The organism is Akkermansia muciniphila (assembly GCF_030848305.1).
GTDB classification, from domain to species: domain Bacteria; phylum Verrucomicrobiota; class Verrucomicrobiia; order Verrucomicrobiales; family Akkermansiaceae; genus Akkermansia; species Akkermansia muciniphila_A.
On the sequence record NZ_CP114598.1, the window covers coordinates 1,783,055 to 1,840,725 of the forward strand.

Sequence of the window (57,671 nt, forward strand, 5' to 3'; positions counted from 1 at the left end):
AAGTGCGGGAATGGGGGCAGCCGGGGAATAAAGGGTTTGTGGACTGGAAGGGATTCGTATAACATCTTTTCCGGTTTCCTTATGACTGATTCTTCCTCTTCTGATTCCACCCCGGCTTCCCGGAATGCGTTTGTTCATCATCTGGGAATGAAAGGGTTTCTGCTCATGGAAGGGCTGTTGAAGCTCGTGGGCATGAAAACGCTGTACCGTCTGGGGCGCGCGGCAGGGGCCGTGGCGTGGCATTTGCTTCCCCAGCGCCGGAACATTGTGGAAAGAAACCTGCGCATCGTTTTGAATCCGGCCCTGCGCGGAAGGGAATTGCAGAAATTAAGCAGGGAAAATTTCAAAAGGACTATTGCCAATTTCCTGTGTTCCGCGAAGACGGCCACCCTGACGGATGAGCAGCTGAAACATTGCGTGACGGTCGGAGGGCACGAACAGTTTGCCGCGCCTGTGCTGGAAGGGCGCGGGCAGGTCTGCGCCATAGCCCATTCCGGCAACTGGGAAGCGCTGGCGAGAATACGCGCGTTTTACCCGGAGGTGGAGCGTTACGGATCCATGTACCGCCAGTTTGACAATCCGCTGATGGAGGAATACGTGTACCAGCGGCGCACGGAACGTGGAACTCAGATGTTCTCCAAGGAGGGCGGCATTAAGGCGCCCATGAAAATGCTCAAGGAAGGAGGGGCCCTGGGCGTGCTGAGCGACCAGTTTGTATGGGAGGGGGTGTATGTCCCCTTCTTCGGCAAGGTGACCGGCACGACTCCGCTGCCCGCTCTGCTGAGAAAAAGGACGGGCGCGGACATGGTGGCCATAGCGGTGCGCACGGACGCTCCCGGACACTGGATAGCGGATATGGGGAATGTGGTGGATTTTTCCGGGTCGGACGGCTCTCTGGCGGGAGATACTATTGAAGTGAACAGGGGGCTGGAAACGTTGATCCGGGAATCCGTGCTGGATGTGTTCTGGATGCACCACCGGTGGAAATCCGTTGACCGCTTTGCTCCGCAGGATAAAAAAAACGGCTGCGCTTCTGGAAAATATGGAGCTGAAGCCGTACCGCATTCTGGTAGCCGTTCCCGGGGCGCTGGATGAAGCCCTGGCGACTGTTCCCCTGATTCGTGCCCTGAAAACCGTCCGGTGCGACATGCAGGTGAACGTCATCTGCCCGTCTGCCCAGCTGGGGATATGGAAGACGGTGTCGGAAGTTACCCATGTGCTGCCGCACGATTCCCTGAAGCAGCTTCGGGAAGCTTTGGCGGCAGATGAATTTTACAATGAAGGCCCGCTGGATCTGGGCGTCATGCTGGATGGAGATATGGAAACCCTGAAAGCGCTGGAACCGTATGGCCCCATGATGTTCTCCGGGCTGGACACGCATCCCGGCGCCCGGAAATACAAATTCCGGGTAAAGGCCCCCGTCCTGCGCGCCGCCCCCCCGGTGCACCGGGTGCAGCTGTATCTGCAATTGGGTGGGCTGCATGGGCTGGACGTCGGCAAACCGTCTTTGTTCCCTGTGAAAAAAGCGGCCCCGGCGGAAGGCGCCCCTATTTTAATTGCTCCGTTTTCCCGTCTGGGGAGCGCCAGTGAATGGAGCAGGGAGCAGTGGACGGAGCTGGTTTCCCTTCTGCCGGGCAGGACGGTGCTGGCGGCTCTGGAAGAAGACCGGGAGCGCGCCGCCGCGCTGGCGGAACATTTGAATGTGGAGCTCGCGGTGGGAACGCCGGAGGCTCTGTTCTCCGTGATGGACGGCGCTGCGGCGGCGGTAGCCGTGGATGGCGATTTCCCGTCCCTCTGTTCTTTCCGGGGGCTTCCGGTGGTGACTCTGTTTTCCACCCGGCTTCCGGATGTGTACCGCCCTATGGGCACGTTCAACCGCTCCCTTTACAGCCACCAGTGCTGTTCCCCCTGCTTCCGGGAGACATGTGACCGGGATGTCCCCTGCAACCGTCACATTGCCGTGCGGGAAGTACTGGATGCTTTGCGGGAAATTTCCGGGAAAGAATAATTTGGGAAAGGGGGGGAAGGTTCCTGTATCCGGGGTTTGCTGCGGTTGATGGCGCCAAGGCGCGCAAATCCGGTTAATGCACGCAATCCGGAAAGCCTTCCCGCCGGAAAACGGCGCGTACCTGTTCCGCCAGTTCTGCGGACGGTTCCGGGACGTCCTTCAAGGTATAATCCAGCTTCAATTCATCCCATTTGAATCTCCCCATCTGGTGGAAAGGGAGCACGTCCACGCGTTCCACGTTGCCCAGGAGTGCCGCATGGCGGGAGAGTTCCTCAATTTCTTCCAGATTGTCCGTAACGCCGGGTACCAGCACATACCTCAGCCACACGGGCTTGCGGAGGGAGGCCAGGCGTTCCGCAAACTCCAGCGTAGGGCGCAGTTCCCCGCCTGTCAGGGCGCGGTACCGTTCCGGATTCCATGCCTTGATATCCAGCAGGACCAGGTCCGTATCCGCCAGCATTTTTTCGTCTGCATTCGCGCCCAGATGGCCGGAGGTGTCCAGGCAGGTGTGCAGCCCAAGCTTTCGGCAGCCTTTCAGCACGGCGCCGGTAAAATCCGGCTGGAAGAGGGGGTCCCCGCCGGACAGGGTAACGCCGCCGCCCGCCGCCTGCAAAAAATCCCGGTAACGGGCTATTTCCCTGAGGACATCATCCGCGCTTCTGGTCCGACCCCGCCGCACGTAGGAGGTATCCGGATTGTGGCAGTAGCGGCAGCGCAGGCTGCAGCCGGACAGGAAAAGGACGAAGCGGATGCCGGGGCCGTCCACGGTGCCGCAGGATTCCACGGAATGAACCAAACCGGTGACGGAGTTTTTCCCGTCCGGGTCATGGTTTTGTGGAAAAACCTGCGGCATCCGTTTGTCTTCCGGGTTAGCGGGTGTGGAAGGTGCGGTTGATGACTTCCTGCTGCTGTTCCCTGGTCAGCTTGATGAAATTCACGGCATAGCCGGAAACGCGGATGGTAAGCTGCGGGTATTTTTCCGGGTGGTCCATGGCGTCGAGAAGCGTTTCCCGTTCCAGTACGTTCACATTAATGTGGTGGCCTGTAGCGGCAAAGTAGGCGTCCAGCAGGGAGACGAGCTTGACGCGGCGTTCCCGTTCCTCCTTGCCCAGGGCCTGCGGAACGATGGAGAAGGTGTAGGAGATGCCGTCCAGGGAGTCGTCATAGGACAGCTTGGCTACGGAGAGCATGGAGGCCACGGCTCCGTTCCTGTCCCTGCCGTGCATGGGGTTGGCGCCGGGGGCGAACGGTTCCCCGGCGCGGCGGCCGTCCGGCGTGTTGCCCGTCTTTTTGCCGTACACCACATTGGAGGTGATCGTCAGGATAGACTGGGTGGGCAGGGAATTGCGGTAAGTGTGGAGCTTGCGCAGTTTTTCCATGAAATTGCTGACCAGGCTGCATGCTATGTCGTCCACGCGCGGGTCATTGTTCCCGTAACAGGGGAATTCCCCTTCCGTCTTGAAGTCCACAATCAGCCCTTCTTCATTGCGGATGGCTTTCACGGTGGCGTATTTGATGGCGGACAGGGAGTCCGCCGCCACGGAAAGCCCGGCGATTCCCGTGGCCATCGTGCGCAGGATTTCCGGATCATGCAGCGCCATTTCAATGCGTTCATAGCAGTATTTGTCGTGCATGTAGTGGATGATGTTCAGCGCGTCAATGTAAGTTTTGGCGAGCCAGTCCTGCATCTTGTCGTACAGGGCCATCACTTCATCATAGTGGAGAACTTCCTCCGTATAGCGGGGGGAGGGCGGGGCCACCTGCTTGCCCTTGAGTTCATCCACGCCGCCGTTCAGGGCGTAAAGAAGGCACTTGGCGAGGTTGGCGCGCGCTCCGAAGAACTGCATCTGCTTGCCGATGCGCATGGCGGACACGCAGCACGCGATGCCGTAGTCGTCGCCCCAGTGCGGACGCATCAGGTCGTCGTTCTCGTACTGGACGGAGGACGTTTCAATGGAGACCTTGGCGCAGAAGCTTTTGAAGGCTTCCGGCAGATCCCGGGACCACAGAACGGTCAGGTTCGGTTCCGGAGCCGGCCCCAGGTTGTACAGGGTCTGCAGCATGCGGAAGGAGCTGCGGGTGACGAGGGTGCGCCCGTCCTCTCCCATGCCGCCGATGGATTCCGTCACCCAGGTGGGGTCTCCGGAGAACAGATTATTGTAATCCGGCGTGCGGATGAAACGGACGATGCGCAGCTTCATCACGAACTGGTCGATGATTTCCTGAACTTCCTCTTCCGTGATGAGCCCCTGTTCCAGGTCGCGGGTGAAATAAATGTCGAAGAAAGTGGAAACACGGCCCAGGGACATGGCCGCTCCGTTCTGTTCCTTCACGGCGGCCAGGTAGCCCAGGTACGTCCATTGCACGGCTTCGCGGGCGTTTGCAGCGGGGCGCGTGAGGTCGCAGCCATAGGAGGCGCCCAGCTGGGCGAGTTCTTCCAGGGCGCGTATTTGTTCGCTCATTTCCTCACGCAGACGGATCAGCTCATCCGTAAGGGGGGAATGTTCACGGTTTTTGAGATCTTTGCGGCGTTCGGCAATCAGCCTGTCTGTGCCGTACAGGGCCACCCGTCGGTAGTCCCCGATAATGCGGCCGCGACCGTAGGCGTCCGGAAGGCCGGTGATAATGCCGGCGGAACGGGCCGCCCGGATGTCGGAGGTGTAGGCGTCGAAAACGCCTTCATTGTGCGTCTTGCGTATCTTTTTGAAAATATCCGCGGTTTTCTCACACATCTTGAACCCGTAGGATTCCAGAGCCTGCTGGGCCATGCGCAGGCCGCCAAAGGGCATCAGGGCCCGTTTCAGGGGGGCGTCCGTCTGGAGGCCTACGACCACTTCCAGTTCCTTGTCAATGTAGCCGGGCTTGTGGGATGTGATGGAGGATACTACTTCTTCATCAGCATCCAGTACGCCGCCGTTGTCTATTTCCCGTTTCAGCAGGACTTTCAGTTCATCCCATAAACGAAGCGTGCGCTGGGAAGGGCCGGAAAGAAACTCTTCATTGCCGGAATAGGGTGTATAATGATGCTGGATGAAGTCCCGTACGTCAATGGACTCCGTCCATGCTCCCGGCTTGAATCCCTGCCATTCCTGCGGAAGGGCGGTGGATTCCGTCAAGTCTTTTACTATGCTGATCATAAATGGAATGTAGTGAAGAAGACCGGAGAAAAACGTTCCGCAACCCCTGAAAGTCCGGAAACGGCAAAACTCCGCGCCGCGTAATTATATCGTGAATTCCGGGGGACAACAAGGCTAATTCTTTGTGAACGGAATATGGGAGCGTTGGCTTGGCATGTTTCACCTGTTTGTCCGTTGCGGAACGGGAGATGAGGGGGGAATACGATTGCGGAAAAGTGGCGGAAACAACGTATTTTTCTCCAATCCCGGCGGAGAATTTCAGGGGAGGACGGCGTGTCCGCAAAGCCCGGGCTGCCGGCGGATGGGCTGCATCCCTGTGCCGGGGGGACGACATGCGGGGAGGTCATTGAACGCATTGTTGAAGAAAATGGACCGCAAGTATGGCAAACTGCCCTCTCTCTGATGGAAGTAGAATAAGAAGGGGGGATCGCTCCTGTTCCAGGAGAGGCCGGGAGATGGATGAAATGGAATGCATTTTGGAAAAGGCCGGACGCGGTGTTTGCCTGGGGTCTTATGATGGCGGGATTTGCCGGACGGGCAGTGGTCTTTTTTATTCCGCCGGCGGAAGTGCCGCCTGCGGTCTTGATCGCCCGGCGGGATTTGCTTAAAATGAAAACCGGTTTCACTTTTTTATCATGAAGTTCCTATCTTGCATGCTCACCATATTGCTGGTGGTTTACTGTCTGGTGTTTTCTGCATCTTCCGTTCCGGCCCCCGTGTTGCCCGCTACCCTGAAGCCGGAGCCCCATCAACGGGACCCGTATGATTGGAATGCCCGGCATGAAGCCGTTAAAAAAAGAAACCGGACCGTCAAACCTGAATACGTGATGATAGGGGACAGCATTACCCACCATTGGGGAGGAGAGCCTTCCGGTGACGGAAAAAATACGGGAGCGGGTTCCTGGGAGAAATTATTCGGCCCGCATGCGGCGACGAATATGGGTTTTGGATTTGATTATGTGGATAATGCCTATTACCGTGTGCAAAACGGGGAGCTGGACGGCATTTCTCCGCGGGTCATCATTGTGTTGCTGGGAACCAATAATCTGGGGCACCGCAAGGATACGCCGCAGGCATGTGCGGACAATATCAGGGCTTTTGTCCGCCTGGTGCGCCAGAAATGCCCTTCTTCCAAAATTCTATTGCTGGGCGTTCTCCCGCGGAAGGAGAAAAACCTGGCGGAACCGGTGAAGCAGACGAACAGGCTTCTGGCGGGGCTGCATAACGGAAAGAACATTTTCTTTGCCAATCCGGGAAAGGCGCTTCTTTCCGCAGACGGTGTTTCCCCGAAGAATGAATTCATGAAGGATGTGGTGCATCCCAATGCCAGGGGGTATGAGGTTTTGGAAAAGGAACTGGCCGTGCTTTTGAAAAAGCTTGATGCAAAATACCGGGGAGGGAAGCAGTAGGGAAAGCGTCCTGATGAACGATCTTTTGGAGGAAAGCGGGAATTGCGCTTGAAGAGAAAGCCCCGGTTGAGGAAATATACGGCCTTTATTTAGTTTATGAAAAACCTGTTGTTTGCATTGTTGACCGGTTCCTTTTGTTGCTGTTATGCCCAACAGAAGGCTGCCCCCGTTCCGGAGCCTGAAGTTGTCGCCATTCCGCCGGCTGACGCGGGGCGCGGCCTTATCCGTGTGGACTCCCGTGAAATACGCCATTATTCCGGTACCCGCAAGGAACCGGATTACCTGGTGAGCAGGGATAACGGAAAAACATGGGAAATGAAGGCCGCTCCGGCCGGCTATCCTCCCAACTACGGCGGCATTCCCAAGGAATCCCCGGCCATTGCGCGCAACCCTCTGACCAGGGAAGTCATTCGTGTGCAGCCTATCGGAGGCTTTGTTTTTCTTTCCAGGGGCGGGCTGGACGGCAAGTGGCTTGCCGTCACGAATGACGGCAAACTGGAAGAAGACTGGAAAGACCCGGAAAAGAGGAAAAACCTGAAAAAACTGGGCGGCATCATGCGCACCCCCGTTTTTGTGAACAAGGGCCGCAGGGTGATCGTGCCGTTCCACAACATGGGCAGCGGCACCAAGTTCCATATTTCCGATGACGGGGGGCTGACCTGGCATGTATCCAGGAACGGTGTGACTTCCCCCAGACATGAAGCCAGGCCTCCCCACCAGGGCGTCAGATGGTTCAACAACGCCGTGGAAGCCACGGTTTTGGAAATGAAGGACGGTACGTTGTGGGCGCTTGCCCGCACTTCCCAGGATCAGGCGTGGCAGGCTTTCTCCAGGGATTACGGGGAAACATGGAGCAGCCCGGAACCTTCCCGCTTTTTCGGCACCCTGACCATGAACACGTTGGGTCGCCTGGATGACGGAACCATCGTTTCCCTGTGGACGAATACGATGGCTCTGCCTGAAAACGCCACAGCCGGCAACGGAACGTGGGAGGACGTGTTCACGAACCGTGATTCCCACCACATTGCCATGTCCGGGGACGAGGGCAAAACCTGGTACGGGTTCCGGGAGATTATCCTGGACGAACACCGCAACCATCCCGGCTATGCTACGCTGGATGGTCCGGAAGACCGTGGCAAGCACCAGAGCGAAATGGTGCAGCTGGACAAAAACCGCATCCTTATTTCCCTGGGGCAGCATAAAAACCACCGCCGCCTGGTTATTGTGGACCGCCGCTGGGTAGGGGCCAAAACGCGCGCCACGCAGACGGGGAAAGATTTGGATTCCCAGTGGACTATTCATACTTATATCCCCCAGAAAAAAGGCCATTGCAGTTATAACCACAAGCCTTCCGCAGAGCTGGTTCCGGACCCGTCCGGAGGCGCGAAAAAGGTGCTGCAAATCAAGCGTCTGAATGATCCCGAACTGGTCAATGAAAAATCCAATGTGGATTACCGGAACGGCGGAGCTTCCTGGAACTTTCCGAACGGAACTACAGGGTTGGTCAAATTCCGCTTCCGTGCAGCGGACGGGGAGCAGGCGGATGATTCCGGCCTTCAGGTCTCTCTGACGGACCGGCTGTTCAATGCCTGTGATTCCACTACAAAGGATTATGCCCTGTTCACCTTCCCGATCAGGCTGAGACCTGCGCCCCATCTGTTGCTGGGGATGAAAAAAGTGCCTTTCACGCCCGGCGCGTGGCATGAAATTTCCCTTCTGTGGCAGGGGGCTCAGGCTGTGGTGTCTTTGGACGGAAAGAAGGCCGGAACGTTGAAGATGTCTAATAAATCCCCCAACGGAGCCAGCTATATCCATTTCATCAGCACCGGTTCCCAACCGGATGCCGGCATTCTGCTGGATACGGTGAATGCCCGGGTGAAGTAACGAGCGGCGGGATTCAGCGGTTTTCCTTCTTCGGCAGCGGCGGAGCGCTTAATTCCGGCAGGTATTTCAGCACCATTTGGAGATGTTCGTTTGACCGGCTGCCTGTCCGCTGGAGGGCTGTGCGTCCGTGTTTGTCTTTCAGGGAGGGGTTTGCGTGGTGGTCCAGCAGAAGACGCGCGATACCCAGTTTCAGCCGGTCCAGGGAATCGTCTCCCAGCAGCATGCCCTGGCAGCACGCCATGAGGGGAGTTTCTCCTGCGGCGTTTTGATGGTTGACGTCCGCTCCCTTGCTGATGAAGAGACTGACCAGTTCCCTGATTTGAGGGAGGTAGGACACATCAATGAAAGCCAGCTGGCGGCACAGGTTCAGCAGGGCCGTATCCCCCGCGGTTTCCGGCAGGGTTGTGGACGCGGGCATGGCCGCATTCACGTCCGCTCCGTATTCCAGCAGAATATGTGCTGTTTGCAGTGCGGTGTTCGGAGTGTTCAGATTCAGGGAAAGAAGGGGAGGGGCCATCTCCCCGCGGAAATTGGGATCATACCCGGCTTCGCAGAGCTTGCGGATCAGCCGTGGGTATCCGGCGGCCGCGGCCCAGGTGAGAAGGCTTGTTTTTTGGCCTTTCAATTCAGGCTGGAGGGAAATATCCGCACCGCATTTCAGGAGAAACAGGGCCGTTTCCTCATAAGGCGCTCCTCCAATGCCGGACACGCAGGTGATGACGAGGGGCGGCCAGCCCAGCGGCCCCGGTTTATTCACATCCGCACCGTGTTGAATCAGGAGATGAATGCAGGAGAGCCTGTTATGCACCGGCAGGGGAATGGAATCGTCCATGCCTGGCTGGCAGGCGTAAGTCAGGGGGGTATTTCCCTGTTCGGAGTTCGGGATGGAGGGAAAAGCCTGTTGCGGCAGGATAATTTGAACGTTCGGGTCCGCATGGCGCTGTAAAAGGCGGTTCAGCAACTGCACTTCTCCGAGCCCGGCGGCAAGATGCAGCAGGGTTTCATGAGAGGGAGTGATGCAGCGGCCGTCTGCGCTTTCCGCCGTGTTCCGTATCATCTGAAGCCGTTCCCTGATTTCGTCCTGCATGTATTGGCGCATGGAAACCTCGGAGAACATGTGCCAGTCAATATGGCGTGAATTGAGGGAAAGCCCGCGGTAAATGAAACGTTCCGGATTCCGATGGGCTGTGAAGTTCGCAGCGGTAAGAATTTGTTCTTTTTCCGATTTTGTCCAGATGGGGTTGAAATTCCATTCCACGGAAGAAGAATTATTCCTGTTGAGCCAGAAGATAGCGAAACCTGCGGCAAGAGGGGCAAAAAAGCTCAAAGCTCCAAGAAACCAGAGAGTTTTCTTTCTTAAAGTCATGTGTATCATAAGCAGGGGTACTGCGAAACGCCATGATGCAGGAATCCATAACTACGGGCAATGAAAAAATCGTATGAGTAAAGAATGCCCGGGGCAAATGAGGCGGGAATTCGGGTGGCGGATTGCAAATCCGGAGGAGAATTTTTTCCGCTTTATCTAGGAAAAGAACCCGTGGATAAAGCGAATTACGAAGGAAACGGAAAATATGGTGTCATGACCTGGCTTTCAAAAAAGTTATGGGGTTTATGGCGTGGATCATTTAATTCCAGTTATTTGAATTGTATCCGGATTTGCAATCCGGTATAATATGTTAGATATTGCAGATGTGCGGTTGATTTCAAATTATTTGCATTTGTCGTTGTTGCAATCACGGTAAAATAAAGGAAACGGAGGTTGATGGAAGAAATGGAAAGTTTCCCGTAAGACGAAGGGGAAAACTCTATCTCCGCTGTTGGCCCGCTGCTTTCTCCTTTCATAGTCCGGTCCGTGCTGTCTGAAGCCGCTCTTGCCTTGGAAGAGAGGACAAACGATGATTCTGGCAACGTTATGGATTCCGTCAAACTTATTGCGTCCGATATGGATGGGACGCTGCTTAAGGAAAGGGAGAGCTGGACCCTGCGTTTTTTCCCTTGTTTAAGGAGCTTGAGCTTCGCGGCATTCGTTTTGCGGCGGCAAGTGGACGCCAGTATGACGGGTTGCTACGAACCTTTGCCCCTGTGGCGGACCGGATGCTGTTCATTGCCGAGAATGGCGCCTATGCGGCGGAGGGGAGAGAAGAGTGGCTGCTTCTGGATATGGATCATGAAACGGTAGCCGGTTTGATTGCCGGGATCAGGCGCATTGAAGGGACCTGCATCGTCCTCGCAGGGCGGGATTCCGCATATATTGAGGACAAACAGCCGGAATTCGTCCGGGAGGCCCGCAAATATTACACACGCTGTCAAGAAGTGGGGAATCTGCTGGATGTGCAGGGGGACAGATTTCTGAAAATAGCAGTGTATGATTTTCTGGGCGCCGGGGAAAACAGTTATCCCCGGCTGAAGCATCTGGAACATGGTTTCCAGGTGGCGGTGTCCGGAGAGAAATGGATGGATATCAGCAGGAAAGAGGCCAATAAGGGGGCCGCCCTGGAATTGATTCAGCGGAAACTGGGAGTTTCTCCGGAGGAGACGATGGTGTTCGGGGATCAGATGAATGACGCCCCAATGATGCGGCAGGCGCGCTTCAGCTATGCCGTGGCGAATGCCGTGCCGGAAATCCGTTCCATGGCTGCCCTCGAGGCGCCGTCCAATGAGGAAAACGGAGTGATGCAGATACTTGAAAAGATGTTGGAAGCCTGTTCTCCGCAGGAAAGGGCCGGGGATTGCAGAAGACCCCGTTCCTAATTGCCAGGGAGGAATGAAATCAGGGTTATGCTGATGTTCTTGTCAGATTTTTTTGAGATGCTGGTGATGGCCGTGTTCGCTTGCATAGGCGGTGTTTTTCTGGGAATGGGCTTTCTGCTGCTCAAGTTGGCGGGAATTTTTTTGGGAATATTGGCGGGGTGCATTATTTTGATGGAAGCGGCCGGGAGGTGGATGTTCCATTTGATGGGAGCATAATCCTGTTATTCGCGGCAATGAAGGGGGCGCTTCCCGTTGTCGGCTGGTGCCGCTCCGCGTTTTCACCGGAAAATGCCCGGTTTGCCTTCTGCGCGCAGGGGAAAATCTTCCCTCAGGATTCCGTTGGCGCCTCCATGAAACGGACTTGTTGCCTTTGTACTGTCTGGCAGGGCGGGAGACGGAATTTCCCCGTCTCTCCCGTCAGCATGAAAGCTGTTGCCCTTTTTAGTTTTGCTTTTCCGGAATGTCTGTGGTACATCCGTGCCAGACGTCATGAATCAGGAATTTTTTTCAGTGCTCGTGCAGGTGGCGGCCGCCCTGGGGCTGGCCGGCATGATCTTGTTGCTCAGTATCTTGATGGGCAAACGTTCTTCCGTGCGCAAACCTGCGGACATCCCCTATGAATGCGGGATGATTCCCATGGGGGAAGGTGCCCCCATGTTCTCCGTAAAATTCTATATGGTGGCCATGCTCTTTGTCATTTTTGACTTGGAAGTAGTATTCCTCTATCCCTGGGCCGTCAATTTCCGGGACTATATTATGATGAATCCGGAATCGTTCACGGCCATGTGCATTTTTATCGGCATTTTGCTGGTGGCCTACCTGTATGCGCTGGGCAAGGGTGCTCTGAACTGGCACCACGATCCCCGTTGACCGTTTTTGTTCCTTCTCCCTGACGCCGTGTTCCATGAGGAATACGGCGTTTTTTTATGTGAAAGAAAAATTGCTTTGGAAAAATGGCGGGGGTGAAATATCCGTAAATCCTGTCCTTTTCCCGGATGACTTTTTTGCATGTAACATCTTATTGTATAAAAGATGATTTCTCTTGCCAGGAAAAGGGAGTAGGGGTAGCGTTTGCGCAGTCAGGAAATGCAGCATGAATGTGCCTCTTCCCAAAACCACGCAAGGTGTTTACCGCCTGTCGGTCAGCGCCTTTTATTTTCTTCAGGGTTTGGTATTCGCCAGTTGGGCCTCCCGCATCCCGGATATTAAAAGCGCATTGGGGATGAACGATGCCGACCTGGGCTCCGTGCTCTTTGCCGTTCCGGTGGGGCAGATGTCCGCCATGGTGCTGTCCGGTTACCTGGTTGGCCGCTGCGGCAGCCGGAAAATACTGATGGCGGCATCCGTCTTTTATCCTGCCGTGCTTGTATGCCTGGGGATGGCGGGGTCTTTCTGGGAACTGGCGGCCGGGTTGTTTTTCTTTGGGGTAGCCGCCAATCTGACGAATATATCCGTCAATACGCAGGGAGTGGGAGTGGAACGGCTGTACCAGTGCAGCATCATGGCCCGGTTTCACGGGTTATGGAGCCTGGCGGGTTTTTTCGGCGCTTTGCTGGGAGCTGCCATGGTGGACTGGCATATCTCTGCGGAGACGCACTTCATCGCCATTTTTCTGATATGCATGATTATTCTGGCCGTTTTTTCCCCCTCTCTTCTGCCGAGGGATGCCCGGCGTTCCTCCTCCCAGGGCGGCGGCATGTTCCGGAGCATGGATGCCTATGTACTGCTCATCGGGCTGATCGCCTTCGGAAGCATGGTGAGCGAAGGAACCATGTTTGACTGGAGCGGCGTGTACTTTGAAAGCGTGGTAAACCCCGGCCCGGGGCTGGTGCAGATGGGCTACGTGGCATTCATGAGCACCATGGCCCTGGGGCGTTTTACGGCAGACCGCCTGGTGATGCGCTTCGGGCCTGTGCGGGTTCTGCGCGCCAGCGGCATCCTCATTTCCTCCGGGTTGCTGGTCTCCGTCCTGTTCCCGATGTTGTGGTCAGCCACGCTGGGCTTCCTGCTGGTGGGGTTTGGCACCTCTTCCATTGTCCCGCTCTGCTACAGCATGGCCGGGAAATCCCGGAAAATGATTCCCAGCATGGCGCTGGCTTCCGTCTCTACCATCGGCTTTCTGGGATTCCTGCTGGGGCCTCCGGTCATTGGGCATATCGCCCATGCTTCTTCCCTCCGGTGGTCCTTCTCCCTGATTGCCCTGGTTGGACTGGGGACGGCTTTCATTGCCCCTTATCTCAAGAAATATAGGTAATCACTGTTAATGATATGCCTCTATTATGAACATGGTGCGCCTGGCAGGACTCGAACCTGTACGCCTTTCGGCACCAGATCCTAAGTCTGGCGCGTCTACCAATTTCGCCACAGGCGCGACGAACGGACGGACGCACTCTGCCATACCGGACTCTGACGTTCAAGATTAAACAGGAGTTTTTGCCTTTGACGCGCTTGCTGTAAGCGCCTGTGGTGAGAACCCATGGGAAAGTCGGCTGCCCTGTTGGGCGTCTTCTTTCTGGCGGCCGGAGAAAGGCAGGCTTTGTCTTAGGCTGGTGTTGCCCGCCTGTCATGGTTCCGGAGCGCATATTTCCCTTATGAGAAGTGCGAGGCTAATGCCAAAAAACGGCGCGTGAAATTAAGAAGAAGGTTGTTGGGCCGGCTAAAAACAGTCCTGAACCGGAGGATGGAATATCCCGCATGTTTTCGCGGGCAGGCTCACCCCATGATTTGCTCCGGAAAGGGGAATAGTTTCACGAACAGGAAGTCCAGCATCCCCAGGCACAGGGCGATGCAGACGGCTTTTTTAGGGGGTAGCAGAGGCGTTGTTTTCAGCCAGGCGACGATGCCGGCGTGAACCGCCAGGGAGATGCCCACAGACCACCAGAAGAACGGAATGCCCGTCATGGCGAAGAGGGCCGCCAGCGGGTAGGTGAACGCCAGAAAGAGTTTCATGACAGCTTCCCATTCATGCCCGCGCACCATCATCAGCTGCTTGGACAGAAGGGAGACATACAGGCAGGAAGGGACCACGACGCACAGGATGAGGGAAACAAGCCCTTTTTTTGCATACCGTTCTTCCTGTGTGGGAATGTACATGCCGCATATACTGGGTCAGGAGGGGGAAATTGTCAAACATTGTCCTAGCCCGGCGGCACGGGGTCTTTATACTGACGGCATCGCGTATGTCGTCTTTTGAGTTGAATTCCTCCTTCAAGCCTTCCGGGGATCAGGAGCAGGCCATCGGCAAGCTGCTCAAATCTCTGGAGGCGGGAAACAAGCACCAGGGGCTCCTGGGAGTGACCGGAAGCGGCAAAACATTCACCATGGCGAATTTGATTGCCCGGATGAACAGGCCCACGCTGGTGATTTCCCATAACAAGACGCTTGCCGCGCAGCTTCATTCGGAGCTGAAGAGCTTCTTTCCGAATAACGCGGTGGACTACTACGTTTCCTATTTCGATTATTACCAGCCGGAGGCGTATATCGCCAGCTCCGACACCTATATTGAGAAGGATTCCGCCATTAATGACGAGTTGGACCGCCTGAGCCTGAATGCCATGAATTCCCTGATGACGCGGCGGGACGTGATTGTGGTGGCGTCCGTTTCCTGCATTTACGGCCTGTCCACTCCGGAGGATTACAGGAACCTGACGCTGCGCATGCGCGAGGGGGACGTCATGGACCGGGACGTATTTCTGAAGCATCTGGTGGAACGCCTGTTCGAGCGGCAGGATTTTGATTTTACCCGCGGCACGTTCCGCGTGCGCGGGGAGGTGGTGGAGGTGTTTCCCGCCTATTCGGAAGGTGAGGCAATCCGCGTGGAGTTTTTCGGCGACGAAGTGGAGCGGGTTTCTTTGATCGACTCCGCCACCGGGCGCGTGAGGGAGCGGCTGGGGAGCTACACGTTTTTTCCGGCCAAACAGTATGTGGCCGCTCCGGAGAAGCGGGCGGCGGCGTTGAAGGCTATCCGGGAGGAGCTGGAGGACCGCATAGGCTGGTTTGAGAAGCATGGGCGCCTTCTGGAAGCGCAGCGGCTGAAATTGCGCACGGATTATGATTTGGAGCTGATAGAAGAGCTGGGTTTCTGCAAGGGGATTGAGAATTATTCCCGCCATTTGTCCGGCCGCCTGCCCGGAAGCGCGCCGTCCACCCTGCTGGATTTCTTTCCCAAGGATTCATTGACCCTGATTGATGAAAGTCATGTGGCGGTGCCGCAGCTGGGCGGCATGTACGAGGGGGACCGGAGCCGAAAAAATATTCTGGTGGAGCATGGTTTCCGTCTGCCCAGCGCCCTGGATAACAGGCCCTTGAAATTCCATGAGTTTATGGAAAGGCAGAACCAGATAGTGTATGCTTCCGCTACTCCGGGGCCGTTTGAACTGGTGAATTGCCGTGCGGATAATAAGACGTATATTCCCGTGCGCCGTGCCGCCAGATCCGGAGAGAAGGCTCCGGAAGGGTTCAAAGGAATCCTGTTTACCTCCCCCAAAGACATTCGCGTCACTCCCAGCCCATCCACGGAACCGGTGGAAAAATTTGACCCTACCAGGCGTTCCACTCCTCTGATTGTAGAGCAGATTATCCGGCCTACCGGGCTGCTGGAGCCGAAGATTACCATCCGCCCGTTGAAAGGGCAGATTGACGAGACGATTGCCATGTGCAATGAACGCGTCGCCAAAAATGAACGCGTGCTGGTTACGACGCTGACCAAGAAGACGGCGGAAGATTTGACGGAGTACCTGAGAGGGGTAGGGTTGAAGGTGTCCTATATTCACGCGGATGTGGATGCGATTGAGCGCGTGGAAATTTTGCGTGCTTTGAGAGCCAGGAAGATAGATGTTCTGGTAGGTATTAACCTGCTCAGGGAAGGGCTGGATTTGCCGGAAGTTTCCCTGGTGTGCATTCTGGATGCGGACAAGGAGGGGTTTTTGCGCAATGAGACGTCCCTGGTGCAGACGGCGGGCCGCGCCGCGCGGCATTTGAATGGAGAGTGCGTCCTGTTTGCGGATGTGATGACGGATTCCATCAAACGGCTGGTTGAGCTGACGGATTACCGCCGGGGCATTCAGGAGAGATACAACCGGGAACACGGCATTGTTCCCCAGACGGTGAGCCGTTCCGAACAGGGGCAGTTGAAGTTGTATGCCGAGGATGATGATGAGTCCTTCCGCGTAGCGGAGGATGAAGCCGGGTATGGGCTGGAAGAACGCATCGCCAGGCTGGAGGCGGAAATGAAGGAGGCTGCTTCCCATTTGGAATTTGAACGCGCCGCCTTGATTCGGGATGAAATCAGAAGAATGCGCGGAGACGGCAAAAAAGCATGAAGGAGGAGTGTTTGTCTGAATTCAATTTCCGGCAATACGACTGTTCCATGCTTCTTTCCTGCTCTTCGCATCCCTGTTTTTTGGGGACGATGTGATGTTCGAGTGATCGCTTAATTGCTGAAAGAGATGTGAGGGTGTGACGCTAACGCAGATTAGAAATCCGTTGTTATCCGCAACGCCTGTTCATATGCTAAAATCGTTTATAATGAGAAAAATACCTCTGATCCAGGAATAAGCAGCAACATTTTCATGCACGCTTGAATATGCGTAAATGGCCCTTTTAGAACATTTTACCTTGACAACGGATTTCTAATCCGTTAGCAAATAGACGGCAGTTTTGCCCCCCCTGTTTGCCATGTTCTCTGTTTCGTTTGCCCTGATCATCATCTGCTCTCTGTTTGTTTTATGGAAAATGCCCGTAAAAGAACACGCCGTCCCTTGGCGATGGATTGTTCTTTTTGCCGCTCCTGGCGCCCTGGTTCTTTTCCCTTTATCTTATGTGTTCAGCGTGGAAGGATTCTGCTTTAACGACGCGAGGGCAATTTTAAGGAATGCGGGTGTATTCTGTCTTATGTTTGCGGCGCTGTGTCTGTCTCTTCAAGCTTTGAACAGCATTTTGTGGTATGGCGCAGAGCATCAGTCAAACTGGAATCAACGACAGAAGTGGGGCGTTGCGGGGCTGATTGCGCTCGCACTGGCGCTCGTCTGGATACGCACAGGGACAGCAACTTGCTGGGACTTTGAACATTGTCAATATCCGCAGATCCTCAGCGGACATTATGGCGTCACCCACACGTTGACCCACACATTGTTTTGCGAGGGAATTTTAGGAATCTGGCATCATATTCATGCAATCGTTCTAGTCCAGTTATTGCTCTTTCTGTTTGTTCTGTTGATGATGCTTTCCTGGGGGATCCGTGAAAAAATTCCCGCATGCATTGTGCTTGCGGCGATTCTGTTCAGCATTTACCAATTCAATCTGGTGACGACCGTCATTAAGGATACGCCCTATGCCATTTCCGTGATGACTTTGACTCTTGGCCTTTGCATGGAGATGCTGGAGACGGGAAAATCGTCCCTGTGGATGATTGCTCTGGGTCTGGCGGGAATGGGGTGTTTTCGCTACGACGGAAGCGTTCCGTTTTTCCTTACCATTGCTGTGCTTGCGTGCTGCATGCTGCGTCAGAAAGAGGTGCGTTGTCGCCTGTGGATTCCTTTATCGGCTGCTCTGGCATGCTGGCTGTTCGCCTCTGCCGTACTTCCTGAAGCGTTGCATGCGGATCAGCAGAGAACAGGCACGAGGTATGCCAAAATGGCGCATGTCATTTGCGATGTCGTTGCGGAAGGGGGGCATGTGAGCGAGCAGGATATGGAACTTATTGAACGGGAAATCATGCCCAGGGAAATGATTCTGGAACGTTATCATCATTTTCATGATTCCTTGCACCCTGTTGTGTCGACTGCGCGCGGCGAGAAATATCTTTGGAGCGGTCTGTTCCCTTCCTTGGAAATTGGGGCCAGATATTCGTTCAATACAACCCTGACGGATAAAGGGGAAATGATCACCCGCTTGTTTTTCTCCGTCGCTGTCGATAACCCTCTGAAAGCGGCAAAGATCCTCCTTTTGAACAGCCAGATGGTATGGAACATGTCTCCCAATGCCTGCGTGAGACGGTCTCCCCAGCTGTGTCTGTATTATGGCTGTTTCATCACTTTGCTTCTTGTCTGCATGTTCCGGCGCTGGAAATATCTGATCCCTTTCGTCCCTTTTTATGGGACCGTTTTTGTGATTGGAGCGGTTGCCACTACTTACGAGATCCGCTACCTGTTGCCTGTCATCATGACGCTCCCCATTTTGTTTCTTTATGCAATCGCCTGCATCAGAAGGCGACGGACAATATGCGACGCAGATACCGTCTGACGTAGTCTGACGGAAAAAATCATAAAAATACTTGCGTATTTGGAAAAAGCCTGTAATCTCCTTCCACCATGACCCGCAAAGGTGGTATCAATAAAACCCGCAAGGCAGTCGCCAAGCGTTTCAAGGTTACCGGCACGGGCAAGGTACTGCGCCGTAAACAAGGCAAGCGCCACATCCTCCAGAAGAAGTCCAGCAAGCGCAAGCGCCAGCTTGGCAAGGTGGCTCTGGTGGACGAGACGCAAGTCTGGGCAGTCAAGCAGAACCTGCCTTTCGCCTAAACCGCGGAAACGCTCGACTAATGCCGAGCTTTCCCCCCGCTGAACGGGGGGCCTTCATGCAGCCTTCTTCCGATGAGAAGATAAGAACAGGCGAGACTGCAGGGAGGTGAGGAAGAACAGTCTGTTCAAGATAGAAATAGAAATAAGCTATGCCACGTGCCACTAATGGACCGGCCTCTCGCAAGCGCCGTAAGCGCATTCTCTTGCGCGCCAAGGGTTTCCGCGGTTTTCGCAGCAAACTCTTCCGCTACGCCAAGGATGCTGTTTACAAGGCTTGGCAGTATGAATACCGTGACCGCAAGCGTCGGAAGGGACAATTCCGCCGTCTTTGGATTGCCCGTATTTCCGCTGCCGTCCGCGACCGCGGTCTGACCTATTCCCGCTTTATGGAAGGCCTGAAAGCCGCCAATATCGATTTGGACCGCAAGGTTCTGGCCGATTTGGCCGTCTCTGACGAAAAGGCTTTTGACGCCATCTTTGCTCAAGCGAAGAAAGCCATTGAAGCCAAGGATGGCGCCGCTCTCCGCGCCTGAATGTGCGGGAGCATCCATCTGTTCAGTAAACGTTAACCGACAGCCTCCGGAAATAATTTTCCGGAGGCTGTTTTCATGTCCGGACATAACGGTGCCGGTCGCCGGCATCTTTTGAAATCCGTTCGGAACATCAGCATTCACTTTGTCATTAGGACATCTTTGAAGCTTGTTCACAGGAGCGTTCTGTGGTAGCCTGAACAGCAAAAACTACCATGGACAGCATTCTTTCCGTTCTTACCACCATCGCCATTATTTTCGGTGTGGTGATGTTGTTTAACTTCATGATTTTTATTCATGAGCTTGGTCATTTTTTCGCTGCCCGCTGGCGCGGTCTGTATGTGGACAGGTTTCAAATCTGGTTTGGCCGTCCCATCTGGAAAAAAACGGTGAACGGCGTACAGTGGGGGCTGGGCTGGATTCCGGCCGGCGGCTTTGTTTCCCTGCCACAGATGGCTCCTATGGAAGCCATTGAAGGGCATGCGGAGCTTCCCAGGGATTTGAAGCCGGTCACTCCCCTGGACAAGATTATCGTTGCCGCCGCCGGGCCTGCCGCTTCTTTTCTGCTGGCTGTGTTGTTTGCCGTGGCCGTCTGGATGGTGGGCAAGCCGGATGTGGAGATGGGCGTGACTACGGTCGGTTTCGTTGCGCCGGACAGTCCTGCGGCGCAGGCCGGCATTCTGCCCGGGGACAAGATTGTGAAGGTGGACGGCCATCCTGTGGACAAGTGGGCTGGCAATATGGAAGGCGTGCGGGAATTGATCATGCTGGGCGAGCATGACCGTGTGGTTTTTACGGTGCAGAGGCCCGGACATGAAGGAGAGATGGAAATTTCCTGCGGATTCCGGATTCCGGAAACGTCCTGGTGGCAGCGCTCCGGCATGCGCCAGGTGGGATTGATGCAGGCCATGCCCTGCGTGATTGGGGAAGTGCTTCCCAATTCTCCTGCCGCTCTGGCCGGATTGAACCCGGGCGATAAGATTACGGCCGCCAACGGAGAACGCCTCTGGAACCCTGCCGCGCTGGACGCTCTGCTGAAGAAGAATGAACCGCTCCTGCTGGATGTGACGGACAGGGATGGGGGGGCAAGGCAGGTGAATATCCAGGGGAAGCTACCTGAGAATTGGCACAATAGTGCGGACGGCTCCCTGCTCAGGGGAGCGCAGCCTATTCTGGGCGTGAGCTGGGACCTGAGCTCCGTGGGACGTGACGTCACCGTCCATCCTTCTCCGTGGGCGCAGATCAGGCAAAGTTTGAAATGGATGGGGGATACCCTGGCGAAGGTGGTGGCCCCCGGCAGCAGCGTGGGCGTGGAGCACCTTTCCGGGCCAGTGGGAATTGCCAATCAGTTTTACAAGATGTTCTCCCTGGATGAAGGGTGGAAGCTGGCCCTGTGGTTTTCCGTGGTGTTGAACGTGAACCTGGCGATTCTGAATATTCTGCCTCTTCCGGTGGTGGATGGCGGCCATGTGGTCATGAATGCCGTTGAATTGATTTTCCGGCGCCCCCTGAATGCAAAAGTCCTGGAATTCGTCCAGTTCGGCTTTGTGTTCCTGCTGATGGGGTTCTTCCTGTTCGTGACATTCAAAGACGTGGGAGATTTCTTTGGCAAGAAGCCGGACAAGCTGCCCACCCCGGTATTCAAGGCCGTTGCGGATTAGTTGCGGACGGCGTTTTTATTCCGGCTTGTTCCATGAAGCAGTCACTGGCGGCGCGTTTCCTGTTCCGGGTGGTGGTGCTGGCGTTTCTTGTGTATGCCATGCTGCTTACCTGGTGGACTCCTTTCACCGGGGACAGCTTGATGCATTCCGTGTTCGGGGCGGACCACCGCCTTGCCTTTCAGCCCGTGCTGGAGCGGTGCTGGTGGTCATACATGCACTGGAATCCCCGGCTGGGGGAATTCCTCGCTATTTTTACGGCTACGGCGGGAAAATGGCTTTTTCTGGCCGTCAATCCCTTCGTGCTTTTTTCCCTGGCGTTGATGATGTTTTTCCTGGCGCAGGGAAGAAGGGTAAATTCCGGAAACTGGCGGGATGTGCTGCTGTTTGCCGCAGGGGCGCTTCTTTTGCTTACGTCTTCATCCAGGCCGGGCATCACGATGTTCTGGCTGTCCGGAGGGACCAATTACGCATGGTCGGCCGCCATCTGGCTGGGTTTCCTGTGCCTGTACCGCTCCTTATGGGCAGGAACTTCCCGGATTAGGGACACTCCTTTTTCCTGGTTCTGGATAGGCGTCACGGCATTTGCCGCCGGCATGACGAATGAGAACCAGATTCCCGCTTCCCTGGGCATGCTGTTCGTGTACTGGTTTTATGCTCGCAGCCGGGGAATGATTCTTCCCCGCTGGTTCTTCATTGGCTGGGGATTCCATGCGTTGGGAGGGGCCTTTCTTCTGCTGGCCCCGGGCAATGCTGCCCGACTTCATTCGGAAACGGCGGGCGGCGCTGCCGTCCTTCATTCCTGGGGAGAGCGTTTCGGCGCTATTCCGGAACTGGTAAACGCCTTTTATGAATTCATGCTGATTCCTAAAATGTTGCTGGCCGTTGCCGCCGCCGCTCTGATCCTGCTGACTGTGAAAGCGGGGATGAAAATCTGGCGGGGGGAGGCCGGGCGGCGCATGTGCGCCTCCCTGCTGTTTATTCTGGTGGCTCATGCCATGGCAATCAGCTTTTTTGTACGTGTGATTCCGGCATGGCACGCCATGTTTTCCGCTACGGTGTTGATGATGACGGGCATTCTGGGGTTGTACGGAGTATGGATGGAGGCTGTGCAAAGGCGCTGGATTCCATTCTGCGTACTGCTGGCGGCGGCTGGCGCGGCCCTGTGGATATGCTCCGGATATCTGGATGCTTTTCCCCGTATCCACCGCCAGTGCGAGGAACGGAACATGTTCATCCGCCGTGAATTGGAACAAGGCAAGAAAAACATTACGGTTCCTCCTTATGATTCCGTGCCGTTGGCTCCTTATGTTTCCGTGATGTGGCGCATGAGCAGCGGGGATCCGGATGAATTTATCAATCGTTCCATGGCCCGGTATTTGGGGATTGAAAGCATCCGGGTGGCTGTTCCAGAACCTTGACGGCTTATTTTTTTGCCGTTTTACTGATCCATTTCCGGGCGGCCTTTTTTATTTAGATACCGGCTAATGTCCGCGGATCAACAATCCGGTGAGTGCCGGGTTGTTTCAATAAAAATCCATTTTATTCTCATTAAACATGTTATATATTTCTATCATCTTGATGGAAGATGACTGATGCCATAAAAAATAAATGTAGTATATGATTAAGTTTTCATGATTTCCATTGACACCGGATTGTTGAACCGGTTTACTCTCTTTTGTCATGAAGAAATCCTTATTTTCTTTAGCTTTGATCGCGAGTTCCCTGCTTGCAGTACAGGCGGCGACGGTACAGATTGATTTCGGACGCAGTGACGCCACGACGGAAGGCGCGCTCAATATGAATTATGATAACGCCACCGCCTCTTTGGGCAGCATGCCGGGAAGCGTTTCTTTGGCGTGGAGCACGGCCGGAGGATATGTATCGGAAAACGGTTATACCACCACCAAGACGGCTGAGGAAGAAGCCGATTGGAAAAATCCTTTCAACGGCAGCATGCCTTTCAGTCTGGGGGACTCCTTTCGTGACGGTCTTTTAACGCAAACGGCCGATGGTTCCGGTTATTTCACCGTAACGTTCAGTGGTCTTGCCGCCGGGGAATATGCCTTGTCCATCTTTGGAGGTTTCACAGGCAAGGACGTGTTTGCCGGTCAGACCTGGACGATTGGAAACGCCGATGCTTCCAATGCCGTGTGGACAAGCTTCGGTACAGACGCCAGCGGGAACTGGGCTGAAATTTCTTCCGTGACGGGAGATAATTCCGGCGTTCTGACTCCGGGAAATGCTGGAACTTCCAGCGCTACCGCCAATAAAGGGCTTTATTCCTCGGTGGAGAACATTGTCGTGGGGGAAGATGGAACGCTTACCCTTACGATTCAGGGGAATGGTTCCAGCTCTTACGGCCGGACGGCCCTCAATTATCTTGCCCTGACGCAGGTTCCGGAACCCGCTACGGCAGCATTGAGCCTGCTGGGCGCTGCTGCTCTGTTCCTGCGCCGCCGCAGGGCCTGACCCGGAAAGCAACAAAGCCTTGTTATCAACGCCGCTCCGTAATTCACACGGAGCGGTTTTTTATTTGGCGTTTTTCCTCTTCCTGTCTGTGCGGCAGGGCATTTCTATTCCAGCCTGTTTTCCGGGTGCCCCTTTTTCCCATACCGGAGATGAGCCGGAATTGGAATGAAGCGCGGGAAAATACAGGGAAACGGATTTGCCCGGAAAGAAAGGCTTATTGGATGGGAACGGTTTCCTTTAAGCAGGTGGAAACAATGATGCGCGTTATGCGTTCCAGCGGTATTCCGGTGATTCTGGACACAATGCGGGCATAAGCATTCAATTGGTTTGAGTGGCGCTCGCGCAGTTGTTCCGGGGATTCGGCATGATCCGTCTTGAAGTCCACGATGACGGCGGCTCCGTCATCAAGAATCAGCCTGTCAATGATGCCGGAAATCCAGTTGTTCCCGTCAATGGCTTCAATACGCTGTTCCTTCATGATGCGCGCTGTTTCCGGAGGCGTGAAAAGTTCCCGGATGGATGGGATGTCCATGCACTCCGTTACGATGCGTTCCGCCTCCGTAGCAGGGTGGAGAGCCCACTCCGGCTTGTTTTCACCATCCCAGCGGGTAATCCGTTCAAACACGGCGTGGACGGCGGAACCTAGCGCGGCGGCCTTCCCTGCGCCCGCGTGTTTTTCTCCCTGGAGCGGGGAGGCTTCCTCCGACAGGCCGGAAGGGGATATCCGTTCTCTGGCCAACGGTTTTTGCGCCGGCCATTTCAGCGCGCTTTCCTCCGCGCGTTTTTGTATGATTTCCGGGAATTCCGCGTACCACCCTTCAAGACCGCGGGAGTACAGGCATGACGCTCCGGATTCCGGAAGTATGTCTTCCGTTCCCCGGTTGAGGGACCGGATAGAGGAACGGACCACTTTCCACATGGAATCTGCCGTCTCTTCTCCCTTGTCTTCCCGGTACGGGAGGATAACGTAAGTAGCCCGCTTGGCCCGGGTAAGCGCCACATACAGCTTGCAGAATCCGTCAAATTGCTGCCGCGCGCGCCATTCCCCGTAAAGTTCCCGGAATTGCGGAATTTCTTGATAGATTTCTTTGGGCGGTTTGATGACGATTCCTTCTATTCCACCATCCCTGTTTTTTTTGACGAAGTGAGTCAAATGCGTGGCGTTTGCGAAAGGAGTATCCCTGCCGATCTGGGGCAGGATGACGATGTCAAATCCCAGCCCTTTGGATTTGTGGATGGTCATGATGCGGACAGTTCCCGCGGCGGGATCTTCCCGCCGGGTCAGGTCCTCCATGCGCCTGATCCATTCATCCAGGGAAACGCCCTGTTCGTCCACCTGTTCCGCCTCATTCTGCCAGACGGCCAGTCGGTCGCGGTGGAAGTCCGTCAGTTCCGTCCCTCTCTGGAGCAGGCGCCGTTCCAGTTCCTCCATGACGGCGGCGTAGCCCTCCCGTTCCAGCAGGAGGCGCCATTCTTTCCACCCCATGCTTTCCGGGCATCCCGGCGTGATGAGGGGGCGGAGCGGGGAATGAGTAAGCAGACCGACGACAAAGGGATCTCCCGGAATCAGCAGCCAGCGGAAGAAGTACAGCAGGTTTTTCCCCAGCGGAGAGTCCACGCCTACCGGAACGTCGTCACACACTTCTGCGGGGATGCCGTGATCCGTCAGCCATCCCTTGATGACAAGAGCCTGGTTCTTCGTACTGACCAGTATCGCTGTTTCCAGGCCGCGGCGCAGGGCCCCTGTACGCTCCAGAATATCAGCCGCCGCCTGGCATACCAGGTCATTGGCGGAGACGTTTTCCTCCTTGGGCGCCTGCCAGATTTGGGAGGCGCCGGGGCGGCCTTCCAGATGGGGGGCACACCGGTGCTCCGGATATTCCCCCCATTGTTCCAGGGCGGCGGGTTCGCACCCGGGCGCTGTCCGGGCATAGTCGCAAATATCGTTGACCAGATCCAGCACAGGCTGGACGGAGCGGTAGGAAGTGGACATGCCGCGTTGTTCCAGTTGAAGCTGTGAAGAAACGGAGCGGAACAGCTCCGGGTCTCCGCCGCGCCACTGGTACACGCTCTGCTTGATATCCCCCACCACGAAAATGCTGCCTTCATTTCCGGCCTTGGATTCCGCCAGGTCATCCAGGAAAGGCTTGATGACGCGCCATTGGGGCTGGGACGTATCCTGAAATTCATCCAGCATCCAATGGTCGTAACGGCAGTACATGCGGTATTGCAGGTCCCGTTTGAGTTCCGGCGTAATGGTGCCCCCTCCCAGCATGCGCGTAACGTCGTGGAACAGGAACCTCCCCCTGTTGCGGACCAGGGAGGAGTATTTGTCCTCAAACAGGAGCATCAGTCCGTGCGTGGCGCGGGTGCGGCGCAGTACCTGCAGCGTCTCCATGCGTAGCCAGCTCTGGATGAGTTTTTCCAATAGCGGAGACCAGTATTCAGCAAATTTGGCACGAGCCTTTTCCGGGGAGATGTCCGTCTTGGAACCGCTCTTTCCTCGGAACCAGACTTTACCCAGAAACGTGTAGGTGTTGAAACTTTTCAGATAACTGATGAAGTCTTCCCGCGTATTCGCTTCTCTTTTTTTCTCCGGTATGGGGGTGGCTTTGGCCTGTTCCAACAGGTCGTGCAGGACGGAGTCAAATTGTTCCAGGGGGACGGGAGGCGCCAGCTCCTCCTGCGTGAAGCCCAGCGTGACGGGGTTTCCCCACATCCCGGCATCCGGCACATCCAGAAAAAGTTCGTGATAGGTGTCCAGGCGGCGCATCATGGAATTCTCCGCGTCCGCGGCTTCCGCGTCAGAATCCGCCCCGGAAAGGAAAGCGTCCTCAAAGTCCTTCCTTCGCTCCCTGTTTACGGAGCATTCCCGGTACAGGGAGAGCAGGGCTTCACGGCGCGCCAGTTTCTCCGCCGTGGGGTCAATCATGCTGAAGCCGCTGACTCCCAGTTCAAAGGCGCTGGCGGAGGCAATCTGGGCAAACAGGCTGTCAATGGTGCAGAGGTTGAGCCGCGCCAAATTCTGCACCAGAATGTGCAGTAAATGGAGGAAGCGTTCCCGATGCAGGTTTTCCTCCTTCCATGCCTCCGGAGCGCCGGGCCAGAGGCCGGGCTCCCCATCCGTTCCCTTGATGACCGCCCAGAGCCGTTCTTTCAGCCGCGCCGCGCCTGCTTCGTCCGCGGCCCCCGCGGCCAGGTCTGTCAGAATGCGGTCCTTGAACTCTCCCGCCGCTTTGCGGGTGAATGTAATGGCGATGAGGCGTTCGGGGTGGTTGCCGCCGTTCAGCGCCAGCAATCCCAGGAAACGCAGGGAGAGCTGGTAGGTTTTTCCCGTTCCGGCGGAAGCGGAGATCAACATGTTGGTCAGGAGCGGCATCTTAGAAAGGCAGGTGGGGGGTGAGGCGGAGGCCCAGCAGATCCTGCAGGCTTTCCCTCCGGGAAGTCATCAGGTCCTTGAATACGTCATAAGAGGGCGGTGTCCAGCCCAGTTCCTCCGCGGTGATGAGCCCGCGGCCTTCGTGAAGAAGCTTCATCAGCTCCACCGTCCAGGAACGGGCGCTGTCCAGCGCGCATTCCTCATACCCGGGCATGGTGTCGTGGAGGGAGTCCCAGGCGGAGATTCCGATGTCCATGGGATTGGCGGGAAGGGCGTAATAAGCCGCAGAGGGATGGCCCCCGTAGGTTTCCGAGGCCCACAGCACATAAACGGGCAGCTGCAGGTCTTTCCAGCGCGCGTGCGCCAGCTTCCCGTTTTTCTGGCGTTTGGTGTAGGGATGCAGGGCCGGGGAAAGAAGGGACAGGGCGTCCGGCCGTCCGAGCGGTTCCAGATGTTTTTTCTCACAGGAGGAGGCCGCTCCCGTTTTGTAGTCAATGACCCGTATGCGACCGTCCGCGTGGCGGTCAATGCGGTCAATGCGGAATTTCATGGGGAATCCGTCCAGTGCCCAGTTCTCTACCTGGCGCTCAAAGGCAATGCAGGACCATCCTTCCTGAAGGGCCTGCAAGTGCTGAACGGCGTAAACGGAAAGCCTCTGTTCCATGGAGCGTTTTTGTAGCAGCAGGGGCATGAGGGGGGAGGGGCCGTATTGTTTCCGGAAGGTGTGTTCCAGTATTTCCGTGATGGCGTCCTGAAGGGAGGCTGCGTTCATGCCGTCTTTCAGGACGGCGTGCTCCCGGCAGAAGCATTCCAGCACGTCGTGCAGCATGGTGCCCAGTTCGTTGACGGCCATGTCCTCTTTGTCCGGCAGGAATTCTTCCTCGTTCATATGCAACGCCTCCCGCATCCAGAAGCGCATGGGGCAGGCCAGGAACCTTTTGAGGACGGAGGGGGAGAAGGGAAGTCCTCTTTCCTTCCACGGGTTTTTGTAGCCGGGTGCCATCGCGCCGATGTCCGCAGCGGTCTTCCAGCCTTCCGCGGGTTGAAGATGCCAGTTCCCGCGCTGGTAGGGCAGGGGCGCGGGCGCATCGCTGATTTCCTGGAAAAGCAGTTCTACGCGGCGCGGCAGCTCCGCCTCCGTGCAGCGCATGAGCAGGGAGGAAGGGGTCAGAGGATCGTTCCTGCTGTTGGTCCGGGAAAGAAGGAGGGTGAGGCTGCCTTCCTGTTCGCGGGAATGGAGCAGGGCGGTCAGCAGAAAACTGTCCCGGGCTTTTTTCCGGTTAAAGGAATCAATGCCCAGGGTCTCCCGCAGCTCCTCCGGCATAAACTGGTCGGAAACGCCCCCTTCCGGTACGGTCCCTTCGTTTAGTCCCGTCAGAATGAGGTGTTTTTCCGGGCGGAAATGGACTTCCATCCAGCCCAGGGAATCCAGAGCCGCATGAGCTTTTCTCCTGTTTTTGACGCGCAGCGGCTGGAGGCATTTCATCAGGAGCAGGAGGGCCGCCCCCGGGCTGGAGAACTCGGTGGAGCGCTGTTGCAGCCGCATGAGTCCGGAAAGGCAGGAATGGAACATTTCCATGGCTTCCGCCTCCGGGCCATAGATTGTTGCCAGGGCCGGAAACCATTCCATCAGCCGTTCCCCCAGCATTCCCGGTTCCGCCATCCGGTTCCGCCATTCCAGAATGGCCTGGATGGAAGGAAAAGCGCCGGGATGAGCCTCTTTCAGCCTGGAAAGCAGGTATTCTTCCGTTTCCGGAAGGAATTTCTGTTGGATTTTGTCCAGCGCGGCGCAGCAACTTTGCTGGTTCCTTATTCCCAGGGAGGCGCAGAGCAGGGCAGAGCGGGCCAGGGAATAGATGGGGCGCGCCGTCCCTTTTTCTTCCAGCGCCCGCTGGAGGTTGCGGAGCAGGTCCATGACGCCGCTTCCGCCAAAAGGCTTCCCTTCCGGATTGTGGAGGCCCCAGCCGTATTGGCGCAGGGCTGCGTCCAGGGCGACGTTCATGTCAGGATCGCAAACGCCCAGGGCGATGTCCGGCGTTCCTCCTTCCGCTGTGCGGGCGATGATGCGGCACGTTTCTTCAGCCAGCCGTGCCGGATTGGCCGCCATTCTGATTTGGCCGTCGCGGATTTGGATGGGGCGCCGGGACCACTCTTCCGGCAGAGGGCATCCCCAGGAATCAAAGGAGTCGGCTTCTTCCTCCGGCGCGTGGATCCATATCTGAACGGGTACGCCATTTCTTTCCGCATGCTGGAGGGCATGGCGCAGGGGGGACGGCACCTCCGCTGTGCAGGCCAGAATAATGTTTCCTCCTGTTTCCCGCAGGGAGTTCAGCAGCCGGGGCGGGGCTTCCGCCTTCATGGCGGTTCTGTTTTCAAGCTTCCAGCTTTCCAGTTGTTGCGCGCATTGTTCCTCCAGCCTTTCCAGGTCCGTCCAGCGTTCGTCTCTGCCCGCACAGGCATGGTGGGCCATGATGCAGGAAATGCCCTGGTTCGCCATGGCGTGCCTCAAGTTTTGCAGGCTGCCGGCCATTTCCAGCATGCTGGAAAAATCCTTCGGCATGGCGCGTGGAAACAGGCGGGGGTAAAGGCGGTGGGGAGAGTCCCCCAGAGCCAGGAGCCACCCGGCCAGTTCTTCCAGAGCGGACGCCGTTTCTTCCTTTTCTTCCATCCGGGGGAACTGGTCTGCCGGAATGACCTGGGGAGCGAAGGTTGCCTGTGTACGGGAAATGGAGGCGAGAAATTCCCTCAGCTGCCTCCCGGATTCCCGTGTGGGAACCAGCACCAGATGCCGGTGGAAGTCATTTCCCAGGGAAAGCAGGCGTTCCGCCACAGCCCGGCAGGCTGGTTTGTCCCAGGATAGAAAGAATCGGTTCATGGCAGGAAAGCAGGATCCCCCAGAAAAAAGGAAAGCAGAGGATTGCTCGAAGATGTTACATCAGAATGGAGGGATTTTCCACCTATTTTTTTCCATCATTACCGGCAGGAATTCGGTGTAATGGCGTGTTGTCAGCTCATGAAAAAATGCGGAACATCGGAAAATGCGGTTATATGGACATGGGGGAGGCGTCAGGCAAGGTCGGGGAAGAGAGATGGATGGGTTAATGCCAGAAAGCAGCGGATTTCCGTCTGGAAATCCCCTCCATATTGAGAGTTGAACATCTCAGAGCAGTAAATTTTGATTTATCGCTTTGATTTACCAGTTGCTCATACGCAGCTTGTTCTTCCAAAGGCGGTATCGGAATTTCATAAGCATGTACCACCTTATCTGTAACTGCAGGGTAGTTCGCACCACTGGCCTGATTTATCATAGACTCCGTAAATGGCACGCTATTAATGACACCCCACATATACCCTGTAGTAACACCAGTACACCTCAAAACACAGAAACCAGTTGAACCTACCACGTTATCATCAGAATATGGATTAACTGCAATATTCTGCAAGTTTGGTCTTACCGTAGAGTACATTATATCGCCTTGTTTCAGCACATACTGCGCTCTCGATGGAGCATCCTTAAGAACATAGGGTGTCAATCCTGTCACCATTTTGGAAGAATTATCAATCGATGATATATCTAAATACTGTATCTCATCTGATTTCTCAAAGATTTTCGCTACTCGATCAATCTTCTTTTCGATTACATCTCCAATCTTCTTTACTGGATATCCCTTACCGTAAAACATCTCGACAAATTGAGAATTGCAAACAGCTACCCGATGAACTTCCGGTGCGATTCCTTCACGTTGTTCTGGTTCACCATAGCGTATTGCAGGGTTGTATCAATGCTTTGGTGGCCGAGAAGTTGCTGCACCTGCTCAATTGGCATTCCTTTGTCAATGGCCATCGTCGCCAGCGTCCGTCGAAATTTATGCGGGTGTACCTTATGAAAGTTCAACTCCTTTCCGATTTTGCGAAGACGAATCTCTACGCCGCTAATCTGCAGCCGGTCATACGGCTTCAGAAGAGAAACGAACAGCGCGTCATTGTCGTCGGTACGTTCCGTGAGGTAACGCTGCAGGTGAATTTTCGTCCGTGCATCAAAATATACCTTGCGCTGCTTGTTTCCTTTGCCGAAGACGATGCATTCTCTGTTTTCAAAATCCACATCACCGCGATTGAGCTTGACGAGCTCACCGACACGGATGCCGGTAGAGGACAAGAGGTCAATCATGGCAAGATCACGTGTGTTATCGCAGTGGTCGCGCATGAGCTCCAGCGATTCATCGGAATAGGTCTCCTTGACCGTTTTGCCGGTCTTGACCTTATGAATCCTCCTCACAGGGCTCTTGACGATATAGTCCTCATCTTCCAACCAAGCGAAGAACGAGGAGAGGATGCGCCTCACATTGTCTAATGTGACCTTGCTGACGGTTCCTCGACGTTGATATGTATCGAGGTAACCTCGCAGATCTTCGGTAGTGATCTGGCATTCAGGCTTGTTGAGCGTCTTCAGCATATTACGAATCGTCGATTCATAATAGCGTAGAGACTTTTCGGAACAGCCTTCTACACGCTTTGCGGCGATAAACAACGGAAGCATATTCGGCGTTGTGTTCTCTATCGCAGGGGTGTTTACAGACAGATTAGACAGATGCTTGTTGAGTGTCCGCGATAGTGCTTCCTTTTGATTTTCAGTCAGGATTTGTGATAAGTCCTGTTGTATGTTTGCGATTATTTGATTGATCATGGTGTTTCCTTCTTTTTGTTTCCTCCGTTATCCGGAATTCCTCGGGGCAGAGGAAACACCATGAGCATAGCAATTAGCCAAGATTCTCAGCAATGATGCGTTTATAGGTTGCGGTCAGCTCTGCAAGAGCCTGTTCGAGTTCAAATTTTGATTTATCGCTTTGATTTACCAGTTGCTCATACGCAGCTTGTTCTTCCAAAGGCGGTATCGGAATTTCATAAGCATGTACCACCTTATCTGTAACTGCAGGGTAGTTCGCACCACTGGCCTGATTTATCATAGACTCCGTAAATGGCACGCTATTAATGACACCCCACATATACCCTGTAGTAACACCAGTACACCTCAAAACACAGAAACCAGTTGAACCTACCACGTTATCATCAGAATATGGATTAACTGCAATATTCTGCAAGTTTGGTCTTACCGTAGAGTACATTATATCGCCTTGTTTCAGCACATACTGCGCTCTCGATGGAGCATCCTTAAGAACATAGGGTGTCAATCCTGTCACCATTTTGGAAGAATTATCAATCGATGATATATCTAAATACTGTATCTCATCTGATTTCTCAAAGATTTTCGCTACTCGATCAATCTTCTTTTCGATTACATCTCCAATCTTCTTTACTGGATATCCCTTACCGTAAAACATCTCGACAAATTGAGACTTAACGAGCTCATCCGTTGCAGAAATCAGCTTTTTATAGGATTCCATCGTGTTATTGATGGACCATAATACTGCAGCCAGTTTGCGCTGTGTTTTCAGATCTGGCAGGTCAAATTCTAAAATTTTGAGGTCACGCCAGTTGATTGTCGGCGAAAGGGAACCTACGGAGATTTTGATGGCTGCGTCCAGAAAATAATCCGAGCTGATAAACAGCGGGAAGAAGTCCGGGTCAATGATTTCTACATTAGGACGCAGTACCATGCCGTGCGCAGAGAAGATACCATCAAAAGGTGCGATGGCTACTTTCTTCTGATAGGCTCGGCGTTTGCCAAACAGGACATCGCCTTTGCGCATCACGAGCTTTTCACCGACAGGAGCGACGTCGGAGCCGAAGCGAGTAACCTTCAAGTTAGCGGAATCGAGGTGTTCCAGTCCAATGTATGTGAAGCGGTCTTTTTCGACCGGTTTTTTCTTTTCAGTGCTGTTGATTGCAATCTGTTCAAAACGATATTTTGCCATTATGCGCACCTCCTTAAACAAGTAACATGATCGAATAAATCATTGAGGGTTACGAACCCGACAAATTGAGATTTCACCAGTTCATCTGTAGCAGAAATTAGCTTTTGGTAGGATTTTTTAGTATCATCCATAGACCAGAGCAGGGTAGCCAGTTCTCTTTGCTTATCCATATCCGGGAGATCAAATTCGTAATTTTTCAGGTGTTCCCACTTTACACGAGGAGAGAGGGAGCCAGCGGACTTGCCAATGGCAAAGTCGAACAGTGCATCGTTCTGAATGATGAACGGCAGTAGCTCAGGCAGGATGCGGTCAGGCTTTGCTTCAATAACGGTGATGTCACCGGAGCAGATGCCATCAAAAGGAGCAACAGCAGCCTTCTTCAGGTAGGCTCTGCGACGTCCAAACAACACATTGCCTTTGCGGAACATCTTCGTGAAGGTGTTTTCGCTGCCTTCGTTCCAAGTGGTCAATGTGATCTCTCCCGGTATCAGGTGCTCTAAGCCAATGATAGGATAGCCATCCTTGTCTCCTTTGCAGGTTTCCTTATGTTCTATAGCGACATCGCCAAGAAGAACTTTACTCATCGATATCTGTCTCCTTTCCTAATAATGCGTTCAATTTTTCATAGCTCAGCTTCATCATTTCGGAAGCTGCGAGCCAACTATCATAATGTTCCTGAATAGTGCGGTCATCCACGTCTTTTTCATTGACCTCCGCTTTCACATACAGAGGAATACTCAGTGAAAAGTTGTTGTCCGCAATGTCCTGAATGGTAGCCACCTTTGCAAAATTGCCATCGTCAGCATAGCTCTCATATGCGGCAGCGATGCGAGCGATGTGGCGTTCTTCCAGATAACTCTGTGCGTTTTTACGCTCGACCTCGTTAATGGCATTGATGAATAATACCTGCCCTCTGCGGTCGGGGCGCTTATTCATGCGGCAAATCATGATGCAGGCTTCCATCGGCGAATTGTAGAAGAGGTTTGGTCCGAGACCGATAATACATTCCACTTTATCGCTGCGAACCAGTTTTTCGCGCATAGCGCTTTCCTCATTACGGAAAAGGACTCCGTGCGGGAACAGGATAGCGCATCGACCGGTATCATATCGCTTTTTCTCATCCTCCTCATCCTTCAGGCTTGCTATGATGTGCTGCAGGAAGGCATAGTCAGCGCGGCCCTGCGGAGGCACACCTAAGAAGTTACGACCATACTTGTCGCTTTCAAAGGCTGCACGGTCCCATTGGCTAATCGAATAAGGCGGATTAGCGAGGATTAGGTCGAATTGCCGCAGTTTGCCATTTTCGACGAAGGCGGGCGCTTTCAGAGTATCGCCGTTTACGATGTTGAAGTCCTTAACGCCATGCAGGAAGAGATTCATTTTGCCGATAGCGGAGGTAAGAGCGTTGATTTCCTGACCGAACACGGCAACATTACGCCATTCCTTATTTTTTTCTTTGAGATACGCAATCGACGAAATAAGCATACCAGCGCTGCCACACGTCGGATCATAGATGGATTCTCCGGATTCCGGCTTCAGCATCTCGGACATCAAATGCACAACGGTACGATTCGTGTAGAACTCCTGCGCGGTGTGACCGCTGTCATCAGCAAACTTTTTGATGAGATACTCGTATCCTTGACCGAGCTCGTCTTCCGGGCAGTTGGTGATGGAAAGAGTCTTGGCGCTAAAGTGTTCCAAAAGGTCTTTTAACAGCCTGTCGGGGAGTCTGTTTTTATTTGTCCATGCACCATCGCCGAAAATGCCTTGCAGCTTACCGAAGTTGGCGTTTTCCACTTTGCGGAAGGCTTCAACGATAGCTTTCCCAACATTTTCGGATACGGTGCGAACATCATTCCAGTGATAACCTTTTGGAACCACAAAGGTATGGATTTCGTCGTCATCAAATTCTTCAGCATCGTCACCGTATTTTTTGATAGCGAGAGCAGTTTCCTCGTCGTATACATCACAAATGCGTTTGAAGAACAACAGCGGGAAAATATACTGCTTGTAGGCACCGGCATCAATGTTAGTTCTCAAAAGAACAGCCGAGTTCCAAAGATAAGACTGCAGTTCCTCAATAGTTATTCTTTTACTCATTGATGTAGCCTCCTTTCAGTAAGAGTTGGCGCATTTTTTCTTCGGCAGCGATCATTTCTTCGTAGGCTTCAAAATACTGTCTACGGATTTCTGCCGGAGGAACGGTTTCCTGCTCCTTCTTTTCGATATAGTTGTTAATTGCGAGAGAGAAGTCCTTCTCACGAATTTCCGGTATAGTAACGATTTTGACCTTTTCGATAACATCCTCGTATTCAGTGTAGTAGTTAAATACGGTCTGAATGTCATCTTCGGTCATGATGTTCTGCGCTCTCTGAGGGGTATAAATTCCGGAGCCATCAATCATACAAATGCGGCCACGGTGTTCAGGAACTTTGTTATTGTTCAGGAACAGAATACAAGCGGAAACACCGGTGGAGTAGAAGACGCCACTTGCCATAGTGATGATAGCTTCCAGCTTGTCGGATTCCACAAGCTGCTTACGAATTTCGCCTTCCTTGCCGCTTCTGAAGAGTACGCCCTGGGGCAGCACTACGGCACAACGACCTGTTTTCGAATTCATAGACTTAACCATGTGTTGGAGCCATGCAAAGTCGCCGTTGGAATCGGTTGGGCTTCCCCAGATATTTCTGCCGTAAATGTCACTACTGAACTGATCAGAACCCCAGTTTTTGAGCGAGAACGGAGGATTTGCCACTACGCAATCAAAGGTCCGAAGGGAACCATGCGATAGATAGTTTGGAGAGCGCAGGGTATCTCCCTGAGTTACTTTAAAATCACGTGCGCCATGTAGGAACAGGTTCATTCGAGCGATAGCAGAGGTTGCGAGGTTCTTTTCTTGACCATAGATTTTTCCGTAGGTTAATTTATCATCGTGCATGTATCGGATAGCCTCGATAAGCATGCCCCCCGTGCCACAGGCTGGATCGTAAACCGTTTCTCCGGCCTTAGGTGCCATCAGCATAATGAGCAATTTGACGATAGAACGAGGCGTGTAGAACTCGCCCGCATTTTTTTTGGAGAGGTCAGCAAATTTCTTAATCAGGAATTCATAACTGTCGCCCATTACGTCAGCGGAATAGTTGTTGTTGCCGACCTTGATTTTCGACATGTGTTCAATCAGGTCTTTCAGACGCTCGTCGGACAGCTTGGTCTTGTCAGTCCAGTTTGCATCGTCAAAGCTGCTGAACACACCGCTCAGGGTGTCAGGGTTAGTTCGTTCAATTCCGTTCATGGCTGTAACAATAGCCTTACCGACATTTTCGCTTGTCTCACGAACATTCTGCCAATGGCAGCCTTCTGGAATAACAAAGCGGTGATTTTCCGGGAAGTTGGCGTATTCTTCGTCGCCACCGGATTCTTCGAGTGCGGCCTGGGTTTCTTCATCATAAACGTCGGATAGACGCTTGAAGAAAAGGATAGGCGTTACATAGCTCTTGTACTCGTCTTGATTGATAGGGCCACGCAGAATGTTGCAGGCTTCAAACAGATGGGAGAACAGCTTTTGACTGGTTGTTTCTTCCGGATGAGCGGTGCTGGCTTCCAGTTCCATATCGGCGAAATCCATAGCGGATTGTATCATTTCAGCACGACCTCCTGTCTTTACTTTTTTGCCGGTAGAAGGTTTTACACCAACGTTGCCCTTTCCCTGATTTTTTTCGAACTTCGCAGGATACTTGTTTTCAAATTCCAGTAAGATTTTCAGAAGACGCTCGTCCAAAAATGTGAGAGCGTGTTTTCTGATACTAATGGGTACTCCGTAATAGGCTTCAGCCACGGCGCCGGTGATGGCCGCCAATGTGTCGCTGTCGCCACCAATAGAGATGGCATTGCGAATGGCATCCTCGAAGCTAATGGACTCAAAGAATGCTTCGAGTGCCTGAGGGACTGTGCCTTGGCAGGATACATTGAATTGGTAGGTATCACGGATAGTATCCAACGTAAAGTTAATCGGATAATAGTGATTTACAATGTAATCCTGAATTTCCATCAGACTGCTTCCGGTACGGGCTAGATACACTGCAACAGCTGTAGCTTCAGCGCCTTTGATACCTTCCGGGTGGTTGTGAGTAATTTCGGTAACAGCTCTTGAAAACGCTGCAGCTTCTGCGACGGAATTGGCTACATAAGCGCATCCACTGACACGCATTGCAGCCCCGTTTCCGTAGCTGTTATAGGGATGCGGATTGTCTGAGTACATCCAGCGATAGAAGGAACCGCCATAACCGCAATGCGGATAAGGGCGACCAATACGCTGCATGGACTCGACCGCAACATTACTTAAATCGCTGTAGTCGGGTTTGCAATGCGATAAGGCATCGCATATGGCCAGAGACATGACGGAGTCGTCGGTGAAAAAACATTTATGAGTAAGGAAATCAAAATCTTTCGATCTGTGATTGTTCCACTCAAATCTGGAACCGACAATGTCGCCAACAATTGCTCCAATCATTTAATTTTCTTGCTTTCTTTCGGTGATATTAATAATATTGCTCGATGTAGTTATAAGCCTTATCAAAGACCTCTTTATCCTTGATTTTGTACTTAATCCAAACAACGCTTCGGAGGGCTTTCTTGACTTCCTGTTTGCCGGTAGTGGTGTTCTGCCATCCATCGAAACGCACAAGCTTAACGATACTGTCGATATCAGCAACGATGCGCTCAACAATGACGGGAGTGTTGCAGTTTTTCAAACCGTTAAAAAGTTCTGTCAACGCAGCGATGCCTTTATCAACTTCTTGTTCCGGCACAACTTCTTTTTCGGCCTGTGCCGCTTCTTTAGCTAGTTCCAACAGAAGTTTCAAGAATTCGATGCTGGTCAGCAGGCCCTGTTCGTGCTTTTCGCGTAGAGTTTCCAGTTTTTCGCCGAGCTTGATGAATTTCTGGTCTTTGGAGTGCTTCATGATTTTGGCGACAAGATTGATTTCGACCTTTTTGGTGGTCTTCTTCAAATCTTTCTGATTTTCCAAGAAATCATCGATCAGGTCAGCGTCCATTGCGAGAATTTCCATATCCTCATCAGCTTCGCCGACGGTCAGATTCTGATGGACAAGCTCAATTGTTTTTGCACCCAGAGAGGCCCAGATCAAACCACCACGGCCATCTGTCGGTTTCACGGACTCGTAAACACGGGACAGCCACTGGTAGTCGGTTTTATAAGCGTTCAGGAAACCGTCAGGAGACAGAGCGTCCCACGCACGGTTCAGTACACGGTAGTCGGCAGCAAATGCGTCTTTTTCCTTATTTGTAGGTAAGCATTCCTGCGCCGCCATGAGACCTTCCCAGCCTTCGACTGTTCTGTCAACACCCATGAAATAACTCAGACACTTTTTGAGGAGTGCAGGAAGCTGCTTTTTGATTTTTTCGATGTTAGTGATGATTTTACGCATGCTGTTTTCGTCGAAATCCAGAGCACGTGCAACATCATCGAAGATGCCGATGTAGTCAACGATAAGACCATGCGTTTTGCCTTGGTCGTAAGTACGGTTGGTACGGCAGATTGCCTGCAGAAGGGTATGGTCCTTCATAGGTTTATCCAGATACATCGCCTGAAGAATCGGTGCGTCAAAACCGGTCAGCAGTTTAGCGGTAACAATAACGAGCTTCAGCGGGCTGGCAGGGTCACGGAAGATGTCCAGCACCTTGCCTTCTGCATCACGGTCACGGCGATATTTCTTATAACGGTCTTCTTTATCGTTATTGGTATCCATGACGATGGTACTGGCTTCTTCGCCAAGCAGTTCATCAAGGACAGCCTTATACATCAGGCAGCATTCACGGTCATAAACAACGACCTGACCTTTGTAGCCATTAGGCTCAATTTTTTCCTTAAAGTGTTTAGCGATGTGTTCACACACTTTGCGGATTCTGGCAGGATTGTACATGATTGCTTTCATGTTCACTCTGCGAGAAAGCTCGTTCTTCTCATCCTTGCTGAGCCCAGCCTCGTCGGTCATGGTTTCAAATTCACGATCCAGTTTTTCCTTATCCACATGGAGCTCTACCGGAACAGGCTCAAAGTGAAGAGGAAGGGTGGCTCCGTCACGGATGGAATTGGAGAAAGAGTAACGGCTCATATAACCGGTGCGGTCTTCTTCAGCGCCAAAGGTAGCAAAGGTGTTCTTGTCGATGCGGTTGATAGGAGTACCGGTCAGACCGAAGAAGAATGCGTTTGGCAGAGCAATTCTCATTTTTTCACCCAGATCGCCTTCCTGCGTTCTGTGGGCCTCGTCGACCATGACGATAATATTGTCACGAGGGTTAAGCTCACCACTAACTTCACCAAACTTGAAAATAGTGGTGATGAGGATTTTGCGCATGTCCCCACGGAAGAAAGAAAGGAGCTCTTCTTTGGTGGCAGCACTGGTCAGGTTCGGAATATCCGAGGCGTTAAAGGTAGCAGTAATCTGCGTTTCCAGATCAATGCGGTCGTCAACAATAACAACGGTCGGATTTTTGAGTTCTGGGATCATTCTCAGTTTCTGCGCTGCAAAGACCATCAGCAGGGATTTACCGGAACCTTGGAAATGCCAGATGAGACCTTTCTTCGGGTAACCGGCGATAACACGACTCACAATCATGTTAGCGCCTTCAAACTGCTGGTAACGGCAGATGATTTTATATTTGCGATATTTTTTGTCAGTAGCGAACATCGTGAAGAACTGGAAAATGTCCATGACGTTCTCAGGCGTAATCATATCCTCAACACTGATTTTTACATCTGCGAGGCCGCCTTCCACCTTATGCGTTACAGTGTGCCACGGTCCCCACATGTTAATAGGCATATTGATGGAGCCATAGCGATAGCATTTACCTTCGGTAGCAAAGTTGAAGATGTTGGTTACGAACATTGCGGGGATGCTCTTTTCATAGGCAGAAATGTCACCAGCCGCATCCAGCCAAGTAATAGCGCTACGAACTGGAGTTTTCAATTCGCCGATAGCAATCGGAAAACCATTGATTAGAAGAACAATGTCCAGACGTTTGCCGTCTTCGGCCTGCGGGTATACCCACTGATTGGTCACAACATATTCATTGAGAGCAAGATCTTCTTTGCGCATAGTTCCGAAGAAGCGGATCGGAACCATACGTCCATCCTTGCCAAAAGGGTAGGAGTTTTCTTCGAAAATCATCTTTTTGAAGACTTCGTTCTGAGTGACAAGGTTGTGCGGCTGAACAGACAAGATGACGGTTCTGAGCTTGTAAATAATTTCATCAGCACGGGAAGGGTCTTCTGCGATTTCAGGATTAAGGCGAATGAGCGCCTCTTTTACCATCGGTTCGACGAGTACATCCGAATGCATACGAGGGAGTTCCTCGGCAGGAATGTATTTCCAGCCATTTCCTTGAAGGGTGGAAAGTATCATCTGTTCAATGGTGTTATCTTCATTAAAAATAGTAGCCATATATATTCCTCCATATCTATAGTATCAAAGCAACGGTCCTAAATATTGGACTTAATAGAGTTTTGATTGGATTTCTGCTTGCACTCCACGCCAGCCTTCTTCGGCTGCGGCGATGGTTTCCTTATAAAGGTTCAGGCCGGTGTTATATTCCTGAACAAGTGCTTCCTGCACTTCGAGAGGAAGAACAGGGACTTCCAACTCGCTCATGTCCTTGAAATTGATATTCACGACACCGGTTCCACGCTGTAGACTTTTCAGCATCTTCGTTCCTACGGGAGATTCAAGGAAAAGTTTTAAATAGGTGCCGTTCAGCACATCTTTCGGACGAATTACGTTGATGTTTGCAGATGGTATGCAGATAGAAGACTGTTCTTCAAATACTGCGATTTTAACGGTAGTGCCTCTGGCTGTCACCAAAACATCTCCGGTCTGCAAAATATATCGGGAGACTTTTCGCTCTTCATCAACGATGTAGTCAAGGCCAGAATAGTCAATGCCTGTATCGTTAATGTTTGAAATGTTGATGACTCCGATATTTCCTCCTTCGGTCTTGGTATTCAAAGCTTTACCTCTGAAAACGGTGGCCACATCTTTAAGATGGAGCTTTTTCACAGGAGAAGCGGAAAAGGCTTTGATGGCATCCTCTTCCTCGAAAAACGCCATATCGATGTTCCAGCCACTGAGCTCAGCAAACTCATCACTAAAGAGAAGCTGTTCGTTTGCTACAACGAGTTTCTGACAGGAAGAAGTTCTCCTGATAGGCTTGTCTGGCTCATATTGTTTCAAAACCACATCGTCAGTCGTGCCAGGTGAGAAAACGAAGAGGTACGTTCTTATTGCGGTATATGGTGTGAACAGTCCGGCAGGTAAGGAGCTGATTTCCTTGATTTTATAGTTGCTTTCGATATAACTTCTAAGTGATGCAGTGCTTCCACTACCAAAGGTGATCTTGGCCGGTAAGACGATTACAAGCTCGCCATCCATATTTATATGGTAGAGCAGGTTTTGAACCGCAATCAGGTCGGGTTCACGGCTGATGAAATCTTCATCGTTTACCAGCATGCGTCCACCGAAAACCGGAATAGCAACAATAAGGTCAAAACGTTCGGAAGTGAAACCGTAACTGTATATGTCAGCCATCTGAACCTTTACGTTGCTGAATACTGCGTAAACTGAAGATAGCAACTCGTATTTCAATTCCTGCTTGCAGGTCAAGGTGAACTTGATAGCCGGATGGCTCTCGATGATATCCAGAAGACCGGGTCCGTACTTCTCACATTCAGGAATGAGAACGCTTTCAATCTTGTCTGTGATATATTCTGCAAATTTCTCCACCAGTACTTCCGGTGCTGCAAGCTCACGACCTTCGCTGGATGCATTTAAATAGGAAAGAATAGCGTACCCATCAATGAAAGATAGAATGTTGTACAGTTTGTAAAACATGTCGGCGTCTCCGGGGAAACGAGGCATTGAAGAAGTTACTTCCTGCATTGTGCGATACACTGTGTCGGTATCTGTCTCAGAAATTGTCAGAACTTTCTTGGTTCTTGTAACTCTGCACAGGGTATCGAGTAGGGCTTGTTGGCCGCTGAATCCGTAACTTCTTAAAATATCAATGGCGTTAAAAATGTCTTTATTATACGATATACGATTGCTCATACGGATACCTTTTTTAGGTCGTGGGAGTAAATTGCTACATATAATTTGGTATGTCAATACTAAATTATATGTAGATGTGTTTTTATCAGTGTTGATGCATTTAGGTACACGACATCGTTATTCCGTCACGCTTTGCTATAACACGTTTTCGTTGAGGGAACTGACTGAGAGAGAAAAGAAGTGTGAGGGAAGGCAGACAAGCACTCTTCCCCTGACCGGTCTGGTTCCGGAGGCCCCCGGCGGCATATCCGCCAGGGGCCATCGTGGAATGACGGATATTTCCAGAAGGTCTTATGGCATGGAAATGCCGATTTTGTGTTCCCGGCTGTTGCCGCGGAGTTCCGGGGCGTACATGGCCTCAATGACGGCCGGAAGGGCGCTGAAGCGTCCCGGACGTTCCGCGCGCAGGCGGTGGCTGATCTGGTATTGGCCCATGGGCAGGGAGGAAAGGAAGAGGCGTATTTCTTCATCCCCTATTTCCCTGTAGCCGAAGACGGTTCCCAGCCGGGCGTAGCCGCTGGCGGTTTCCCGGGATTCGCAGCCTGCGGGCTTGGGGGCCCGGAGCATGAGGTATTCCACGTCGTTCTTCGTTTTCACGGTCATCACCACTTCAATGGTGTCGCCGCTGGCAATGACGTCTCCGTCTTTCAACAGCGTGCGCCGTGTCAGGTCTCTGCCCTGGGAGACGAGCTCCCCTGCATCCGTCTGGGTGTCCTTCACGGAACCGTCTTTCACCGTTTCCTTCCGGATGCGGTAGTAGGAGCGTTCCACGGTGACGGCATTCCCCGCGGCGGGAATGGGATCTTCCTGGGAGAAGTAGCTGAGGGTGGAATGGGCATAAATGTTCCCTCTGCCCTTTTTCCTGCGGATGGTGATGACATGGCTGCCGTCCGTCAGGTCTTTTCCACTCATGCGGAAGGCGTTGTCAAAGGTGAACAGGGTTTCTTTCGTGCTGGAAACCGTTTTAACCGGAACGCCGTCGTACAGGATTTCCGCTTCCATGTCCTCCATGCCTTCCCTGGTCTGGAGAAGGTAGGCAGACAAGGCTTCCAGACAATCCGCCGTATCTTTGGTGGAGTCCCAGTAGGAACCGTTGGCGCGGTTGTCGAGCAGCCATTTTGCCAGGCGCGCCGTGACGGGATTGCCGGGGTCGCTCTTGGCCATCAGTTTCAGGTAGGCCGCCTGCGTGGCCGCGCCGCTGCCGTACCACCGCCACCAGTAGCCTTCATTGGGAAGGCGCAGCCAGGCGGTTTGCAGGGAGTCGTCCTGCTGGAGGAACTGGGAGATGATGGGCATTACCTTCTTGAAGTCGTCCATGCGGTGGGCGTCCAGCAGGATTTCCGCCAGTTGAATCTGGCTGATGACGGGAAGTTCCAGCCTGTCGCGGAACAGGTAGCGTTCCATGGGCAGGTTTTTAACGCCGCATTCCGCCAGGACGGAGTAGATCAGGGTATCCGTCGCGGAGGCCGTCAGGCGGTAATCCCCCAGCTTGCGGATGGCTTCCTTCTTTTCAGGGCCGTCCGGCAGTTGTTCCAGTTTCCGGTATTCGTCTCCTTTTTCAAGAAGAGCTGTCTGGCGTTCCTGATAGTTTCTCAGCCAGCGGACGGCTTTGGAAAGCATCCCCTCCGGGACATTGACCGTGTTTGAAGCAATCTTCAGGCCGTGCGCCACATGGGCCGTCATGACGGGGTCTCCCTCGCTGGCTCCTCCGAACCATCCCCAGGAACCGTTGGAGAGCTGTTTCTCCCGGAGGGAGGAGATTCCCCTGGCGGCCATCTTCTTCAGCGCGGCTTCATCATAAACGGGGTTGCGTTCCAGCTTCTTCATGACGCTGTCATGGAAGGCCTTGTCCCTGATGTCCCGGGGATTCAGATTGCGATGGCTTGTCAGCGCTGCTCCGGGATTCAGGCCGAGCTGCTTGAGCGTGTCCATGACGACGAGAGCGGGCAGGAAACGGTTGAGCGTCTGTTCCACGCAGCCGTAGGGGTATTCCGCCAGATAAGGCAGCGCTTCCACCATGCTGAGGGCGATGCTGGGGGAGACCTTGACGACCAGTTCGCTTTCCTCCCTGCGCCGCTGCTGCGGCAGGGAAATGGAGAGCGTCTTTTCCTGTTCTCCGGAGAGCACTGCGGCGCTTTCCGCATGGAGCTGCTTCATGCCGTGCACCAGTACGGGAAAGTTCATCTGCATGGCGTCTCCGGTAGAGCCTGCCGCCGCTTCCATGGCGACGGCGGCGGTTCCCTCCCTGACGGCGGAGGTCCACCAGTTGACGACCGTCTGCCCCTGGGCGGGAACGTCCACTTCCCGCGCGGCTGAATTGTCTGAATCTGCGGAAAGCCCCTTCACGGCCGGAGCGTCAGCCGGGAGAAGTTCCAGACAGCTGTTTTTCAGGGAAATGGAAACGCGGGCGCGGATGTTTTTGTCCGTCCGGTTGCGGATCAGGGCGCTGAGCATCACGACATCTTTTTCCACAAAGAAGCGTGGGGCTTGCATGCTGACCATGAAGTCCTTTGTGGTCAGGAATTCCGCGGAAGCCTGCCCCACCTGCAATCCGGGGGTGATGACCCAGGCTGAGGCTTTCCAGGTAGTCAGATTGTCCGGCATTTCCACAGGGACGGCAACGTTTCCTTCTTCATCCGTTTTGAGCGTGCCGCACCACTTGATGCAGTCCGCAAAATGGGTGCGCAGTTGAATATGCGGGGAACCGTTTTCCTGTACGTCCGCATTTCCCTGTTCGGCTGCATGGGAATCACTTTTTGCGCCTTTCTTGTCCGCGGCCATAGCCATGACAGGAGCGGCGGCGGGGGCTACCGCTCCTGTAGCCAATACGCGGCCTGCGGCGGCATCAACGCCGGAATCGAGTTCTGCTTCCGCAAAGCCGTTGACGGTTCCTTTGGCCTTTCTCTCCATAGGGCCGTAATTTCTGTAGAGCAGGGATTGGAAATAGGGCTGGTCCGGACCTCGGTCCTGCTGCGTTCCGGAAGCCGTCATTTTTTTCAGGCTGAGGAAGCCGGTTTCGTTCAGGCTGCCCCATACGGTTTTGGCGATTTCCGTAATATTGGGGCGTGCGATGTATTCCAGAGCCTTGTCATAAATGGCCAGGGTGACGACGCCGTTTCTGACGGGGGTGCCGTCCGGCCCCTTGACCTGAATGCTGACGTTGCCTTGTTCACCGGGCCGGTATTGGGATTTGCCCGGCGTGACGGCAGGTTCCAGAATCTGCCCGGCGGGCGGAATCAGCAGTTCGGCGGAAGCCGTATGAAGTTCTCCGTTTCTGACAGTAAAGGCGTTGACGCCCATATTGGGCATGTCTTCCCGGGTCAGGCGGCATTCCACAAGGGCTGTCTGCCGGTCCAGGGGAACCAGGCTGCGGGATTCGTTTTTCCAGGAGTTTCGCAGGAAGATCCAGACGCGGGCGTCCGGATAATCAGAGGTGACGAGCAGCCTGGCCGTATCTCCCGGAGCGTATTCCTTTTTGTCCGGAGTGATGGAAAGGGGATTGATTTTAAAAGGATTCTGTTTGCCCTTGCCGTAGGAAAGGAACTGGAAGGTCTCTTCTACCCTGTTGCCGTGCCCGTCCTCCAGGGTTGTGGAAAGGGCATACAGGCCGGATTCCCCGGTCTGGAAGGACAGGGAGGCTTCCCCATCTTTTCCGGTGGCGATGTTCCAGGTTTCCAGAGTTTCCCGTTTGCCGTCCGCACGGATATGCCGCAGGACGCAGGTTCCTCTGGCATGGGCAATTTTGGCGCCATCCGCCGTGGCCGCGGTAATGGATGCCTGAACCGGCGTTCCGGCGGGGGCATAGCCGCGATTCAGGGTGGTGAAGATATTGAACGGACGGAACGTGGCAATGACCTGTCCGGAAGCGGCAACTTCCCGCAGGGAGGCGTCCGTCACGCTGACGGAAACGCGGTAGGTGATGTTGCTGGAGGGGAAATCCCGGGCATCCTGCGCCGTGGATAATTCTACGGATGTTTTTCCGTCTTTGTTCAGCGGAACCGTCTTTTCCAGGACGGTCAGAGGCGCATCCGGGAAAAAGGGAATGCTGTACGGGCTGAAATACCTGTCGTACAGCCAGCTCCATTTCCAGTAAGGCGTCCAGACATCCGCTCCCAGCGTCCGGGTAATCGTGATGGTTGCCTTTCCCCCGCTTACGGGGCCGCCCGCGTAATAATCCGCCTGAATGGCGACGGGAATGGGCTGACCCAGCCGGACTGGTTTGGCGGGAGCGTCCATTCTGACGGAAAATTCCGGCTTTTTATACTCTTCCATCCGGAAAAGGGGGGCATACAGCCGGAAATCCGGGTCTGCGGAGTCATGCAGTTTCAGCTTGGCTCCGTACTGGCCCAGCGGAGCTTCCGCGGGAATAAGCAGTTCCAGTTCAAAGCTGCCTGTGGAATCCGTCGTAACGGTTTTTGGCGGGAAAATGCTTTCATCCCCTGTTGGGGAGGCAATGGTCAGCGTCAGTTTTTTCCCTGCGCAGTCTTTTGTTCCGGGATTCGCGATGTCCGGGCGGAAGAGGACGCCTTTGAAACGGGCCGTCTGTCCGGGGCGGTACACGGGCTGGCTTTCCAGGAAAAAGCAGGAATAGGAGTCGGAGGCCTTGTTGGCCGTATCCATGAGGTAATTGCCGGATTCCCAGCCGTAGTCAGATATTCCCGCCAGCACATAACTTTCCCCCTTGGAAGCGATGCCCAGGAACATGTTGTAAGAAGAGGCGCTGGAATCGCGGGGAGGTATTGTTTCCACCATGGTTCCGTCCTTGTCCGTGATCCCCTTTACCTGGCGTTTTTGGAGCGTTTTATCCTGCCGGTAGCGGAGGAACCGCAGGCTGCCTCCTTCCACGGGCATTCCCGTTCCGGCGTCCGCCAGGAACCAGAGATTGCCTTCCGGAACGGAACGGCGTACCAGCACCATGTCCGACAGAGTGAGAAAGCGATGGAACCGGTAGCCATTTTCCAGGGTGACGGTAAGCAGATACCAGCCGGGCTTGCGGGTGGGAACGGGAATATGGGCGATATGGTTCAGGTGCCGGTCCCCGGGAGTCAGGGCTATTTCCTCCCCCTTGATTTCCTCCCCCAGATAGCGGGCACAGGATGAGTCATGCAGCAGGTTGGAGAGCAGGTTTCCCAGATTGGAATACCCGTTTCTGTAAGCTTTTTCCAGCGTTTTGGAGGTCTGGATCTTGTCCATGCGCTCCTCCTGCCACCGCTTCATATCTACGGGGCGGACCGCTACGCAAGCCCGGGAGGCGTTGCGGTAGGAGAAGGAGACGGTCACCGGTTCTCCTGCCAGCAGCGTTCTTTTATCCGTATCAAATGTCCCGTTGGGTTCCGTGATGGAGGCGATGCGTTTCTTCAGGTTGCCCGCCACGTTCAGAAATTCCTTCCTGTCTTTCTTGTCCCAGGACTGCGCGTTCCAGTTCTGAAGGGCTTTTCCTAATAACTGCGCGGCGGCGGGCCTCTGGTTGCGGGCCAGGAACTCGTCCGCTGCCAGATGGGCGGCGTTGACGTAATCATCCGGCTCCGGAGTTATCCGGACGGCGGAAGCAATCCGGATGAAATCATAATCCGGGGGAAGGGTGGCGAGCAGGAATTTACCGTTGCCCGTCCGGTCGGTTTTAACGACGGTCTGGTTCGTTTTTAATTCAGCCGGGTTGACGCCCGCCACCATTCCCGCGTTGCCGGGACCGTACACGAATTCCTGATCCGGCGCCGTATTGGCATAAGAGAACAATCGGCGGCACCAGGATGCGGTGAAATAATTGACCTGGTTGGCTAGTTCCGGATTCGCCTGAATGGCGGCGTCCAGCAGCCAGCGCATGCGTTCTCCGTCGTTTTTAGCCGTCTCCCAGGAGGAAGAGGCATGATAAAAGACGACTTCCGGCTTCCCCGTTTTGGCATTGACCTCGACGGGCACGGTGGCGACGTTCCGGAACGGGGAGGCTTCCTCCCTGGCGACGTACCCCGGCAGTTCCTCCAGGCTGGTGAGGTTTCCCAGGGCGGCGTAAGCTTGGAAGGGGGAAGGGGAACTGTAGCGGCTGCCTTTCACCAGCAACGCCTGCGCCGTGATGAAGCGCAGTTGCCCCAGAAGTTTCATGTTGTTGTCCTTTTCCGCCAGCCGCATGGCCTTGACAAGGCACCGCAGGGCTTCCACTCGGTCCCTTGCTTCTCCGGAATATTCCCCATCCCATGGTCCGGCGCCGCGGATATAGGCGCCGTCCACCAGTTTGAACGTATGGCAGGCGTTCTGGTACAGGAGCGCGGCGTCCATCAGGAAATGGGGGTTGCTTCCGTGACGCTTCATCTGTTCCTGCAAAATGGAATTCAGATTGATGGAATCATCCAGGACATTGAGACGGGTAAGAGCCTGGCAGTAAAGAAGCAGATCTGTCCCGCTGTATTGGTCGTCATATTCATGGAGTTGTTTCAGGGCCTGTTCCGCCGCTTTTTTGAACAGCCTTTTACCCAGAAGCTTTTCAATGTTTTCAACAGCTTGCTTCCTTTGCTGCGGGGAAACAGGGGAACTTTTAACTTCCGCAGGGGCATGTTGTTGCGGAGGGGTGGAGGCGTCCGCCGGAGACGGCATTCCTGAGGCCAGCAATCCTGCCGCCAGAAAAAGAGCGGAAAAGAATCTGTTCATTCCGCCAGACTACTTCCAAGTAAAATCGTTGGCAAGTTGCAAGTAGGCTGCGGGAAAAGGGAGAGTGTCTTAATGCTGTTAACAACACCGGGAGCGCTGGAAGGCCGGGAACTTCATGAATGGACGTTTTACCCCTTTCGTCATGCGTGTTGCAGATTACTGCAACCCAGTTTGTAGATGGCCTGGATGTCCCGGACATCCAGCTTTTCCAGGCTTCCGACGGAGCCGCGCACACTGATGGCCTGTTCCGCCATCAGGGGGAAATCCCCGGGAAGGATGTCCAGCTCCTCCATAGTCGTCGGAAGCCCTAATTCCCGGTAAAAACGTTCCAGACGGGAAATGCCTTCCCGGATGATGGCCTCCGGTTCCCGGAAAGAACCTTCCACACCCATCACATTCACGGCGAATTGCACGAATATTTCCTGGTGTTTGGGGGAAACATACTTCATCCACGCCGGGGTGACGACGGCCAGGCCTGCGCCGTGGTCCACATGGTACAGTGCGCTCAATTCGTGTTCCATGGCGTGGCAGCCCCAGTCCTGTTCGCGGCCTACGCCCAACAGGTTGTTGTGGGCGATGTTGCCGGAAAACGCAATCTCCGCCCAGGCGTTGTAATCATTCAGGTCCCCGTTCAGGATGCGGGCGTTTTTCATGATGGTGCGCAGGGTGGCTTCACAAAGGCTGTCGGAAAGGTCCGTATGCAGGGTTCTGGTGAAATAGCGCTCAAAAATGTGGCTCATCATGTCGCTGACGCCGTTGGCCATCTGGCGGCGCGGGAGCGTGAAGAACAATTCCGGATTGATAATGCTGAATACGGGGCGCAGTTTGGGGGATCCGTACCCCAGTTTTCTTCTGGTCTCTTCATTGGTGATGACCGTATTCGGGCTGCTCTCGCTGCCTGCGGCGGGAATGGTCAGCACGGTGGCGACGGGCAGAGGGTCGGACTGAGGCTGTTTTTTGGAAAGGTATAGTTCCCATACGTCCCCTTCGTAGGGCACGCCCAGTGCAATCGCTTTGGCAGAGTCAATCACGCTGCCTCCTCCCACGGCCAGCACGAGGCCCAGACCGTGTTCCCGGCAGAGGCGGATGCCCTCATACACCAGGGGGAGCGTGGGGTTCGCCTGAACGCCTCCCAATTCTTCATACTCCACGCCGGCGGCTTTCAGGGACGCCGTGACAGCATCGTAAAGACCGGAACGTTTGATGCTGCCGCTACCGTAATGGAGCAGGATTTTTTTGCCTAACGGCTTGAGAAGGGTTCCCGTTTCATGGTGGGTGCCTTTTCCGAAAATAAGAGTGGTTTTGTTATCGTAAACGAAGTTGAGCATGGCGGGAATGATACGGCAACGCTACGGTCCTTCCGCTCCCTGCTCAAGATTTTTGTATGGCCTGTTCCCTTTCCAGGGGGCCGTTCTGGAGGATATGCTCCCATGCAGGGTTCCGGTTCGCCTCTGTTTTCCCGGAATTGGCTCATCTGGACGGAGCTTTCTGGGAACTGTTTTCTTTCCGTTGTTTTTGGCGATAATATTCAGCAGGAATGATTCTCTGCGGGAGTGGAGGCGCCTTCCGGCCCCAAGGGGGCAGCGGAAGACGGTTATTTCATTATTCTGGGCCGCTTCCGGCAGGCAATCAGAACAATGACCGTATCCGTCCAGGGAAGAGCGGGGAACGGAAGGAGAACAGGAAGTTGTGAAAATCCGGGAAAATCGTTCTGGTGAACACTGTTCAAAATCACGATGCATGGCATACTCATTCTGCTTTTTGCTTGAGCGCGGAGGACTTCCCGTTTATTGTCGCGCACGGGCCATGTACGGTCCCCGTAGTTCAATGGATAGAACGGGTCTCTCCTAAAGACTAGATGCAGGTTCGATTCCTGCCGGGGACGCCACCCAATATTATTCAGAGCCTTGCATCAGCATTAAAAACGCAAGGATTTTGCCTCTCTTGTGCGAGGTATCGTCATGGTTGATTGAATGGGGAATGGTTCAAGGGGAGAGCAGGTATCCGGATTATCGGCGCCCGTTCGGGGTAGGACGTGATAACCTGGAATTCATGTCTGATTGGAAACAAAAAGCAAATGCGGAAGAATGATTGCAGACAGCAAGAAAATGTGCTAAAGGCTGCCGGAGAAGAGCCTTTGGGACGGAACATGATGCTTTGAGGCATGAACCGGGCAGCATGGAGCAATGCTTTCCAGCCGTACAAGGGATGGATGAAAGAGCATTATGCAATGACAAGGACAAGAAGATGGAGGCAATCAACATCATCCGTTATCTGTCGCCCGTTGGAGAAATGATGATTGGCTCCCATGGCGGCAAGCTTTGCATTTGCGACTGGGCGAAGGAAAAACGCCGCAGCACGATAGACCGCCGCATTTGTCGGCGTCTCAACGCTGAATATGAAGAAGGGACTTCCGAGGTTATTGAACAGGCGGTAAGCCAGCTCCGTGAATATTTCCAGGGGGAACGCAGAGCTTTTGATATACCCATTGTATTTACGGGATCGGAATTTCAAAATTCAGTCTGGGGGGAATTGATGAACATCCCTTACGGTTCCACCATTTCCTATGCAGAGCTGGCGCGCCGCATTCATCATCCGAGGGCTGTCCGGGCTGTAGCGTCCGCTAACGCCACCAATCCCATCTCCATTTTCGTGCCCTGTCACCGCGTCATCGGCAGCAATCAGAAACTGACAGGTTACGGCGGGGGGCTTGATGCCAAACGGGAATTGCTTGCCCTGGAGGGGCGGGTAAGCGGCAGAATGCTGGTCTTGTGACCCGGTGATGTGCGGGGCAGGCAAGGACGTGTCAGGATCTTTACCATTTGAGGAGGGTATTTCCTCCCTGGGCGAATCCGGAGAGCAGGGTACCCATTGCTGAGGTTTTCTGGGCTCTCGCATTGGCGCGGCCCATGTATTGCTCCATGTTGGCGCGGTTGTACAGGGATTGGGCGTTCCTCATGGCTTCCGCCGCTTCGTCCTGAATCCGGGTTTGCAGGCGCGTCGCCAGAGCCTGTTCCCTGATGGGAACGGAACCTTCCCGGAGCAGGGAGGATTGGGCGGCGTCCAGTCGGGCTTCTCCCATTTGGCGCGCAGCGTCCTGCTGCATGCGTTTGGCATTTTCCATCCCTGTCTGTTTTTGGAGGTTCGCTTCGTTCCTGAGTGTGGCGGCATTGGCATCCGCCGCCTGTCTGGTGGCTTCCGCGCTTTTTTTCTGTGCAGACGCGGACGCCGCGCCTGCTACCGCTGAAGTAGCGGCCAACGTTATTATTCCCAATGATGCTGGATCAAATCCCATGCGCGCATTCTGATATGAAAAACGGTTCAGGCGCAAAACGCCTGAACCGTTCGACATGAATCAGGGTTTGGCGCAGAAGGGGGATTATTCAATCACGATGCTTTCAATGTTCAGCACCGGACGTTCCGGAGTGGAATGGGGATCAATGGTTCCGGTAATGATGACGGCGTCCTGTTCTTTCAGCCCGTTCACGCCTTTGGCGGAGTGTTTGATGGGCTGCCCCTGTTCATCCACGAACTGGACGGTCATCGTATTGTTTTTCCGTATTTCCACAGGTACCGTACCGGCGGCCCAAACTCCTTTCTCCTTCATGTTGACCAGGAGCTGAGCCGGGTCCCCAATGGTGAAGGAGGCAATGTTCTTTGAAAAGACGGGGTCATCTCCGATCACTGCTCCCTTGACGGTGACTTTGTCGCCCGGAGCCGCTTTTCTGGCATCTGAAACGACCAGGGCGCGTGGCAGGCCAACCATATTTTCCGCGAATCTCACGGCCATCTTCTGGGTAATGTTCTGGTCGGAAGTGAGGGCGTTTACCGTTTCCTTGGGATTGCAGCCCATCAGGGAAACTGAAGCCATCGTCAAAATAATCAAGCGTGTGGTGTGCATGGAATCTCCTTTCTGTCGAAAGGTTGGATTCCTTTTCTCCTTCTGCCGTTCATCATTCCGTGTAAGGAAAAGAATATTTTTTACAGGAACAGCCCGGCAGCCAGCATGGCGAGGTCCCTGAGAACGTCCCACAATTTTTCCGCATTGTGGATGCAGTCCGCCAGAAAGCGGTGGAGGCTGACGGCGTTGAACAGGCGCAGGAGCGCCAAGAAGAGAAGAAGATTGGCAAAATATACGAGAATCAAAGAGAAGAAGGTGCCGTTGTCCGCCAGGTCCGGCTGATCCTTGGGAATGATCCACGCCGTCCAGAACAGGTGGAAGCACCACCAGAAGCCCAGGCCGGAATAAAGAAGGGCCTGGCAGGTGACCGTAGGCCAGAAGATGTACGTTACACCCCATACCAATCCCCACAGCATGGCCCAGAGAGGCAGGAAATAGGGGGAAAGGGAGATAAAGATGTTGTTTTTATCCGTCTGGATGTAACCTCCGTCCAGATCCGCTTTGAAAGCATGGATGGAGCCGCGGCTGCAAATAACCGCCAGCGCGTGCGTCAGTTCATGCCCCAATACGTACAGGTACAGCAGGGAGGACGTGAACAGCCTGCTGCTGCCCAGCACCACCCACACGGCAGCTCCCATCAGGGCGTACCATACGGGAATGGAGAAGAGGATATTGAGGCTGCCGGAGGCATGGGCCAGCTGGTCGCACAGGGACATGGCCGTGATCAGAGCCAGCGGGAGCAGGATAAGGGTGGCTACGGCATGCCTGGTGAACCGGGTTCTGCGCGGGAGGTCCATGAAGGAAAATTCCTGGCATTCGTCCTCCCAGTATTCGGAGGAGACCTGGGCGCGGTAAGTCTTGTCCCAGGCGTCCCGGTTGCATTGCCTCATCATGTCGCCGAGGCTTGCCGCGGATCTTGGTTTCCGGGCGGTTTCTGCATACCGGCGCCAGTCCTGGCGCGGCGGTGTGTGTCTGGGGGCCTTGGGCATGCGGTGTGAGGTCTGAAGCCAGCATAAAGGGACTTGGCGAGAAATGCGAACCAAATTTGCCTCTTCCGGAAACCGGAGGAAAAAATGTTTTATGCGCGTTGGATGTTCCTGTATAATCCGCCGCATGCAAGATGTCCTGCTGGTTCTGGAAACTTCCTGTGTGCAGTCTTCCGCTGCGGCTTGGAGCGGGGAAAGACTGCTGTGCCAGACGGCATGGAGAGCGGAGCGCAATCATTCTTCCGCTATTTTCAAAGCGGTGCGGCAGGTCCTGGATGCTTTGGAAGGGCGGCGTTTGAAGGAAATCGTGGTAGGTTCCGGTCCGGGCTCTTACGGCGGAATCCGCGTCGCGCTCGCCGTGGCGGACGGTCTTTCCCTGGTGCACGGTTCCCGCGTGGCGGCTTTTTCCTCATGGAACGGGCTGGATTTGCTGCATGGGAAGGCCTGCGTAATGTCAGACGCCCGGCGTGGCGGCTGGACGTGGGGGAAGCTGGAAAACGGCGTTCTGACGGATGTGCCGGCAGTATTGTCCGCGGAGCAGGCCCGCGCCTGCGTGGCGGAGTGTTTGGAAAAAGGCGTGCCCGTTTTTTCCACGGAAACGGCGGAACATCTGACCGCCCGGGAAATGTCGGGGATTGTTCCCGTGTGTCCTTCTGCGGGGGCGCTCGGAGTCGCGTGGATGGCCCAGACGGAGGCCCGCAGAGAAGAACTTCTGGAAAGTCCGGCGGAACCGCTGTATATAAGGGCTCCGCACATCACCCGCGCCAAACGTCCCGCATGGGCCGTGAAGGCGTAATTAAGGTTTGACTTTCTGGAAGATTGTTAGACTTTTAACCGGTAATCTTCACCACCAGTAGTATTTTTTAACATGAGCAATGACACTTTTTCCGAACGCCTCGCATATCCCAAAGGTTTAAAAGGAATCATCGCCAATGAATCCGCTTTGAGTGACGTGCGCGGCGAGGAAGGGCGTCTGTTGTATCTGGGCTATGATATTGATGATCTGGTGGAGATGTGCTGTTTTGAAGAAGTGGTTTATCTGCTTCTCAACAAGCGTCTTCCCAACCGGGAGGAATTGGAGAGCATCAAGAAGCGCCTCCGTTCCGACCGCGACCTGCCCCAGCCCATTCTGGATTTCTTTAAAACGGCCACCAAGTCCGCCCGGCCCATGTCCGCCCTCCGGACGGCTGTTTCCATGCTCGGCATGTATGACGACCGGACGAAGGACGCCGGGCAGTTGAAGGAAATAGGCCTCAGCCTCATTGCCAAGGTTCCCGTGATGGTGGCGTATTACTACCGTTTGTGCCAGGGGCTGGACCTTCCCCCCGTTCGGGAAGACCTGAGCGAGGCGGAACATTTCCTGTGGTTGCTGAAGGGGGTGGAACCGGATCAGGATGAAGCCCATATCCTGGAGGTAGCCTACATCCTGCACGCAGACCATGGCATGAATGCCTCCACCTTTGCGGCCCGCGTCTGCATCGCCACGCTTTCGGATATGTATTCCGCCATCACAGCGGCCATCGGCACGCTGAAAGGGCCGCTTCACGGCGGTGCCAATGAGGGCGTGATTGAAATGCTCAAGGAAATAGGCACGGAGGACCGGGTGGACTCTTACATTGAGGACAAGCTGGCGCGGAAGGAAAAAATCATGGGCATGGGCCACCGCGTGTACCGCGTGCTGGACCCCCGCGCCCCGCATTTGCGCCGCATGGCCATCCGCCTCGCCTCCCGGATCGGAGAACCCAAGTGGATACGCATGTCGGAACGCATCGCGAAACTTGTTCGGGAGCGCAAGGGATTGAATGCCAATGTGGATTTTTATTCCGCCACGGTTTATTACAGCATCGGGATTCCCTCCAGGCTGTTTACCGCCATTTTCTCCATTGCCCGCTGTAGCGGCTGGGTGGCCCAGGTGCTGGAACAAATGGAAGATAACACGCTGTACAGGCCGCTGACTCTTTACACGGGGCCCAAGGACCGCATTCCGGTTCCTACGATAGACATGCGGTGACAAGTTTTGAGCGGGAAAGGCGCCGGATATGGCTTCCGGCGCCTTTTCTGTAAGTGTCTCCCGCTTCTCCGTAATGTTTGTTCATTGTCCTGGGCATTTCCTTCCTTCTCCCCGTTCCGTCTGGCTGGGGAAATGATTCCCGTAGTACTGGCGGTGAGCCTTTTGGCTGCGGGATTCCGGAGATTCTATATTAGCGGTTAGTTCTAGACGTTGATGTTCTTTTGACCGGCCTTCCATATAGTGGGGCACATGGCGCTTTTGCAGAGGCCCCTTTCAAGTGATTCCGGAGGGCTGGCGGGAGTCCCCCGCAACCCGTCTGACCGGGTGGCCCGTGTTACGGTGGAGTTTTATGCCTTTCCCGTAGAAAAATATTTGATGCGCAGGAAATATGCCGGAAAAGAGCCGGCAGGCATTTTCAGATCCCTTTTTCCCGTGATGGCCACGGCGGCCTCGTCAAATGCCTGTCTGGCGCAGTCCTTCATAAAGAACAACAGCTACGGCTGTGGATAGATTCAGGCTGCGGGCTCCTTCCCCGGGCATCGGAATCGTCAGGGCGGTATCTGCGTACTCTCTCAGCATGCTTTCCGGCAGTCCTCGGGATTCCGGTCCAAAAACCAGATAGTCCCCCGCATGAAAAACCGCATTCCAATGGGAACGTGGCGCCTTGGTGCTCAGGTACCAGAATTGCGCGCCGGGGGCTGCCGCCTGCTTCAATTCCTCCAGGCTGTCCCAGACATGCAGATCCACTTTGGCCCAATAGTCCAGCCCCGTACGGCGCACATGCTTTTCATCCAGGCTGAACCCCAAAGGTTTGATCAGATGGAGCCTGGAACCCGTTGCCAGAGCCAACCGTCCGGCGGCTCCCGTATTATGCGGAATTTCCGGATGAAACATGACGATGTGGAAACGGGGCTGCATGCGCTTATTCTCATCACAAACATGCCTCCCGTTCAAGTGGGACTTGTCCAAAAGTGGCAAATAATGTACGTTTTCACCCGATGAGAGACATCGTGTATTTTGATTTGGAAACCCGTCATTCCGCGGCGGAGGTGGGCGGCTGGCACAATACGGCCGAGATGCGCCTTTCCGTGGGTGTGACTTATTCCACGGCTTCCGGAAAATATACGATTTATTCCGAGGAAATGGTGGATGATCTCATCCGGCAGCTTTCCCAGGCCGACCTGGTGGTGGGTTACAACCACGAGCATTTCGACTATGGCGTGTTGCAGCGTTATACGATGTGGAACATGATTGATATCACGAACAACCTTGATTTGTGCAAGGACATCGAACAGCGCGGGGGAGTGCGCGTCAAGCTGGATTCCGTGGCGGCCGCCTCCATCGGTTCTTCAAAAACGGCCGTGGGCACCCAGGCTCTCAAATGGTGGGCGGAATATGTGCAGACGGGCAATACGGAGCTTTTAATGGATATAGCCCGTTATTGCTGTTTTGACGTGAAGGTGACGAGGGATGTGCACTGGTACGGTGCGGAGCACGGTTTCATCCGTTATGATGATAAAAAGGGCGGCCAGGTGGAATTGCCCGTAGATTGGAAGTTGTAATTCTGTGGGCATTTCCGGACGGCTGTGGCCGTTTTTTCTCCGGGTGCTGGAATATGTCTGGTTTCCCGCCTTTGGCGGCGCTGCCGTTTGTCCCGGGCGGATGCCGGTTATCAAGAAATGGCAGGGGCAGAGAAAAAGCTTCCGACAGGAGGCGGATGTCAATCGCATGGTTGCCGTTTGGCTTACCGGCGGTTGATGCGGGCCACTTCCCGCTGGGCTTCGCGCATTTCCACGCGGGCTTTCAAATCGTAGCGCTGGTCGCGGTGAGTTTTGCCCTTGCCCAGGCCAAGAGCCAGTTTCACCTTGCCGTTTTTCCAGTACAGCTTGAGGGCCACCAGGGAGCAGCCTTTCTGGGAAGTCTGCTGCTCCAGTTTGAAGATTTCCCGTTTATGGAGAAGAAGACGGCGGGGGCGGCGCGCCTGGTGCTGGAAGAATTCTCCTGCTGTCTCCCAGGGCTGGATGTCGCAGCCGTACAGGAGCATCTGGCCGTTTTCCACCCTGGCGAAGGAATCGGCAATGTTCACCTTGCCGGCGCGGATGGACTTGACTTCCGTGCCCTTGAGTTCCATGCCGCATTCGTAGGTGTCCAGAATTTCGTAATCCCGGCGGGCTTTTTTGTTGGTGGAAATGTCGGAGCTCATGGCACGAAGGGGAGAAGGAGGAAAAGGCCCCGGACTGGGAGACCGGGGCCTTGCTGGATAGAGAGGATTCCGTACGGAATTCCGGTCCGGAACGGCAATAAAGGGAATGTATTGTTATTGGTTGTCTTCCTGGAGGTCGCCGGATTCCGCATGATAGACGAGCTTGCCTTCAATGATCTCCG

41 protein-coding genes and 2 tRNA genes (1 of these 43 cut by a window edge) are annotated in these 57,671 nt (G+C 54.1%); 20 read left to right on the forward strand and 23 right to left on the reverse strand.

The window, feature by feature from the left end; translation table 11 throughout:
* Positions 1-81: 81 nt before the first annotated feature.
* Together O4G22_RS07800 and O4G22_RS07805 are read left to right on the forward strand one after the other, a co-directional pair.
* Positions 82-1,095 carry a lysophospholipid acyltransferase family protein gene (locus tag O4G22_RS07800; RefSeq protein ID WP_306713849.1) on the forward strand — a complete coding sequence of 338 codons (1,014 nt, stop codon included), beginning with the start codon at positions 82-84 and terminating at the stop codon, positions 1,093-1,095.
* Positions 1,043-2,008, forward strand: coding sequence for a glycosyltransferase family 9 protein (locus O4G22_RS07805; RefSeq protein WP_306713850.1), 966 nt, complete (start codon positions 1,043-1,045; stop codon positions 2,006-2,008). The genes O4G22_RS07800 and O4G22_RS07805 overlap by 53 nt, the downstream gene beginning before the upstream one ends.
* A 73-nt stretch (positions 2,009-2,081) precedes the next feature.
* On the opposite strand, the gene pflA is transcribed toward O4G22_RS07805, so the two are convergent.
* Both pflA and pflB read right to left on the reverse strand, forming a co-directional pair.
* A complete protein-coding gene (gene pflA / locus O4G22_RS07810) occupies positions 2,082-2,861 on the reverse strand; it encodes a pyruvate formate-lyase-activating protein (RefSeq protein WP_297404083.1) in 780 nt (259 codons plus the stop codon).
* Positions 2,862-2,877: 16 nt separating this feature from the next.
* A complete protein-coding gene (gene pflB, locus O4G22_RS07815) occupies positions 2,878-5,145 on the reverse strand; it encodes a formate C-acetyltransferase (RefSeq protein WP_306701456.1) in 2,268 nt (755 codons plus the stop codon).
* A 459-nt stretch (positions 5,146-5,604) separates the two neighbouring features.
* Between pflB and O4G22_RS07820 the strand changes: the two genes are divergently transcribed.
* The 3 genes from O4G22_RS07820 to O4G22_RS07830 all read left to right on the forward strand — a co-directional run bounded on the left by O4G22_RS07820 (position 5,605) and on the right by O4G22_RS07830 (position 8,438).
* Positions 5,605-5,784, forward strand: coding sequence for a hypothetical protein (locus tag O4G22_RS07820; protein WP_094135801.1), 180 nt, complete (start codon positions 5,605-5,607; stop codon positions 5,782-5,784).
* Positions 5,781-6,554 carry a GDSL-type esterase/lipase family protein gene (locus tag O4G22_RS07825; RefSeq protein ID WP_306701457.1) on the forward strand — a complete coding sequence of 258 codons (774 nt, stop codon included), beginning with the start codon at positions 5,781-5,783 and terminating at the stop codon, positions 6,552-6,554. The genes O4G22_RS07820 and O4G22_RS07825 overlap by 4 nt, the downstream gene beginning before the upstream one ends.
* Positions 6,555-6,650: 96 nt before the next feature.
* Positions 6,651-8,438 carry a sialidase family protein gene (locus tag O4G22_RS07830; RefSeq protein WP_306701458.1) on the forward strand — a complete coding sequence of 596 codons (1,788 nt, stop codon included), beginning with the start codon at positions 6,651-6,653 and terminating at the stop codon, positions 8,436-8,438.
* A 13-nt stretch (positions 8,439-8,451) separates the two neighbouring features.
* Here the strand turns inward: O4G22_RS07830 and O4G22_RS07835 are convergent, their stop codons facing one another.
* The gene (locus tag O4G22_RS07835; RefSeq protein ID WP_297667695.1) at positions 8,452-9,804 is read right to left on the reverse strand and encodes an ankyrin repeat domain-containing protein; all 1,353 of its coding nucleotides are present in this window, start codon (positions 9,802-9,804) and stop codon (positions 8,452-8,454) included.
* A 608-nt stretch (positions 9,805-10,412) separates the two neighbouring features.
* On the opposite strand from O4G22_RS07835, the gene O4G22_RS07840 reads away from it, so the two are divergent.
* The 3 genes from O4G22_RS07840 (at position 10,413) to O4G22_RS07850 (ending at position 13,443) form a co-directional block, all read left to right on the forward strand.
* A complete protein-coding gene (locus O4G22_RS07840; RefSeq protein WP_306702430.1) occupies positions 10,413-11,189 on the forward strand; it encodes an HAD hydrolase family protein in 777 nt (258 codons plus the stop codon).
* Positions 11,190-11,678: 489 nt separating this feature from the next.
* Positions 11,679-12,059 (forward strand): NADH-quinone oxidoreductase subunit A, encoded by a 381-nt coding sequence (locus tag O4G22_RS07845; protein ID WP_012420587.1) that lies wholly within the window; start codon positions 11,679-11,681, stop codon positions 12,057-12,059.
* A gap of 223 nt (positions 12,060-12,282) precedes the next feature.
* A complete protein-coding gene (locus tag O4G22_RS07850) occupies positions 12,283-13,443 on the forward strand; it encodes an MFS transporter (protein ID WP_306701459.1) in 1,161 nt (386 codons plus the stop codon).
* Positions 13,444-13,475: 32 nt separating this feature from the next.
* Here the strand turns inward: O4G22_RS07850 and O4G22_RS07855 are convergent.
* Both O4G22_RS07855 and O4G22_RS07860 read right to left on the reverse strand, forming a co-directional pair.
* Positions 13,476-13,560, reverse strand: a tRNA-Leu gene (locus O4G22_RS07855).
* A gap of 341 nt (positions 13,561-13,901) precedes the next feature.
* Positions 13,902-14,282, reverse strand: a complete 381-nt coding sequence (locus O4G22_RS07860; RefSeq protein ID WP_094135832.1) for a hypothetical protein — start codon at positions 14,280-14,282, stop codon at positions 13,902-13,904.
* A gap of 86 nt (positions 14,283-14,368) precedes the next feature.
* Here O4G22_RS07860 and O4G22_RS07865 point away from each other — a divergent pair, with 86 nt between their 5' ends.
* The 7 genes from O4G22_RS07865 to O4G22_RS07895 all read left to right on the forward strand — a co-directional run bounded on the left by O4G22_RS07865 (position 14,369) and on the right by O4G22_RS07895 (position 23,369).
* Positions 14,369-16,510 (forward strand): excinuclease ABC subunit UvrB, encoded by a 2,142-nt coding sequence (locus tag O4G22_RS07865; RefSeq protein WP_295978039.1) that lies wholly within the window; start codon positions 14,369-14,371, stop codon positions 16,508-16,510.
* A gap of 355 nt (positions 16,511-16,865) precedes the next feature.
* Positions 16,866-18,431, forward strand: coding sequence for a hypothetical protein (locus tag O4G22_RS07870; RefSeq protein ID WP_306713852.1), 1,566 nt, complete (start codon positions 16,866-16,868; stop codon positions 18,429-18,431).
* Positions 18,432-18,499: 68 nt separating this feature from the next.
* Positions 18,500-18,709 carry a 50S ribosomal protein L35 gene (rpmI, locus tag O4G22_RS07875; RefSeq protein ID WP_012420592.1) on the forward strand — a complete coding sequence of 70 codons (210 nt, stop codon included), beginning with the start codon at positions 18,500-18,502 and terminating at the stop codon, positions 18,707-18,709.
* Positions 18,710-18,858: 149 nt separating this feature from the next.
* Positions 18,859-19,242 (forward strand): 50S ribosomal protein L20, encoded by a 384-nt coding sequence (gene rplT / locus O4G22_RS07880; RefSeq protein ID WP_022198715.1) that lies wholly within the window; start codon positions 18,859-18,861, stop codon positions 19,240-19,242.
* Positions 19,243-19,454: 212 nt separating this feature from the next.
* Positions 19,455-20,900 (forward strand): RIP metalloprotease RseP, encoded by a 1,446-nt coding sequence (rseP, locus tag O4G22_RS07885; RefSeq protein WP_306701461.1) that lies wholly within the window; start codon positions 19,455-19,457, stop codon positions 20,898-20,900.
* Positions 20,901-20,932: 32 nt separating this feature from the next.
* Positions 20,933-22,318: a DUF6056 family protein gene (locus O4G22_RS07890; RefSeq protein WP_306701462.1), complete on the forward strand. Its 1,386-nt coding sequence runs from the start codon at positions 20,933-20,935 to the stop codon at positions 22,316-22,318.
* Between the two features lie 262 nt (positions 22,319-22,580).
* Entirely contained in the window at positions 22,581-23,369 is a 789-nt protein-coding gene (locus tag O4G22_RS07895) for a PEP-CTERM sorting domain-containing protein (RefSeq protein WP_306701463.1), read from the forward strand.
* A 214-nt stretch (positions 23,370-23,583) separates the two neighbouring features.
* Here the strand turns inward: O4G22_RS07895 and O4G22_RS07900 are convergent, their stop codons facing one another.
* From O4G22_RS07900 to O4G22_RS07955, 12 genes are all read right to left on the reverse strand, one after another.
* Complete coding sequence (locus O4G22_RS07900; RefSeq protein ID WP_306701464.1) at positions 23,584-26,748, reverse strand: UvrD-helicase domain-containing protein; 3,165 nt, start codon at positions 26,746-26,748, stop codon at positions 23,584-23,586.
* A 1-nt stretch (position 26,749) separates the two neighbouring features.
* On the reverse strand, positions 26,750-29,623 hold the full coding sequence (locus O4G22_RS07905; protein ID WP_306701466.1) for a PD-(D/E)XK nuclease family protein: 2,874 nt from the start codon (positions 29,621-29,623) through the stop codon (positions 26,750-26,752).
* 223 nt (positions 29,624-29,846) lie between these two features.
* The gene (locus O4G22_RS07910) at positions 29,847-30,431 is read right to left on the reverse strand and encodes a restriction endonuclease subunit S (RefSeq protein ID WP_306713853.1); all 585 of its coding nucleotides are present in this window, start codon (positions 30,429-30,431) and stop codon (positions 29,847-29,849) included.
* A 26-nt stretch (positions 30,432-30,457) separates the two neighbouring features.
* On the reverse strand, positions 30,458-31,435 hold the full coding sequence (gene xerA / locus O4G22_RS07915; RefSeq protein WP_306713854.1) for a site-specific tyrosine recombinase/integron integrase: 978 nt from the start codon (positions 31,433-31,435) through the stop codon (positions 30,458-30,460).
* Positions 31,436-31,508: 73 nt separating this feature from the next.
* Positions 31,509-32,624 carry a restriction endonuclease subunit S gene (locus O4G22_RS07920; RefSeq protein WP_306713855.1) on the reverse strand — a complete coding sequence of 372 codons (1,116 nt, stop codon included), beginning with the start codon at positions 32,622-32,624 and terminating at the stop codon, positions 31,509-31,511.
* Entirely contained in the window at positions 32,624-33,208 is a 585-nt protein-coding gene (locus O4G22_RS07925) for a restriction endonuclease subunit S (protein WP_306713856.1), read from the reverse strand. The genes O4G22_RS07920 and O4G22_RS07925 overlap by 1 nt, the downstream gene beginning before the upstream one ends.
* Entirely contained in the window at positions 33,201-34,724 is a 1,524-nt protein-coding gene (locus O4G22_RS07930; protein ID WP_306701468.1) for a type I restriction-modification system subunit M, read from the reverse strand. The genes O4G22_RS07925 and O4G22_RS07930 overlap by 8 nt, the downstream gene beginning before the upstream one ends.
* Positions 34,717-37,134: an N-6 DNA methylase gene (locus O4G22_RS07935; RefSeq protein ID WP_306701469.1), complete on the reverse strand. Its 2,418-nt coding sequence runs from the start codon at positions 37,132-37,134 to the stop codon at positions 34,717-34,719. Before O4G22_RS07935 ends, O4G22_RS07930 begins: the two co-directional genes overlap by 8 nt.
* A 28-nt stretch (positions 37,135-37,162) precedes the next feature.
* A complete protein-coding gene (locus tag O4G22_RS07940) occupies positions 37,163-40,087 on the reverse strand; it encodes a type I restriction endonuclease subunit R (RefSeq protein ID WP_306701470.1) in 2,925 nt (974 codons plus the stop codon).
* Between the two features lie 51 nt (positions 40,088-40,138).
* Positions 40,139-41,746, reverse strand: coding sequence for a restriction endonuclease subunit S (locus O4G22_RS07945; protein WP_306701471.1), 1,608 nt, complete (start codon positions 41,744-41,746; stop codon positions 40,139-40,141).
* Between the two features lie 291 nt (positions 41,747-42,037).
* Positions 42,038-48,388: an alpha-2-macroglobulin family protein gene (locus O4G22_RS07950; RefSeq protein ID WP_306701472.1), complete on the reverse strand. Its 6,351-nt coding sequence runs from the start codon at positions 48,386-48,388 to the stop codon at positions 42,038-42,040.
* 140 nt (positions 48,389-48,528) lie between these two features.
* A complete protein-coding gene (locus tag O4G22_RS07955) occupies positions 48,529-49,716 on the reverse strand; it encodes an iron-containing alcohol dehydrogenase (protein ID WP_290488110.1) in 1,188 nt (395 codons plus the stop codon).
* A gap of 485 nt (positions 49,717-50,201) precedes the next feature.
* Here O4G22_RS07955 and O4G22_RS07960 point away from each other — a divergent pair.
* Both O4G22_RS07960 and O4G22_RS07965 read left to right on the forward strand, forming a co-directional pair.
* Positions 50,202-50,276 (forward strand) — tRNA-Arg (locus O4G22_RS07960).
* Between the two features lie 359 nt (positions 50,277-50,635).
* On the forward strand, positions 50,636-51,163 hold the full coding sequence (locus O4G22_RS07965; RefSeq protein ID WP_345784518.1) for a methylated-DNA--[protein]-cysteine S-methyltransferase: 528 nt from the start codon (positions 50,636-50,638) through the stop codon (positions 51,161-51,163).
* Positions 51,164-51,203: 40 nt separating this feature from the next.
* Here the strand turns inward: O4G22_RS07965 and O4G22_RS07970 are convergent, their stop codons facing one another.
* The 3 genes from O4G22_RS07970 to O4G22_RS07980 all read right to left on the reverse strand — a co-directional run bounded on the left by O4G22_RS07970 (position 51,204) and on the right by O4G22_RS07980 (position 53,278).
* Positions 51,204-51,683, reverse strand: a complete 480-nt coding sequence (locus O4G22_RS07970; RefSeq protein WP_306701475.1) for a hypothetical protein — start codon at positions 51,681-51,683, stop codon at positions 51,204-51,206.
* An 84-nt stretch (positions 51,684-51,767) separates the two neighbouring features.
* A complete protein-coding gene (locus O4G22_RS07975; RefSeq protein WP_102748142.1) occupies positions 51,768-52,289 on the reverse strand; it encodes a hypothetical protein in 522 nt (173 codons plus the stop codon).
* Between the two features lie 80 nt (positions 52,290-52,369).
* The gene (locus tag O4G22_RS07980; RefSeq protein WP_306701476.1) at positions 52,370-53,278 is read right to left on the reverse strand and encodes a hypothetical protein; all 909 of its coding nucleotides are present in this window, start codon (positions 53,276-53,278) and stop codon (positions 52,370-52,372) included.
* 124 nt (positions 53,279-53,402) lie between these two features.
* Between O4G22_RS07980 and tsaB the strand changes: the two genes are divergently transcribed.
* Positions 53,403-54,071 (forward strand): tRNA (adenosine(37)-N6)-threonylcarbamoyltransferase complex dimerization subunit type 1 TsaB, encoded by a 669-nt coding sequence (gene tsaB, locus O4G22_RS07985; protein ID WP_306701477.1) that lies wholly within the window; start codon positions 53,403-53,405, stop codon positions 54,069-54,071.
* A gap of 72 nt (positions 54,072-54,143) precedes the next feature.
* Positions 54,144-55,286 carry a citrate/2-methylcitrate synthase gene (locus O4G22_RS07990; protein ID WP_094135857.1) on the forward strand — a complete coding sequence of 381 codons (1,143 nt, stop codon included), beginning with the start codon at positions 54,144-54,146 and terminating at the stop codon, positions 55,284-55,286.
* Positions 55,287-55,739: 453 nt separating this feature from the next.
* Here the strand turns inward: O4G22_RS07990 and O4G22_RS07995 are convergent, their stop codons facing one another.
* Positions 55,740-56,204, reverse strand: coding sequence for a tRNA (cytidine(34)-2'-O)-methyltransferase (locus O4G22_RS07995; RefSeq protein WP_297404070.1), 465 nt, complete (start codon positions 56,202-56,204; stop codon positions 55,740-55,742).
* 80 nt (positions 56,205-56,284) lie between these two features.
* On the opposite strand from O4G22_RS07995, the gene O4G22_RS08000 reads away from it, so the two are divergent.
* The gene (locus tag O4G22_RS08000; protein ID WP_022198735.1) at positions 56,285-56,848 is read left to right on the forward strand and encodes a ribonuclease H-like domain-containing protein; all 564 of its coding nucleotides are present in this window, start codon (positions 56,285-56,287) and stop codon (positions 56,846-56,848) included.
* Between the two features lie 182 nt (positions 56,849-57,030).
* Here O4G22_RS08000 and smpB read toward each other — a convergent pair whose 3' ends face one another.
* Together smpB and O4G22_RS08010 are read right to left on the reverse strand one after the other, a co-directional pair.
* Complete coding sequence (gene smpB / locus O4G22_RS08005) at positions 57,031-57,489, reverse strand: SsrA-binding protein SmpB (RefSeq protein ID WP_012420611.1); 459 nt, start codon at positions 57,487-57,489, stop codon at positions 57,031-57,033.
* A gap of 114 nt (positions 57,490-57,603) precedes the next feature.
* A protein-coding gene (locus O4G22_RS08010) for a DNA-directed RNA polymerase subunit omega (RefSeq protein WP_094135859.1) crosses the window boundary here: on the reverse strand, positions 57,604-57,671 show its end. Its footprint extends 154 nt past the window's final position; 68 of the gene's 222 nt are visible here — the last part of the coding sequence; the start codon falls outside the window, past its right edge; its stop codon occupies positions 57,604-57,606.

Coding starts and splice junctions, on each gene's coding strand:
- rpmI (WP_012420592.1), top strand. CDS start 18,500: ATGACCCGCAAAGGTGGTATCAATAAAACCCGCAAGGCAGTCGCCAAG.
- O4G22_RS07850 (WP_306701459.1), top strand. CDS start 12,283: ATGAATGTGCCTCTTCCCAAAACCACGCAAGGTGTTTACCGCCTGTCG.
- rseP (WP_306701461.1), top strand. CDS start 19,455: ATGGACAGCATTCTTTCCGTTCTTACCACCATCGCCATTATTTTCGGT.
- rplT (WP_022198715.1), top strand. CDS start 18,859: ATGCCACGTGCCACTAATGGACCGGCCTCTCGCAAGCGCCGTAAGCGC.
- O4G22_RS07830 (WP_306701458.1), top strand. CDS start 6,651: ATGAAAAACCTGTTGTTTGCATTGTTGACCGGTTCCTTTTGTTGCTGT.
- O4G22_RS07925 (WP_306713856.1), bottom strand. CDS start 33,208: ATGAGTAAAGTTCTTCTTGGCGATGTCGCTATAGAACATAAGGAAACC.
- O4G22_RS07935 (WP_306701469.1), bottom strand. CDS start 37,134: ATGATTGGAGCAATTGTTGGCGACATTGTCGGTTCCAGATTTGAGTGG.
- O4G22_RS07870 (WP_306713852.1), top strand. CDS start 16,866: ATGTTCTCTGTTTCGTTTGCCCTGATCATCATCTGCTCTCTGTTTGTT.
- pflB (WP_306701456.1), bottom strand. CDS start 5,145: ATGATCAGCATAGTAAAAGACTTGACGGAATCCACCGCCCTTCCGCAG.
- O4G22_RS07865 (WP_295978039.1), top strand. CDS start 14,369: ATGTCGTCTTTTGAGTTGAATTCCTCCTTCAAGCCTTCCGGGGATCAG.
- xerA (WP_306713854.1), bottom strand. CDS start 31,435: ATGATCAATCAAATAATCGCAAACATACAACAGGACTTATCACAAATC.
- O4G22_RS07940 (WP_306701470.1), bottom strand. CDS start 40,087: ATGGCTACTATTTTTAATGAAGATAACACCATTGAACAGATGATACTT.
- tsaB (WP_306701477.1), top strand. CDS start 53,403: ATGCAAGATGTCCTGCTGGTTCTGGAAACTTCCTGTGTGCAGTCTTCC.
- O4G22_RS07910 (WP_306713853.1), bottom strand. CDS start 30,431: ATGTTTTACGGTAAGGGATATCCAGTAAAGAAGATTGGAGATGTAATC.
- O4G22_RS07835 (WP_297667695.1), bottom strand. CDS start 9,804: ATGACTTTAAGAAAGAAAACTCTCTGGTTTCTTGGAGCTTTGAGCTTT.
- O4G22_RS07800 (WP_306713849.1), top strand. CDS start 82: ATGACTGATTCTTCCTCTTCTGATTCCACCCCGGCTTCCCGGAATGCG.
- pflA (WP_297404083.1), bottom strand. CDS start 2,861: ATGCCGCAGGTTTTTCCACAAAACCATGACCCGGACGGGAAAAACTCC.
- O4G22_RS07820 (WP_094135801.1), top strand. CDS start 5,605: ATGAAATGGAATGCATTTTGGAAAAGGCCGGACGCGGTGTTTGCCTGG.
- smpB (WP_012420611.1), bottom strand. CDS start 57,489: ATGAGCTCCGACATTTCCACCAACAAAAAAGCCCGCCGGGATTACGAA.
- O4G22_RS07905 (WP_306701466.1), bottom strand. CDS start 29,623: ATGAACCGATTCTTTCTATCCTGGGACAAACCAGCCTGCCGGGCTGTG.
- O4G22_RS07980 (WP_306701476.1), bottom strand. CDS start 53,278: ATGCCCAAGGCCCCCAGACACACACCGCCGCGCCAGGACTGGCGCCGG.
- O4G22_RS07945 (WP_306701471.1), bottom strand. CDS start 41,746: ATGAGCAATCGTATATCGTATAATAAAGACATTTTTAACGCCATTGAT.
- O4G22_RS07825 (WP_306701457.1), top strand. CDS start 5,781: ATGAAGTTCCTATCTTGCATGCTCACCATATTGCTGGTGGTTTACTGT.
- O4G22_RS07845 (WP_012420587.1), top strand. CDS start 11,679: ATGAATCAGGAATTTTTTTCAGTGCTCGTGCAGGTGGCGGCCGCCCTG.
- O4G22_RS07805 (WP_306713850.1), top strand. CDS start 1,043: ATGGAGCTGAAGCCGTACCGCATTCTGGTAGCCGTTCCCGGGGCGCTG.
- O4G22_RS07970 (WP_306701475.1), bottom strand. CDS start 51,683: ATGGGATTTGATCCAGCATCATTGGGAATAATAACGTTGGCCGCTACT.
- O4G22_RS07860 (WP_094135832.1), bottom strand. CDS start 14,282: ATGTACATTCCCACACAGGAAGAACGGTATGCAAAAAAAGGGCTTGTT.
- O4G22_RS07895 (WP_306701463.1), top strand. CDS start 22,581: ATGAAGAAATCCTTATTTTCTTTAGCTTTGATCGCGAGTTCCCTGCTT.
- O4G22_RS08000 (WP_022198735.1), top strand. CDS start 56,285: ATGAGAGACATCGTGTATTTTGATTTGGAAACCCGTCATTCCGCGGCG.
- O4G22_RS07955 (WP_290488110.1), bottom strand. CDS start 49,716: ATGCTCAACTTCGTTTACGATAACAAAACCACTCTTATTTTCGGAAAA.
- O4G22_RS07930 (WP_306701468.1), bottom strand. CDS start 34,724: ATGAGTAAAAGAATAACTATTGAGGAACTGCAGTCTTATCTTTGGAAC.
- O4G22_RS07900 (WP_306701464.1), bottom strand. CDS start 26,748: ATGCCGCTCCTGACCAACATGTTGATCTCCGCTTCCGCCGGAACGGGA.
- O4G22_RS07920 (WP_306713855.1), bottom strand. CDS start 32,624: ATGGCAAAATATCGTTTTGAACAGATTGCAATCAACAGCACTGAAAAG.
- O4G22_RS07975 (WP_102748142.1), bottom strand. CDS start 52,289: ATGCACACCACACGCTTGATTATTTTGACGATGGCTTCAGTTTCCCTG.
- O4G22_RS07990 (WP_094135857.1), top strand. CDS start 54,144: ATGAGCAATGACACTTTTTCCGAACGCCTCGCATATCCCAAAGGTTTA.
- O4G22_RS07965 (WP_345784518.1), top strand. CDS start 50,636: ATGGAGGCAATCAACATCATCCGTTATCTGTCGCCCGTTGGAGAAATG.
- O4G22_RS07995 (WP_297404070.1), bottom strand. CDS start 56,204: ATGCAGCCCCGTTTCCACATCGTCATGTTTCATCCGGAAATTCCGCAT.
- O4G22_RS07950 (WP_306701472.1), bottom strand. CDS start 48,388: ATGAACAGATTCTTTTCCGCTCTTTTTCTGGCGGCAGGATTGCTGGCC.
- O4G22_RS07890 (WP_306701462.1), top strand. CDS start 20,933: ATGAAGCAGTCACTGGCGGCGCGTTTCCTGTTCCGGGTGGTGGTGCTG.